This is a genomic window from Agrobacterium sp. 20P9.1.2, assembly GCF_057799395.1.
Genome location: NZ_JBYOKI010000002.1, coordinates 1 through 57,671 on the forward strand (window position 1 = coordinate 1; position 57,671 = coordinate 57,671).

Consider the following 57,671-nt stretch of genomic DNA (forward strand, 5'->3'; position numbering starts at 1 on the left):
CAAAACGCTCTTCTCGTCGCTGACCCATGCTCGATCAGAACTTCTAAACTGGCGCAGCGATTACAACAATCATCGACGACATTCTGGACTTGGCTGGTGACGCCTGCCGAGTTCGCTCAAACCAACAACCCGCGACGTAATGCGGTGCTGCGCAGCCGGAATGGCTCCGCACCGCCACCCGCCACTACCGCCCCGAAGACAGAAACCCAAAAACCGCTGGCGCGAACTCAAAGCTGGATAAAACTTGCGGGGCAACGTCAGGTCGGCTCACAACTCCATCAGCATCCACCCTTGCTCCAGAAGTGTTTATACCATACCGAGAGTTTAGGTTCGATCGCAATCAGACTACTGCCTGAGAATGCATGAACCGAAATTGTGCAGGAAAGGATTAGGATGCCACGCACTTTATTTAGACGCGCTAGGATAAGAGCCGAGTGGGCAAGATATAGAATCGAAGACCTCAAGAAAGCATTGAATTGGATTTGCAGTGAGGGAAATATTTGTTCGTTCGCCTACGATAAAGATGAGGTTTCCCACCAATTTTCCATCTTTGTAGACGTAAAAAAAATACCGGCAGACCTCAGTTTGTTAGCTGGGGACGTCATAAGCAATCTTCGTTCAGCGCTAGATCACGTTACAACTCAGATAATATCAGAGAATTCACAAACCCCACAAAACACCGCATTTCCGTTCGCAAATACTGAAGTCGATCTTAAGCAAGCGATGGAAAAGTCACCTATAGCCCGCATATTTCCAGAATCCCTTGAAATATTCGTGGAAAAAATCCGTCCTTCGAAAGACGTTAATCCATTACTATGGTCAATATTCAAGCTTGATAGCATCGACAGATACAATGGCATTGAAATCGAACTTAAGATAAAAAAGGTCTATATCGAAAACGCTTTATACAAAACAGGAGAAGTCATTAACCAACGGCTGGCGCGCAGCTTGATATCTTCGGCAATACAGATCAGGGCGAACAGGTTGCGCTTGTCGGCACGAGCTTTTCCGATCTCGCTCCAGCCAATTTTGCAGGCTTCCTTTCCCAGGAACTGGGAACATCCGTCAACAATTATGCTGTCTCAGGCGGAAACCAGTTCGGCTCCATCACCGCTTACATAACCTCCGCCAATTTTGCAGAGAAGCGGCCCCGCTTTCTGATCTGGGAAAACCCGATCTACAACAATCTCGGCAAATTTGGAGATGCGCCCTTGCGCGAGCTTGCCGCCGCCGCAGTCAAAGTTTGCGATAGCGAGGCATCACCGACATTCTCCACCTCAACCGCAAACGTACTCGATGTGGCGCTAAAGCCCGAAAGCCTTGAAGGCCCGTCTGTCATCCTGGCCTATGCGGGTAATGAGAACAGCCGTTCAGCCATGCTGCGTGTTGGGCTTGAAGACGGTGACGTCATCGAAACGCAGATTTCACGACCCGCCCGGGCGGCATCGAGTGGACGCTACTACTTCCCCTTCGATGCCAGATCCAAATCGGTCAAGAACGTCCAAATCACATTCGACACCCTGTCTCCCGAAAGCGCCGGTGTGAGCATTTGCCACTCGGCCAGCACAAAGGACAACTGATATGAACCATAAAACGACGTTTTCGATAGCCGTACTGGTCGCAGGTTTCACAGTTACCGCCGGGTATGCACAGGATGCCGGACTATACGGCAAGGCGGCCGATCCCAAGGCCTCGTTCGTGCGGGTTGTCAGCTTTGATCAGCAATCCGCCACGATTGGTGGAAAGCCGGTGCCACCGACGCAAGGCGTCTCGCCTTATGTGAATGTGGATGCCGGCTCCGTCGAGGTGTCCTCTGGCGGACAAAGCAGGGTCATGACGGTCGAACCGGGCAAATATTACACGATGACGATGGGGGGAACCGGTGAGCGGGTCTTTAGTGACGCGGTCAAGAACGATCCCGCCAAGGCACAGCTTTACCTCTACAATCTCAGTGACCTAGCCAGCGTCGACCTGTTTGTTCCAGCAGCAAAGGCCGTAGCGCTCAAAGGCGTGGCAGCCGGTGAAAGCAAGGATGTGGCGTTAAAAGCGCCGCTGTCACTGGCCTTCGAGATACAGAAAGACGGTGCTGCCATTGCAACGACGGAGACGATCGATATCAAGCGAAAGGCCGCCTACTCCATTGTCATCAGCGGTGCAAACGGTCGCTACAGCGCCGTCGCACTCGAAAACAACCTTTTGCAGCGATAGGAGGCCATGATGTCCTTTTCTCCCAGAAACCGTGGCGCTATCGGCGTCCTGCTTTCCTCTGTCATGTTAGCCTTTTCGAGCGCGAGTGCGTGGGCGGCGGCGTCAGAGCCGCTCAAAATCGAGTTCCTGCCCCCGGCAGTGGAGCCCGCAAATATCTGCATCCAACGCGCGACCGACGACGATATCTCAAAGCGCTGGACCGCCTGGGATCGCAAGACGCTGCCGGACACGAAAGGCTGGATCATCCTGCGCGAAGCGCAGCGTCTGCGCGACATGGATGCGACACGGAATTTCCAGATTGTCGATAGCATGGTCGAGCGTCTGGGTGAGCGAAACGACCTCTCTGCCAATGACGTCATGGCGGAACGCATCTCGCTCTATTTGCGAGCCAGTGAAATCGCAGAGCTTGAGCAGTCAGGCCTGCTGAAAAAGCTTTTCGAGCTTGGCAATGGCATGTCTGCGCGTGAAATGAAGATGGCGGCAGACCTCATCGCGAGTGGCATCGTCAAGGATCAAGGCGGGCAAGAGGCAGTCGAAAAATTGCTAGTGCGGGCAGCATCGAACGGCCATGCTGATGCCTTGTTGACGCTGGCGAAGGCGCAACTGGATGGGAAGCCCACACCCGGCTGGGATATGGAGCCGTCTTTGGCCATCACCATGGCGCTGGGTTCCATGGTCGGCAAGCTGGACGACAGAATTTGCGAGCGTATTGGGCGTATCGCGCGAGAATTCGAAAAGGGTGAAGTCGTCGCGGCAGATCGACGCATTGCTGAGGCATGGCTGAGGGTTGCCGCGGATTTGGGTGATGGGACGGCTGCCTGGAAAGTGGCCCGCTACCATATGGAAAGCACGGCCATCGAAAAGGATAACGACATTCTGCTGCGTTATCTCAAAATGGCTGCCGACCACGGCATGATACCGGCGATGGTGGAACTAGCCAAGATTTACAATGCGGGCGCCATTGTCACAAAGGACGAAGCGCTGGCCCGAGAGTATTTCATCAAGGCTGCGGATGAGGGCAATCGCGCCAGCCTGACGCATCTTGCCGCCCTTTACAGAGCCGATACTGACGATCTCCGCTCCATCCAGGCATATGAGGAAACATTGCGAAAGCTTTCGGAACTTCCTCAGCCTCCCGCCTGGGCATTTTCCCGGCTTGGAAATCTGACCCTGGAAAAGAATGGACAATGGGCTGGTGGGCCGAAGGCTCTGTCGGTGAACAAAGCCGCCTTCTATCAATGGCTTCATCCATTATGGACTGCAACTTCGAAAATGCCTTTGCTTTGGCGAAAGCCTACGGCCCGATCGACCGTGCAAAGGCTGACAGCTGGACGAGTGTTGCCGAGGAACTGACCGAACGCCGAGGTTGGCGGTTCAGACTTCTTGGCGACGTTGCATCGGACGGTCAGGGCAAGGAGATTTCCGACAAGGCTCTCGCTCTTTATGAAGATGCCGTGCGCTTTGGTGATATGAAAGCAGAAATGGTTCTTTTGAGCCATTACTCCGATCCCGCCAAGAAGAGTTACTCGAAGGACAAGGCCGCCAGCGTCGTTCTGTCATCGATCAAGAATGCGACGCCTGACCAGCTTTATGAACGAGTTGCACGCATCAAGAAAATGAACACACCGGTGAAATCTCTCATCCTTTCGAAAATCGATCTGCACAGTATTTATAAAGCTGCTGCAGATAGCGGAGATCCGGGTGGTATGAGAGAATATGCAAAGTTTATCGTGACGGAACCAAGGCCCGGAGAAGACTTCAAACAGGCGCAAACGTTGCTCGCGACGGCAGCAAACTTCAATGATGTGCCTGCAATGTTGATCCTTGCCCGAAATCACGCCTACGGCATTGGCGGGCCGGTTTCTCTGGATGAGGCTCGGGTCTGGCTGCGCAAAGCATCTGACCTTGGCAGCGACGAAGCCGCAGAAATGTTGGTGGGCATGAACGCGAAGATCAATTGAGGAATAGAAATATGACAGGATTTTTCCTCAAATATGCGGCACTCGCCCTGGGTCTAAGCATCTGCTTTTTCCAAACCCATGTCTTCGCCGCAGACGATTGCCCCGCAGCAACGAAGCCGATCGTAAATATCGATTTGCCTTCCCGATACAAGGATGATGATAAATCCCGTTCGGAAATCGATGAAAAGCTAAACGCTGAGGTCGAAAAATCGCTTGCACCCATCGATGGCTTCATTCGCAATTTGGCGGACCTGGCCAACAAAACACTCGATGAAAAGAAAGCAAGCGCGGCTGCGAAATGCATTTTTCGCAACTTGTCAGGCTGGGCGCAAGCTGGGGCTTTGACGCAGGCTGAAACCATGAATGCTCATCTTGCACTATCGTCCCGAATTGCCGGTATCTCAGCAGCCTACGCCCGGGCCCTGACCGTCGAAAAGCCATCTGCCACAGAGACCAGCTCTATTCAGCAATGGTTAGTCGCTCTCACGCAAAAACAGATTGTCTACTTTGACACGCAAGCTCCACCCATGGCTTCGCGGAACAATCATCGGGCATGGGCTGGTCTTGCAGCAGCACAGGTGGGCGCTATTACCGGACAGCAGAAGCTTTTGGATTGGGGCGCGAAGACAAATGAGATGCTGATATGCTCCGCAAGTCCCGACGGCAGCTTACCGGAGGAAATGAAGCGAAAGGACAAAGCACTCCACTATCAGTTACACGCCGTCGCCCCCATCGTGATGACGGCTCGTATTCTCCACTCTTCAAAGCCGGACAGCTTGGATGTATGTGGCGGCAAGCTCGATAAAATCGTAGACTTCACAATTGCCGCACTGGCAAATCCTGAAGTCGTCGCGGATATCGCCGGGACCAAACAGAGCTTCCAGACACGAAAAGAAAAGCTCAAGCCGTTCCAGATCGCCTGGCTCGAAGCGTATCTTTCTTTGCAGGAGGATACCGTCGCATTGGCTCTCGCAAAGTCCTACCGACCCTCGCTAACTCATTCCTCGGAGGGAACCTGACACGATACTATGAGCTTTCCAATTAGCGTTGGTCTATTTTGGCGTTCAACAGCTTTTATGTCAGGGACCTTGATCACACCGGCGGCACCAAGCAAGACCAAAATCGCGCCCTCATCGTACTGGCCATCAAATGCGAGAACTAAGATTGTCGCCGGTTCACAGCATCAGCGAGTTTGAGCGCACGCTCCAAACACGCGGATTGCTGATCGGCAAAGCGCTCTGCTCCAATTTCCATGATAAGCGTCGTATCGGGCATGAAGGTCAGTTCAGAGAAAATGTCTTCCCAAGGGATATCGCCCCAACCAATTGGCAGATGGAGATCGCCGATACCCAGTGCTGTCGCCTCGGCGGGGTGATAGAATTGCTTCATGGAATATGGCAGGCCAAAGCTGTCATGAACGTGTAAGTGGCCAGTTACGGGGGCCATGGCGCGCAACTCATCACGAAAGTCGAGCCCCTTGAAGGTGGCCTCAATGTAAGCGTGGCTGAAATCGATCAATGCCGCGAGATTATCGTGACCAACGGCTCTGACGGTTTCTGCGACTTCACGCGGCGTCTGGCGGTACTGTCTAGGCTCGGTGGTGAAGATGTTTTCCAGTACGATCCGCACGCCGTAACTTTTTGCGATTTCGGCCATTTCGAAAAGCGCTTCACGTTCCATCAGGTCCAAATCTGCACCCGTCACGCCATCTGTGAGTTGGGCGTGGCCACAGTGGTGAACAAGGACACCTGCACCAAGCCGATCGCACAGTTCAAGCATCGCCCGCACAACCTTCTTTTGCAAATGCAGGTTTTCGCGGTCCATGAAGTTAGAGACGATCAGGCCATGGAGAGACAATTTTTTGAAGCCGTATTGCTTGACGATATCGGTCACGCGCCGCGTGCGATCTTCAATAATACGGCCACCGGATATGATTTCCTCGCCGTAAATGCCGATTTCACAGGCGTTTGCGCCTTTGTCAGCAATAATTCTCAAGGACGAATCCAATGTGGAAATATCACCAGGGCCAGTGGCGTTGCAAAAGCCTACGGCAGAGATGATGGAGGTCATGACAGAGTTTCCTGAGAAAGTGGATTGATCGTGAAGGACGAGACAGGCGCAGCGAGCAAAACCATCGCCGTACTAGCTAGGTCCCGTGACATGTTGCCGACATTTTCTTGAATATTGGATGACGTCTTTGATCACCACTACCAGAGCGCTCGGCGCGTCTGTTGACCGTGGCTATGAGCGCCTATGTATGGGCGATCCCGAATGTAATGAGGAATTTCTTTCACTTGCGCTGTGTTAAGGCAAGGTCCGGTTGAGCTTGGCGACGGCGCTCTACAGATCGCCATCGCACATCGGTTTCTGGCGGACGCAACGAGCAAACGTCGAAGTGTTGCAGGGCCGCTATATATGCGGCCCTCACCTGATCAGAACTGGCGGCGGAAGCCGACTGTAACGGCGTGACTGCTGAAATCGGTGCTTGATGTCGTGCCATCATTCGCTGTGAAATCGAAATCATTTGCAGCTGTGTAACGATAGCCGATGTCGAATGTCGTGTTGGTGAAGAGGTTCGTATCACGCAAAAACGAAATCGTGCTGAGGTCTATGCCAACGCCCGCATCCAGATGATAGGCAAACTTCGTATCGTCGTCGTTCATCTGAACGCCGGTGCCGGATGTGCCCTGGCGACGGAGCTTGAGGTTCATGGCGCCAACACCGCCACCCAGATAAGGTGTGACCGCCGTGCCGGTTGGCACGTCGAGATAGCCGTTGACGTAGCCCTGGATGGTGCTGGCTGAGCCGAATGATCCACCTCCAGCGCCGATGCCATCGACCGTATGCTCATCGACATCCGCACGGCCATAGCCAATTTCAAGTTCAAGACGAGGCGAAATGAACCCGTATGAACCAAAGCTGTAACCGGCTCTCAAAGCGCTGTACGTGCCGAGATCATAATCCGAGTTGAAGTCCGAACCTACCGCACTAAAGTCCGTGTCGTCCAGAAATGTCAGGCTGCTCAATGTACCGAGGTAGAAACCGCCGGGATTGGCGACAACGACAGGCTCGTTCTGAACAGCAAGGTCTGCGGCAGAAGCAGACGATGCCAGCAGTGCTAACACGCCCGTAAACTTGAGAAGACTTTTCATCTGAAAACCTTTTTGAATCAGCCCCCGCCGATAGGTTGAGGGTGGTTGATTGCGCCTTAGCTGTCTATGACGTCTTTTGTTTTCCGGTATTTTCGAAATTAGAAATGAAGCAAGCGTTGCACCACGGCAACGAATGAGCATGACGCCTAATGCGAAGGTTTGGTGGGATTTCTGCGCGTTACAACAATGCGTGACGGGTGGTCCGGGAACAAAGTGGCCCAGCGGTTGTTGTTAGTCACGACCTAAAACCGCTCATTTACGGTGTAAAATGGACCCCTACCCTTCCAACGCTACCCTGTCTGTGCTGTCATCTGACGATCTTGAAGAGATAGACCGGTTTCACACTGCGTGGTGCGAAGAAAACAATATCGGGAAAACGGATGAGAGGGCCGCCGAAGTGGCGTCAGCCCTAATCGACTGGTATTCGACAAGCCCATCCTATCGCCAGCGCACGAAGCTGGACCATCCACCTGAGCTGCCAATCTCCCAGACCATCGAAACGCTTCTTGAGCGTCTTGGGCGGGTTAGACAATAATCATTGTAGGCAATGCAGATGCCGGTGCGGGTTGTCTGAAGACAGGTCGCTAGCTCGGTTCAGAGGGCGCGGTCTGCGCTTCACATTAGACCCGCCCGCCTATCCATCGCTCAATCCCCCTTCAACCCTACTTCCATCTCGGTCAAAGACATGGAGCTTATCGTCAGGCAGACCAACGCTGATCGATATGCCTGGTTGTAGCAACGCGCGGTCGGATGAGAATAGTTTGAAGGGCAGGTCGTGCACCTTTAAGTGCAGGATGATCCCAAGACCTGTAGGCTCTACCAGTTCGACCTGCGCCTCAACACCCCCCGCTTGAGGAGCTACGATAACGTGCTCCGGTCGAATACCGAGCGTCATCGCTTCGCCGTGTTCGATCGGAAGTTTTCTGCCAAGACCAAGTTCGCTGCCGTCGGGTAGAGCCATATAGCTGCCCTCTGCCTTCTGCACACAATGCCCTTCAAGGAAGTTCATTCCCGGCGACCCGATGAAACCCGCGACGAACAGGTTTGCAGGTCGGTCGTAGAGATCGAGCGGCGCTCCGATCTGTTGAACGTAGCCCTCATTCATCGCCACGATCCGTGAGGCCAGGGTCATTGCTTCGATCTGGTCATGTGTGACGTAGACCGAAGTCGCCCCGAGGTCTGCGTGCATGCGTTTAATCTCGGCCCGCATCTGCTCCCGTAGACGAGCATCAAGGTTCGACAGCGGTTCATCGAACAGGAATGCCTTTGGCTGTCGCACGATGGCGCGTCCCATGGCGACACGCTGACGCTGTCCACCGGACAGCGCCTTCGGGCGACGTGCGAGATAGGGGTCGAGCCCAAGTTTGCTCGATGCGGACGAGACGGCGGCGGCAATCACTTCTTTGGGGCTGCGCCGCAGACGAAGGCTGTAGCTCATATTATCCGCGACGCTCATATGGGGGTAGAGAGCATAGGACTGGAAAACCATGGCGATATCCCGGTCCTTCGGTTTCAGGTCGTTGACCATCTGCCCGTCGATGGAAAGCGTGCCTGACGTGATCTCCTCCAACCCAGCGATCATGCGCAGCAAGGTGGACTTACCGCAGCCGGATGGGCCGACGAGAACGACGAACTCGCCATCCGCAATGGAAAGGTCAACGCCGTGCAAGACAGGATGATCGCCATAGGACTTGACGACGCGGTTAAGCTCGATGGAGGCCATGGATTTATCCTTTCACCGCGCCAGCCGTCAGGCCTTGCACGAGATATCGTTGAATAAGCAGGAAGAAGAGGCACGCCGGAATGAGCGCGAGAACGCCCGCCGCCATCATTTGCCCGAAATCGACCGAGAACTTTGAGACGAACGTCAGCAGACCGACCGGGAATGTCGCACTCTCGTTTCCTGAGATGAGCATGAGCGCAAAGAGCAACTCGCTCCACGCCGCAGTAAAGACGAAGCCCAGCGTCGCGGCTATTCCCGGCAGCGTCAAAGGCAGGATGATCTGCCGGAACGCCGTGAAGCGACTGGCACCATCGATCATCGCGGCCTCCTCCAAATCCTTCGGAATGCCGTCGAAAAAGGACTGCATCAGGAATGTAGCGAAGGGCACGTTGAACGCGGTGTAGACGATGACAAGCCCGGTGAGGCTATTGGTCAACCCAAGCGGTGAAAGCATCTTGAAGATGGGCGCCACCAACATGACCAGCGGAAACATCTGCGTAATCAGCATCAGCGCAATGATCCAGTATTTGCCACGAAAGCGGAACCGCGAGAGGGCGTAACCCGATAGAGACGACAAAATCGTCACGGCAAAAGCAGTTGATCCCGCCACTATGACACTGTTCTTGAAGAAGGTCGGGAAGGCACTGTTTTCGATCACGAACCTGTAGTGATCGAAGGTCGCGCGCGACGGCCAGATGCGGACACCCTCGCTGTACAGCAGGTCGTTCGGCGTCACCGAAACCTTGAGCAGCCAGAACAGTGGAAAGAGCGCAAAGGCGATGTAGGCGAGGATTGCCAGACGATGCGAAACGGTAACGAGAATTTTGCCGGTCATGGGTCAATCCTTCTCGATGAGGCGCTGGCGCATGATGACGATCAGCATGGAGTAGGCAAGCAGAAGCACCAAAAGCACCAGGGCGATTGCCGAGGCATAACCGAAATCCAGCCGCTTGAAGGCTTGCGTGAAAATGTAGCTTGCAACGATCTGCGTTCGATCCGCCGGGCCGCCATTTGTCATCACGATGATGAGATCGGCAAAATTGGCGATCCACACTGTGCGCAGTAGCACGGTTATAGCAATCGTCGGCGCGAGAAAGGGAAGCGTTATCGATGTGAAGCGCTGAAGCGGACTGGCCCCGTCTATGGATGCAGCCTCATAGAGATCGCGGGGTATGGCCTGTAGAGCGGCCAGCAGAGTGATGGCAAAAAAGGGAATGCCCCACCAGACATTTGCGATGATAGGGCCCCACATTGCCAAACTCGGGTCGGCAAGGATGTTGTTGGGAGCCGATAGCACTCCAAGCCACGTCAACCAGTGCGGCAGCGGGCCAATGACAGGATTGAACAGCCATGCCCAATTCAGGCCTGCCAAAAAGGTCGGAACGGCCCAGGGCAGGAAAACCAGTGCCTGCGCCAGTCCTCTCCCTGCGAAAGGTTTGTCGAGAAGCAGCGCAAGAATAAGGCCGAAGAAGAACTGCAAGAAAACCGATGCGCCGGTCCACCAAAGAGTGTTCTTGAGAGCGCGATAAAATGCAGTGTCCTGCGACAACGCTTTCAGATGATCAAGCCCCACAAAGCCGCCGGAAAACGGATTGAGCAGCTGAACATCGCGAAACGCATAGGAAAGACCCAGCAACAGCGGCACCATCATCACGGTTATGATGAGGACCAGTACGGGTGCGCTGTAGAGCCAGGGCTCGGCTGCGATAGCAAGCCGCCGGCGTAATGCGGGTCTACGCTGCGCCATAGGCCCGGCGTTTTGAGTGTAGGACATGTCTTGCTCCTCAGCGACATAAGGTCATGGCGGCATAAGACGCCATGCGCTGATCCCAGGTGTTCCGGTCTTGCGGCGCGGTCACGCAGCGCGCCCTTTTGAGCGCGCTGCGTGTCTCGTTCACTTGGTAGACAGGAACTTCTCTTGAGCCTTCGTCATGTAATCGGCCCACTGCTTGGCAAGGTCTTCCGGTGTGATGTCACCCAGAAGAGCTTCCTGCGAGGTTTTGATGACGAGCGAATCCTTGAAATAGGCGAACTCCTGGAGATAGGTCGGCATGGTGGTTGGCACCGCGTTCTTGTCTGCCAACTCCTCGAACCAGCCCTTGAACTGTTCGCTAGCGTAGAAGGGATCCTTCTCCGCAGAAGTGTGGACGGGAAGAGCGCCGGTCTTCTTGTTCCACTCGATATTGCCCTCTGGCCCTTCGAGTGTTTCAATAAGCTTCCAGGACAGGTCCTTGTCCTTCGACGTTGCCATCATCGACCAGCCGGCAAAACCGATGGTCGGGAACGCTTTACCATCAGGACCCTTAGGCATTGTCATCACGCCGAAATCTTCCGCTTTCATGCGCTGCGCAATCGCAATCAGAGCATCCGGATCCTGATCCAGGAACGCGCAGGTGCCGGAATAGAAACCCGCAACGATTTCGTTAAAGCCCCAGTTTACGCTGTCCTTCGGCGCATAACCGTTCTTGTAGAGGTCTATGACATAGGTCAGGCCCTTGATCCAGCCGGGGCTATCGAAGGTAGATTTGCCTTCCTTGGTGAAGAACTCGTTCGAACCCGCCATCGCCGCGCCGAACATAACCCAACCGTTCAGACCACCAGCACCGCCGCGCAGGCAGTAACCGTATTTGCCGGGAATGGCCGCAATCTTCTTCGAAGCGTCGGCAAACTCATCGAGCGTCTTCGGCAGTTCTTTCACACCGGCCTGATCGAGAAGCTTTTTGTTGTAGAACATGGCGCGCAGGTAAAAGCCGTAGGGCAGCATGTAAGCCGTCTTCTTGACATCGCGGCCCAGTTCCAGGGCACGTTCGCTCAGACCAGCGGTATGCTCCCACTTTGCCAGATACGGCTCCAGACTCTCGAGCATGTTGTTATTGGCATAGAGCGACAACCAGGTGTCGGGCATTTCAACGACGTCTGGAACGTCGCCCGCTGAAACCATGGTGGCGAATTTTTGAAAGGCTTCGTTCCAGGGAAGCGAAATGATCTCGACCTTCGTGCCGGGATTGGCAGCCTCGAATTTCGCGACGAGAGTTTTCAATACTTCCGTGCGCTCAGGGCTTGTAATGACTTCCACGAGCTTCAGGCTTGTATCGGCAAGCGCCGTACCGGCCATCATGGCGGTGAAGAATGCTGCTACTACCAGTTTTTTCATTTCGTTCTCCCTTTTGTTTTGGTCGGTTCTTTAGAAACGTCAGGCCGCGGCGGAAGCCTCCCTGATCGCGGGTTCAAGGTCATTCCAAAGTGCGTCGGTGCCCTCCAGTCCGACATGCAGGCGCACGGAGCGCGGGCTGATGCCGAACGTATGCGCCGAATTTGGCTGCGCTTTCTGTTCGAGCACCACTTCACCGGGGACGATCAGACTTTCATGCCCGCCCCAGGAAACTCCAAGTTTGAAAAGCTTAAGCCGGTCAGCGAAGGCCCGTACATCGACACCCTCGCGGAAAATGAAGGAAAACAGGCCGGAAGTGCCGTTAAGGCCAGCAGGCAGACGGTTCGCCAAGCCGGGATGGCAGACAGTTTCCACCACATCGAGCGCCTTTAGCCGTGACGCGATTTCAAGCGCCGATTCCTGATGTGCCTTCATGCGGATTGGCAGCGTACGCAGACCGCGTATTAGCAACCATGCATCGAAGGGTGACATCTTGCCACCAAGATAGGGATAGGCTTCCGTACGGATGCGGTCGATCATGCCTTTGGAACCGGCGACGACGCCCGAAACGACATCACTGTGTCCGCCGAGATACTTCGATGCCGAATGGAGAACCAGATCGACACCGAGCGACAAGGGCTTTTGAAAGATGGGGCTGGCCCAAGAATTATCTATCACCGAGATGGCGCCATGGCGTTTTGCAATTGCCGCCAGCGCGCCGACGTCATGCGCTTCCATGACCCAGCTTGTCGGGCTTTCCATGTAGAACAGCTTCGCACCGGGCATCGCCTTTTCGATAGCCGCCTCATCCCGGCCATCCACATAGGTGACCTCGATGTTCATGCGCTTCAACAACGTGCCGAATAGACGGAAGGCATCCGGGTAAACGTGGCGTACTGCAAGGATACGATCTCCGGGCGACACGAATGACAAAACGGTGGACGAAATCGCTGCCATACCGCTCGCAAAACCAAGCGCATCTTCCGCTCCCTCAAGCTTGGCCAGCATTTCCTCGAACATGCGCACCGTGGGGTTCAAGCCGCGGGTGTAAACCGGGCGGCTCTTTTCCCCGCGATAGGTGGCGACCATTTCGTCATAACTGGAGAAGGTGAACAGAGACGTCTGCACGATTGGCGGCACGACCGCGTCGAAAGCATGCACGCCATCATGGGCTACGATTAGAGATGCGGGATCGAAAAGATCGGAGCCATCGCTCATTTGGACATGTCCTTGATATCTTCCTCGACAATTGCGAGGATTTTCAATGTTTCCGCCCGCGCAGCACCGGCGTCTTGGGCGACAATCGCGTTGAAAAGCGTGCGGTGAAATGGAAATGAGCGAGAGGCGAAATCCGGCCTGTCGAACGGCTTGGACCAGAAACGTTCGAAGCCTTCGCGCATCTGCTCCAGCAGTTGCTTGAACAGCGAATTATGGGTTGCGTCGTAAATGGACAGATGGAAAGCGAGGTCGGCCTTGCCGGACGTACCCTCGGCAAGATGGACCCGCTCCATTTCCTCAAGCCGCAGCCGCATCCGCTCAACGTCGTCATCGGTCCTGCGGCGTGCAGCCGCCATGGACGCCTCGACCTCTATGCCGCGCCGCACTTCCAGCGTCATAAGCAACGCATCACGAAGGCTTTCGGCCTCAATCGAGATTGGCATGTGCACAGTCGCGCCGGAAATAGGCTTGATCAGATAATTGCCGCTGCCTTTGCGACTATCGATAACGCCCAGCGCCTGAAACTTGCGGATGACTTCGCGAATGGTGGAGCGGCCAACGCCAAGAGCCAGCATCAGTTCCCGTTCCGCCGGCAATCGGCTGCCCGCCTTCAATCCCGCACGCTCGACAAACTCCGAAAGCGCGACCTCAACCTGTCGCACCCGGTCGACAGCGGGCAAAGGCGTCATCAATGCACTTCCGGCACCCTGCTTCATACAAGTCCCAACGCGATTAATTGGTCTGACATCTTACCGATTAACAGAGTTTGGACTTTTATCAAGAGGAGAATTTGATAGCTCACATGCCACTATGGGGCTGCTCGCCAACGGTCATTTGTGTAATTACTGCCGACCTTTAACAGCCACTTGCTAAGCAACTTTCGCGTGCTTAAAAGACCTTCAACTTAATATGTGTTGGAGAGGACCAATTCGTGGAACAGGCAAATTCCCAGAACGGCAAGCGTAAGTCCAAGGCGCTTTGGATTTCCGCAGCGCTTATCGCTGTTGTCGTAGCCGGTGGCATGGGGGCAAAGATTTTCTACGAAGGGAAAGTCAAGGATTTGATCGCTCGCAGCGGTGCAACAGCAGGTTCCGTCGATGTTGATTTTCTGGGAAAGGTTCACGTTCGCGAACTGACCCTGCCGCTTGAAGATGGCAAGAATATTCGTATCGCGGCAATCGATGGTCGACCGAAATTATCATTTCTGGATGGGATTCTAGAGATGAAAGACGTTACCATCGACGCGCCCACCGGACAGATATCGATGGCTGAGGCTCGCGTCGAAAATGTTGCTTTCCAGAGAAAGCAGGGCGTGTCGGACCAAGAGCGCGCGAACGCTCTTTCAAGACGGATCGAGCTCTTTACGGCAAAGAGCATCTCCACGCCTGAGATGGTCTTCACCCAGTCCACTCCGACCCTGCAGCAGAAGATCACCTACAAGAACGCGGCTCTCACAGACGTTACCGACGGCCGCATCGCGCGTTACTCAATTGAGACGGCCAGCTACGACATCCAGATGGATTTGCCCGATGCCAGCGGCGAGTTGAAAAAGAAGCACGTTGTCGGATCGAACGGGGTGTTGACCGGCCAGGATATCGACCTCGCTTACCTCGCCAGAATTTATTCGGAAAAGGCAGGCCCCAACGATAAGGAAGCAAAACCGCTTTACGGTCCGCTCTCAGTCAAGAACATATCGTTTTCCGAGGGCGACGCACGTTTTGGCTATGATGAAATCCGCAGCGACGGCTTTAGCGTCCGCATGCCAGCCGAACCACTTGCGGACACCATAGCTGCACTGACAGCGAACAAAAATCCCAATGAGCTTCCACCAGCCGAGCAAAAAGCGGCTTTGACCAAAGCGCTCTCAATTTTCGACATATTCGGCAAGAGCAGCATGCAGTTGCTCGGGTTCAAGGCAGATGTGCCGGATAAAGAAGAAGGGTCGACAGGGAAAAGGGTCAAAGGCGAAATCGACCGTATGGACATGCAGATGGACGGTCGCAAGGTCGACTTCGCCATGAATGGAATGCGGATTGGAAGCGACAACGACAAAATTGGAGTTGATGAGTTCAGCCTGAAGGGCTTCGACTGGACTGCAACCGCAAAAGGTCTCTCCGAAATCGTCGGGCTGGATGAAGCCGGACTGGCAACCTTTCAGTTTCAGCGTCTCATGCCGGAGTTTGGCCGAATTCGTCTCGGCGGGATCAACATTGATGCGACTGCACCCGAACAGCCGGACGGCGAAACAACCGGAACGCCCGAGCGCATCAAGTTCTCGCTTCGCAATTTCGAAATGGCCCTAACAAAGCCCTTCAACGGCATCCCCACCGATATTGAAATCAGGCAGGATGACCTCTCGCTACCCGTCCCGGCAGGCTCGTCGGAGGAAATCTTCATCGAGGCGCGCAAGCTGGGGTTGGACGCGCTGACCTTCTCCTATGGCTTCTCTGCGGGCTGGGATGAACGAAGCGACAGTCTCAATATCCGCGACGTTTCTATCAGCAGCAAGGATTTCGGGAGCGTCAATCTTTCCGGCCTCATCAGCGGCTTCACGAAGGAATTCTTCTCCCTCGACATCAACCGTGCCCAGGCTGCGCTTTTCGGACTCGCGGGTCGGGAAATGAAGCTTACGGTCAAAGACGAAGGTATGATGGCGAAAGCGATCAAGCTCTACGCCCTGCAAAACGACATGACCGAGGATCAGGTTCGCGGGACCCTCAGCCTAGGCGTCAATGTCATACTGATGCAGATTGCGGGCGAACAACCCAAACTCCAGAATGCAATGGAAGCCCTCGCCCGCTTCGCCAGCGACCCAGGCACCTTGACGGTCACCGCCAAAGCGACAGGCCCCAACGGCCTCGGCATCTTCGATCTGATCGCCGCATCGGAAGACCCGATGCTTCTGTTGGATAAGGTCGATATCCAGGCGACTGCTGAGTAAGGGATATGGCCGCTTGAGACGTCCATCGGCTCTGATTTTCTGGGCCGATGGCCGAGGGGGCGAAAGGTCCTTGCTCCACTGTAGTTCGGTAATAGGATGTCAAAACTGCGTGTTGCAGCTAGTTTACCTGAATGCAGACACACCAGGCGCCAAGGCGTGGCTGACGTGGACGGGGCGCAACATGAACGGCAGCGAACCGGACGAACCGCCGGTCGCCGTGGTCGAGAAGACGATAGCAGATGTCGCCTTGCTCAAGGCTGCGCGTGCAAATTCGCTTTCGGGCGTGAATTCAGCACTTCTGGCAGGTGCAAAGCCGGATTGCGTGCCCGCCAGTCAAAGGATGATGGAGGAAATGGTGTGGGGCGAAGAGTTCTACACCGCGATATCTTACGCAATACGCAACAACAATACGGCGATGATCGAACGCCTTTTTCAGGTTGGCGCAACGCTCAACACGCGGCTATTGCCACTGAATGTTGCGGTTAAAGAAAGTTCGCTTGCAACCGTTCGCTGGCTTATCGAGCATGGCGCTCGCATCAATGGGTGGAAGAATCAGCGCTACTGGCCCCTGCACGATCTCGTCGTATCCCGCGGTGTGGTCGCCTCCATGACGCTGGAGGAATACCATGACACGCTGAAAGAGAGCTACGACGTCGGTGGTTCGTCGCTCAGATCAGAGATTGAGAAGCAGCTTAAATGGCACATCAGCCACGCAGATTACATCAAGATGTTGGAAGCTCTGCTTGAGGGGGGCGCATATCCCGACGCTCGTTGGGACAACGGACTGACTATGCTTGCCTGGGGCGATGATGCTGCCGCAAAAGTGTTGCTCGCACATGGAGCCGATCCGAACATAAGAGACACACGTGGCTCGACGCCGCTTCATTCCGCCCGCACCGGCGCAAAGGTGCGCCTGCTGGTCGGTGCAGGTGCCGATATCAACGCGCTTGAGGTGGCCCCGGACGAAGAGAATGTTGTGGGATATACACCTCTTCAATCCGCATTACTGACCGGGAAGTTGACGGGAGACAGCCCCATAACGGCGCTGCTGGAACTCGGCGCGGACCCGAAACGCCACAGCGCCGACGGTCGCACAACGCTCGCCTATTGTTTCGATGAAATGAGTTTCAAATTGATTGCCGCCAGAGGCGTCGATCCAATGACGCTTCAACCGGGGCGACAAACGCTTCTTCACAATCTGACGAGCCATCATTGGCTCCCTCGCCAAACCTTTCCGAGCGAAGTGGCGTTTCTGGATTTTCTGATTGGCTTGGGCATAGACATAAATGCGCGTGACGACAGAGGGCGCACAATGCTCCACTATGCTGCGGAAAATGAAGCCTATGAAGATTCCGCGCCCAATTTCGAAGCCGTCATTGTCCGCGGAGCGGACAAAAACATCAAGGACAACGACGGAAAGCGTCCGTTCGATCTGGTGGCAGAGTCTCTTGCTGATGTCAGAGCCATGCTCCGGTAAGGCCCGTTTGCGTTGTCAGCGCAAGCCAGACATCAAGACGTCAGCAGATGTCACTTTCCCATACGAGAGAACACTACTCCGAGCAGCTTCGGAGTTTCGGCTAGAGGCGGGCAAGCGTTTCATCATCGAGTTTACCATCATAGAAGCGATGGATCGCGGATTGGAAAAGCGCGCTGTTCCCCTCCACAACGGAAAACAGCGTCATACAGGAATGAAATTTCATATCGTCCGGAGAACCGAGAATGTCATGCGCGCTGCGATCCGAATGGCTGAGCATGGCCTCGGTGCATTCCACCAACCTTGCTCCAAGCAGAGGATGGTCAAGGTAGGCTCGCGCTTCCACAAGACCGGAAATGGCATAGAGGCGGGCCGTTTCAGAGCGGCCGAGGCCTGATATCTGCGGAAAGATGAACCACATCCAGTGCGAACGCTTCTTGCCTGCGCGCAGCTCGCCGAGCGCAACCTCGTAGGTAATTTTCTGCGGGGCGATAAAGCGCTCGAGCTTGAACTGCATGCCTTCCATCCTCTTCGAAGTGGTGGCTCTTGAACCGTGAGCATTGTCAAAACACGACCCGTCCAGGATTCAATTCAGCGATCATGACATGAGCGTTGTGAGCTGCCTACGGATGAATACCGATCGCAAGGAACTTTGAGAGTTAAACTCGGTTTGGGAAGGAACCGGGAGCAACGCCATGCCTGACATCAAATCTCCAGCCGTACAATCACTCGAAGATGACGAACAGACAAAGCGCGACGAGCCTGACGCTCTAGACGTGGGGCTTGAGCGCACGTTCCCAGGCTTAAATCCTGTTTCAGCCACGACCACGGCAGTCACTGGTGCCGTGGCAACAGGCTCCGGCTATCTTGACGTCGGTCAGGCTACTGCGGCGCCTCTTGTGGATGAAGCTCTCGAAGCCGTAGCGATCCAGCACGATGACACCTACTCTGATGCCCGAGAAGGCGTCGCGGCGCTAAAAGGCGAACTAGAGACCGTGGCCTATCGCGGCGCAACAATGGCTGACAATGTCAGGGATCGCGTACGCGAGAGACCTATGCAGGCAGTCGGGATCGCCGCCTTGGTCGGCTTCATCTGGGGCATGACCTCCTCACGACGCTAGACCTGCCCTTGCTCTTTGCTAATCGTCTTTTGGCCACAGCTGTTCAAGTATCGCTTTAAGTTTTGCCTCTGCTTTGGTGTACAAAAACGGTCTGAATAGACCAGAGTCCTGCCTCAGAGCAGGCGCCACGTACCTTTGAAAGTTTGCTCAGCTTGATTGCTTTATATCCTTCACTGAATGACTGGGCCACTGGCGGCGTAACAGTGTTGATATGATCGGTATTGCGCAGCCCGAAACAACAGCGGCGACGATGAACGCCGTGTGATAGCCGAAGCGCTCCGCTATCGCACCCGAACCGATGCCGCCACCCATGCTGACGATTCCATCCATGCACTGGAATAGAGTAAAATCGACCCCAGCCTGCCGAGGGTCGGACCAGCCCATGAAACAGGCGTAAAGCGCAACAAAACCGATCGACATGACGCCAGAAGAGCTGGTCACAGCCACCATCATGACGATCCAATGCGCGGTTTCACGGTGAAGGCTAAACCACGCGAAGGCGCAGAGCAGAAAGATTTGGGCAGCAATCGACAGCGTCAGCACACGCGAGGGCCCATATAGGCGCACGAGAAGCCCCCCAAGCAGTGCACCGCCGAAACCGACAATCATGCTACCGGCTCCGTTGAATGTTCCTAATGTCGCCAGATCGAAGCCGTAATCCACAAGGAATGGTCCGAGCATCGCCAGCCCCCATTTTTGAGCTGCGACATAAACCGCTGCAATCACGAGGCCCCCGCGAATTTGAGGCCGCTTGAGTGCCAAGAAAATGGAGGGTGTGCTATCGCGGATCTCTACCCTTGCTTTCGAGGTAGGTCCGAAAACAAATGGCAACGCCAACAGTAACAAAAGGCCCGCCATGACCAATGTCGCGGCCTGCCACCCATAATAATCGACAAGTACAAGGAACAGGCCCGCGCCGATGGCGGAGCCAAGATAAGAACCTCCGACCTGAGCTGCGTTGCCCCAGCCGTGATGTTCGGCGGCGAGAGTTTCGACTGCGTAACCGTCACAGGCGATGTCGACCGTTGCTGTGACGACTGCGACCACGAACAGAATGGCGATTGCCATCATCACCGGTGATGGACCCGTGAACGCAAGAACCACAAGCCCACACGCGCAAAGGACGACACCCGCACCCACGATGATGCGGGATCGGTTTTTGCCCACCTTTGGCAATCGGTAACGCTCTATATGGGGCGACCAGAGAAATTTGAGCGCCCATGGCAGAACGACCAGATAAAGAAGACCGATCTGGTCGAGCGGAAGGCCAGCCATTCTTAAAACGGTTGGAAGACCGAGAAACGTCAATCCGCCGATGATGCTTTGCCCGATATAGAGACCTCCCACCGCCATGAAGACGGCAATGGGCGATGGCCTTTCAGGTCCAAAATTCTGCTGCATGATCAGAAGCGATACTTGACGCTGGCAACGACTTTTCTGCCTTCGTCATAGTAGCAAAAACCTGTCGTGCAGACCTGTTTGACATCATTGAGCAGATTGGTAGCGTTAACCTGCAGCTTGACGCCTTCGAGCGACGATATCGCTTTTCCGAGATCGTAGCGCAGCGATGCATCGACGAATGTTCGGGCTTCATTGTTGAGAACAGGCGTGTGCTGATTGTCCCCGAAGCTGGAGCCGACATACCGCACACCGGCACCAATGCCGAGCCCTTCAAGGGTGCCACTCTGGAACTCATAATCCGCCCACAGGGAGAAGGTATGGTAGGGCGTCGAATTCAGTTGCTTGCCCAGTGTTTCAGGAGTGAGCCGGGTGATTTCCACATCATTGTAGGAATAGGCGGCGATGGTGCTCCAGCCGTTGTCCAGCGAAGCGGTGGCTTCCAGTTCTATACCGCGTGACCGCAGATCGAGCTGGCGCAGCAGGTTCAGGCCCGAGGATGTTTCATAGACGGTGGCATTGTCCTGATCGATGTTGAAGAAAGCGGCACTGAACAAAGCGTTGTATTCAGGGAGGGCAAACTTGACGCCCAGTTCATATTGCTTGCCTTCCGTGGGCACGGCCTGTCCGGTGACGGAGCCGGTGGTGATGATGACACCAGGATTGGCAACGAAGGACGTACCGTAGCTGACATAGGACATCACGCCGTTGTCGAACACGTAACCCAGACTTGCCCGGCCTGTGGTTTTGGCGTCATCGCCTTCGTAGCTGGGTGCTGTGGCTCCGCCCACTGTCTGCGCGCGATATTCCGTATCCAGCCAGTCGTGGCGAATGCCTGCCGTCAGCCGCCATGCATCGATCTCGATCTGGTCCTGCGCGTAGATGCCGATAGTGTTCATGCGCTGTGTCAGCAAAAGGGATACGTCCGGCACATAGGTGAAACTGTCCGTGAAGGGCAGCGATCCACTACCCTGCTTGGACGTATAGGACATGTGGCTGAAATCCACGCCGGTCACCAATGTGTGTTTCGCCGGGCCGGTGTCGAACTCTGTCTTTATGAAGTTGTCGGCGGATATGCCGTCATTATCCTCCATGGTGATCCCGGGATAGCGGTCGAAAACCCATTGTTGGTCGGATGAGAGCCCTGAATATCGCGCCTTGCTGTAAAAGGTGACATTGTCGTTCAGTTCGTGTTGGAACTCGTAACCGATGCGCCACTGCTTCTGATCAAAGTCATTGAAGCGCTTGTCTCCACCATATACCGGCGTAGCGCCAATCGAGGTTCCGCTGGAACCGTAATTGTTGATATATCCCCACGTCCCGCCGGTGGTGCTGTCCATATATTCGCCGAGGATGGTCAGCTTGGTTCCATCGTCCGGTTGCCATGTGATCGCTGACGCAATGAACAGCCTGTCATCCTTGATAGCGCTGACCTCATTGCGGGCGTCGCGTGCTACACCTGTCAGCCGATAGAGAACGCTTTTGTCCTCGGTAACGGCGCCTGAAAGATCAAACGCAGCCTGAACTCTGCCGAAAGAGCCATATTGAACCTCGACTTCACGAAGGGTCTCCTCCGTTGGTCGCTTGGAGATGATATCGACAATGCCGCCGGAACTGCTGGCTCCATATATCGACGCGGCAGGGCCACGCAGAATGGATATGGCTTCGACACCATAAGGCTCAAGACGGGCACTGCCATTGGGGCTCGAGACCTGCCGCAGACCGTCGCGGAAGATGCCTGTCGTGGTCAAATCGATGCCCCGAACCTTGAAAGCGTCGAAGCGCGGCTCGGCACCGTACTGGCCTGCACGGACACCGGGTGTGTAACTGACGGCTTCCGTCAGGTTTTGCGGCTTGAGATCATCCAGTTGCTTGCGGCTGACCATCGACACGGACTGTGCCGTTTCTGCAATCGGTGTATCCGTCTTGGTGGCGGTGCGTCCCGATTTGGCAACATAGCCGTCCGTCTGCGCGATGCCCTCAACGCCATCTTCTCCAGCGCCCTGAACGACAATCGTTTCCAGAACCGTGGAGCCATTGGCACTTGCTGTGGTTTGATTTCCAGCCATTGAAGGATCGAAAATTCGAACGGTATTGGCGCCTGTGATCGAAAAGCTCAAACCGGAGCCGGCAAGAAGTTGGGTCACTGCGGCAGAAACGCTGAGGGGTCCCCGGACGCCGGATGTCATTTTGCCCTTGGTGATTGCGGAGGGGTAAAGCATACGCAAGTTGGCCTGCCGCCCAAGCGTGAGAATGGCGCTTTCCAACGGCCCGGCAGGAACCGACAGGGTGTTTGCTGCGGCTGCGGGAGCGGCGTTTTGAGCCTTGGCATATGTCGCTCCAGACACATCCGCGATCGACAGTCCAATCATCGCAGTCGTTGTTAGCCAGAGCGGCTTACGCACCCTCTTCGCAAAAGTCATTTCATGTCCCTTCCACACCTGATCAGCAGTTCACTGCGCAACGGCGCAATGCGTTCTGCTGACCTAGAGTGAAAAGCGGCCCGACATCCTGACGTGGTTTTCCAAAAAAAACTATTGGGAGCGGACGACAACCATCATGCCGGAGAGCCTCGTTACCGTGACAGGGAGATCGGCCTCCAGAATACGAAGCGCCTGATCGGTGTCCTTGAGATCGAAGATGCCGGAAACGTTCAGTCGCGCAGCCCGCTCATCGAGTACCACGATCCGGCCATGGCGATACTGCTCGAGGACTTTCAAAACCTCACGCAACGGCTGGCCGGAAAAAACGAGCTTGCCTTCGCGCCAAGCCGTGTTGTTGGCAACGTCCTGTTTGGAGCGAAGCAGCTTTCCATCGATGTCGCGCGTGACGACATCGCCTGCGCCCAACAGCGCGGCACCGGCTTGCGTCGCCACCTCGACCTGACCTTCCTCCACCTGAACTTCCTGCGGCAACGAGCCGTTTTCGGCCCGCACGGAGTAATGGGTTCCAAGCGCTTTTGCCGTCAATCCATCGCTATCGACGATGAAGGGACGTTGCGGATTTTTCGTCACATCGAAGAAAGCCTCGCCACGCAGAAGAACGATGCGGCGCTCCCGCGCCGTATAACGAATCTGGATAGCCGCATCGGTGTTGAGCGCCACCTGCGTCCCGTCTTCTAAAGTAACGACACGGGTTTCACCGACAGCCGTGTAATAATCCGCCTGCAAACGATCGACAACGCCGATTTGCTGGAACAGCAGAGCTGCCAAACTCAAAAGACAGATGACACCGAGGGTAATCGCCACGGCGCGGCTAGACGAAAGGCCCTTTCGATCGACAGGAAGGGGAACATGCACATCGCGCATATCACCCCACAGGCTTTTCATCTCGTCATAGGCGGGAGGATGCGAGGGATGCGATGCGAGCCATTGTTGAAACGCACTGTGATCCGTCTCTGTCGCATCGGATGACTGCATGCGCGCCACCCACAAGGCTGCCTCCTCGGCAAGACCATCATCCGGCAGGTCGCTGTGTTTTTTGCGCATGGAAAGATCGCCGTTCTCGTATCGGATCAAGTGTGCATCTTTATATAAAGAGTGAGAAAGACACGAGCGCCTGACGTTCTATCATAGATTTATTTTTGCGCGGGCTGCACGGCAGTGGAGTAGGGCTTTTATGATGTGCTTTTCCACCATATTTCGGGATATGCCGAGTCTGGCTGCGATTTCGCCATTGGAAAATCCATGAATGCGGCTCAGCACGAAAACCTGCTGGCAGCGTTTTGGCAAACTCTCAATCTCGCGCGCCATGATAATAAGATGTTGGCGTCCCGCGACAATTTGCTCTTGATCCGGCCTCTCACAGGGTATGGCAAGCCCGTCTTCCAAGGGGGTCGACAGCGTACGGTCCCGCGACTGCCGAATGATGGTTAATCGTGCAACAGATTTTGCGATCTGAAAAAGATACGCCCTCGGGTTTTCAATTAGGGTCGCTTGCGAGACCAGCAATGCGCGTAAAGCGGTCTCCTGCATTGCATCAGCTGCCTCTTCTCGGTCTCGAAGGCGTTGACGGAAAAAGCGGTTCAACCGGCCCTCTTCCTCCGTCGTCAAAAGGTGCAGCAATGATCTACTCATAAACGGACTTCACTCGACGGCTGCGGTCGCCTAACGCGACCAACTGCATCGATCTAAGCGCCATAATACATGATTATTATAATCATCTTTATAACGGCTTCAGCAATGAAGCTAGCCCAAAAAAGGCCACATCGAGTCGCGACGTCGATCTGAGGGCCATCCCGTCAAACCGCCAGAAAGCCCCCGTCAACGCTCAGAACAGCACCGTTGACCATGGCCGTATCTGGCGAAAGCAGCGCGGCAATCGTGCGCGCGACGTCGTCAACCTCGGCGAAGCGGCCGACTGGGTGGCGTACCATCATCGGCTGCGACTTGACCGGATCGCTCCAGGCGGCCATTGCGAGTTCGGTGAGCGTAATCGTCGGCGCGACGGCGTTGACGCGGATGCCGTGGGGGCCGAATTCCTTGGCGAAGACGCGCGTGGCACCTTCCAGCCCCGCTTTTGAGGCAGCGTAGCAGAGGTGCTCGGAAAAGCCGCGGTGCCCGGCGATGGAGGTGATGTTGACGATAGCCCCGCCGCCGCCAGCTGCAACACGCGCGCGGCCAAACTCCTGGCAGGTGATGAGGGCTGCCCGCAAGTTAATGCCCATGACGGCCTCGTAGCCCTCTTCCGTCATGTCGAAACTCGACTCCAGCACATTGATGCCAGCACTGTTGATGAGAAAATCCGCTGTTCCCGCTTGCGCCATGGCCCGGCGCGTCGCTGCCGGATCGGCGAGGTCAACGACAACCGAGCGACCGCCGATTTCAGCGCGCAGACTGTCGAGATCGGAGGCGGTGCGACTGAGGGCGACCACTTCTGCCCCTCGCTCCGACATGATTTTGGCACAGGCCCGGCCAATCCCTTTGCCGGCACCGGTGATGATGACGGATTTGCCTGAAAACTGCATGATGTCTCCTCCAGATATGCGCGTGATGCGGCGGGTTATTGCGAGCCTGCTCTCAACAATGGCTCGATGTCATCGCGCACCTCGCGCGCAAGGTTTTGAATTTTAAGGAAGGCCTTGTAGCGCGCCTCGTGCAGAGCATGCACAGGGCCAGAGGCAGGCTCACTGCGACCGGCAAGGCTCGACATGGCGGGCATGGCGGCCTGTAAATCGGGGTAAGTTCTCGCCGCGACGGCGGCCAGCATGGCAGAGCCCAACAGAACCGGCTCAGGGCATGCCGTTACCTCGACGGCAACGCCAGTCGCATCCGCCAGAATCTGGCGGGTCAGCTTGTGGGTTCCGGCACCGCCCGAAACTGAAATCGAGGAGATAGAGATGCCATGTTCTGCCTGCGTGTCGATGATCTGGCGCAGGCCGTAGCCGAGACCGCAAAGGCCTGCGATATACAGCGCCACCAGATTTTCAGAGCCGGCTTCCATTCCCAACCCCATCACGACCGCACGGGCTGAAGGATCGGCGAAGGGTGCGCGATTACCGAGAAACTCGGGAACGACGTTCAACTGACCCGCAAGAAACACCGATTGCGACGGATCATCGACCGACGCCAGTGCACGCCCGGCCAGCCATTGCGGCAGGCCAAGGCCTTCCCCTGCAGCCTCCAGCTTTGCTTTTTCCGCGTAGGGATGAAGGCTCAGCAACTGGTCAATTGCAGCGCCAGCAGCAGACTGGCCACCTTCGTTGAGCCACATGCCGGGCACCATGGCGGAGTAATACGGCCCCCAGACTCCCGGCACGGAAATTGGTTCTGACGTCGTGGTCATGGTGCAGGACGACGTGCCAAAGACATAACCGAGGCATGCGGCGGGGTTTTCTGCTCCGCCTCGCGCTGCCACGGTACCGATGCCGCCCGCATGCGCATCGATCAGCCCTGCCGCCACGGCAATGCCGGGTCGCAAACCCATCGCTTGTGCCGCCTCAAGGGTCAGGCCCGCGCCAAGTGGAGTACCGGGAGGAACGATGCGATCACCAATGCGGCTGAAGCCGTTAGAGGCGAGATCGTCCAGCCCAATGGCTTGGAAGTAGCTTTCGTCCCAGCGATCCTCATGAGCGAGATAAGTCCATTTGCAGGTGACCGTGCAGGATGAGCGCTCCAAAGCATCAGTCGCTTTCCAGGTCAGGAAATCGGTCAGATCAAAGAAATTCCGGGCACTTGAATAAATGTCAGGTCGGTTTTCTCTCAGCCAGAGCAGTTTCGGTGTTTGCATCTCCGGCGAGATGACCCCACCGACATAGGAAAGGACGGTATGTCCCATCGCGTTGATTCGTCGGGCCTGTCCTATCGCGCGATGGTCCATCCAGACGATGATGTCGCGTTCCGGGTGCTGCGGATCGCCGACACCGCCAGCGGCACCCTCGACCACCAGCGAGCAGGTTGCATCAAAACCCAACCCGGAAACAGAGGCGGGATCAATTCTGGCAGATGCGACGGCATCGCGAACCGCAACGCAGACGGAGTCCCATATCTGCGCGCTCGACTGCTCCACATGGCCATTGTCGTCGCGAAATATCAGGATGTCACGCTTGGCAGAGGCCAGCAAAGTGCCGACAGCATCAAAGACACCGGCCCGCGCGGACGCGGTGCCTACATCAACGCCAATAAAAAATCCGTCCATAACATCCTCCACTTATTAAGCTCGTCGCGCCATGTCGGCAGACCAAGCGCGACGACACCTTTATCATACTCAGACGCGGTCAAAATTGGTCGGCAACACCAGCATATCGCGGATGGTGACATTCCGATTGCGTGTCAGAATATACTCCACAGCATCTGCGACTTCCGAAGGTTCGATGATGCTACCCGACTCCTTTGCCTTGCGAAGGTTTTCTTCCGGCCAATCTGCCAGCAGTGCCGACAGCACGGGGCCCGGAGAAACCTGCGAGACGCGCACCCCATGCGGAATCATCTGGCGGCGCATGGTCTGAACGAAGCAGGTGACGGCCCATTTGGAGCCAGCATAGACCGGCTCCCAATGGGTCGGGTAATGCCCGGCAATCGAACTGGTGACAATGATGTCGCCGGTCTTGCGCTCGCTCATGTGCGGCACGACGGCATGAACGTTCTTCATGACCGCATTGATGTTGAGATTGAGCATGCGGTCAATCTCTTCGGCTGTGGTTTCGGTGAGATCGCCACCGATATAAGTGCCAGCGTTGCAATAGAGGATGTCGATGTGATCGACCTTCGCGAGAATCTCCGGCACCATTGCCGCGCAGCTTTCCGCGTCGAGCAGGTTGGTGACCTGCGGAATGGCGTTTTTGCCGAGTTTGGCGACAAGCTCATTCAGCGCCTTCTCGTTCCAGTCGACCATGACGACGGTGCAGCCATTTTCCAGCAGCTTTTCGGTGGTCGCTAGTCCTATGCCTGAGGCAGCGCCGGTTATGACGGCAATCTTGCCTTCCAGTGATTGAGCCATTTGGTTTCTCCTGTGATGTATGGTTGGAAGGTTTGCTTTCAGCGCCATTCGCGCGCGATGTAGATGGCGAGAAGGATGATAAAGCCGCGGATGATGTCCTGCAGATAGGGGTTGATGCCCATGAGGTTCAGGCCATTGTTGAGAATGCCAAGCAGCACCGCTCCGATCAGCGTCCCGAGGATCAAGCCGCGCCCGCCTGCAATCGCCGTACCGCCAAGAACGACGGCAGCGATGGCATCGAGTTCGAAACCAACACCCGCATTTGGCTGGCCGGACATCAGGCGGCCAGTCAGGATGATAGCGGCGAGGCCAGCGGTAAGGCCTGAGAGGGCGTAGACAGCAAGCTTGATACGCCCGGTTTTGACGCCGGAGAGTTTCGCGGCCGTCTCATTGCCGCCGATGGCATAGACGTGGCGCCCGAAGGCGGTGCGTTCCAATAGAACCCAAGCCAGTGCATAGACAATGACCATGGCGATCACCGGCACTGGAATGACACCGATGCGGCCAACGCCGAACCAGGAAATCCACGAGGGCAAGCCAGAGACCGGGTAACCGCCCGAATAGATCAGGCCTGCACCGCGGGCGATGCCCATCGTGGCAAGGGTGACGATGATGGCTGGCATGCGGCCCCATGCGACAAGAATGCCGTTGAACAGCCCGAGCCCGATCGCTAGAGCGACACCGGCGAGCAAACCGGCCCAGCCCGGCATGCCGAAATGCACCATAAGCCCAGCTGCAATCGTACCCGCCAGCGCCATGACCGCACCGACAGAAAGGTCGATGCCGCCCGTCAGGATGACGAAGGTCATGCCGACGGCGAGGATAGCGACGATGGAGACCTGTCTCAAAACATTGAGAATGTTCGACACGGAAAAGAAGTTGTCCGAGGCAAACCCCATCAGCAACGAGACGACGATCAAACCGGCCAGTGGCAGCGCCAGCGGGGAATGGATGATCGATTTCCAGATTGGCGTCGCGGCCTCTGCCTGAGCGCCGGTAATAGCGTCCGCATCATGCGACATGTCGTGTTCTCCCGGTTGTTGCGTGGGTCATTACCTCTTCGGAGGTGATTGCGTCGCCTTCCACGGTCGCGACGATGCCTCCCGAGCGGAAAACGCAGACCCGATCGGACATGCCGATCACTTCCGGCAGTTCCGACGAAATCATGATGATGGAATAGCCGCGCGCGGTGAAATCGCGCATGAGCTGGTAAATCTCGGTTTTGGCCCCGACATCGATGCCGCGCGTCGGCTCGTCAAAGATCAGCACCTTCATATTGTGGTTGATCCAACGCGCGATCACGACCTTCTGCTGATTACCGCCCGAGAGAGTATCCACCCGCACATGCGGGTTTGGCGCCTTGACCCGCACACTTTGCATCGCCGCGCGGGTATCGTTTAGCTCGCGGCTGCGGTTGATGAAGAAATGCCCGAGAAGATATTTGCCGTAATTGTTGAGCGAGACGTTATGCAGAATGGGGAAGCTGGTGATCAGCCCCTGTTCCTTCCGGCTTTCTGGCAGAAGGCCGATACCGGCAGCCAGCGCTTCGGAAGTGTCGGCAAAGCGTATCTCCACGCCATTCATCTGCAGCCTGCAGCGCGCGGCAGGATAGGCACCCAGCGTGGCCAGCGCCGTTTCCGTTCGCCCCGAGCCGACCAGACCGGCAAAACCTAAAATTTCCCCTGCCCTCAATTGGAAACTGGAAACAGGGCCGCCCTTGGCGAGCTGGACTTCCTCGACATCGAGTACAACGTTGGCGTCGGCAGAGATGACTGGCTTTGGCGGAAAACTGTTCTCGATCCGGCGCCCAACCATCATCTCGACAAGCCGCGACTGATCCACCTCGGCAACGTCGCAGGAGGCGACATATTCGCCATCACGAAGCACGGTGATGCGGTCGCATATCTCGAAGATTTCCTCCAGGTGATGCGAGATGAAGATGATGGCAACGCCCTGCGCGCGAAGGCTTCTCATCACCCGGAAAAGGTGCTCGACTTCGGCAGGCGTCAGCGTCGCGGTCGGCTCGTCCAGTACAAGGATACGGGCATCGAGCGCCAGCGCCTTGGCAATTTCGACGAATTGCTGTTCCGCCACCGAAAGGCTGCGAATGGGTACACCGAGCGGAATGGTGATGCCAAGCTGCTTCATGATATCGCCAGCACGTTTGCGCATAGCGGCCCGCTTCATGAAACCAAGGCCGTTGCTGAGTTCGCGCGCCAGAAACATGTTTTCGACCGCGTTCAGATAGGGAACCAGCGAAAACTCCTGAAAAACGACCCCGATGCCTGCATCGATGGCCTCGTTGTAGTCAGCGAACTGACGTGCCTCGCCATCGATCCGGATTTCGCCTTCGCTGGGCTTGAGAATACCGCACAGGATTTTCATCAGCGTGGATTTGCCGGCACCGTTCTCGCCCAGGAGAGCATGAACCTCGCCCGCCTGCACGGTGAGATCGACACCGTGCAGAACCTCGATTTTGCCGAAGCTTTTCTTGATGCCTTTTAACTCGAGCATCGTTTCCTCCCGCAATTGAATGGATAGGGATCACCCCCGCCCTGTGGCGAGGGTGACGCTCGGGAGGCGCTTACCAGCTGAAATCGGCAGCGTTTTCCTTGGTGACGGGGCGCACATCGATCGGTACTTCCTTCGGCACCACACGCGCGCCCCACTTCTGGGCAAGCGCCATGGCAAGGCCGACGCGCACCTGGTCGCGTGGGAACTGTGCCGTCGTCTGAACGAACTGCGTGCCATCGGCGATAGCCTTGACGGCCTCCGGTGCGCCATCGACCGATGTCAACTTGACGTCACGGCCAGAACCCTGAATGGCGGCAAGAGCGCCCATAGCGCCGCCGTCATTGACGGAGAAGATGCCCTTCAGGTTAGGACGCGATTGCAGCATGTTTTCGACCACGCCGAGAGCGACCGAGCGATCCTGGCGACCGTTTTGTGTATCGACCAGCTTGATGCCCTTGAATTCGGCAAGGGCTTCCTTGCAGCCTTCGACACGCTGCAGGATCGGCACGACAGGGATTCCGTCGAGGATCGCAACTTCACCTTCTCCGTTAATCGCCTTGCCGAGTGCCTGGCATGACTGGTAACCGGCATCCTTGTTTTTCGATCCGACGAACGTATCGACCGGACCGTTGGCATTGGCATCCACCGCAACGACGATAACGTTCTGCGCCTTCGCCGCCTGCACCGCAGCTTCAACGCCAGCGGAGTCTGTTGGGTTGAGAAGCAGAATGTCGATCTTCTGCTGCAGCATATCCTCAACGTCGGAAATCTGCTTGGCAACGTCATGTGCGGCATCGGTAACGATCACCTCTGCGCCGATGGATTTTGCCGCCTCATCCAGCGCTTCCTTCATCGATACGAAATACGGATTGTTCATTTCCTGAAAGGTCATGCCGATCTTGAGCTTGGCATCCTGCGCAAGAGCCGAACTTGCGGCCAGTGTGGCGACGGCAATCGACAACGCGGTCAGTGTCTTTTTCATCCCGGTTTCCTCCCTTTGGACGACGACAGGCAAAGCCTGTCCGTTTCCGGAAAGCACCACGCTTCCCGAATTGCTGTTCCCCGCGAAGGGGTATGGACGTGTTTCGTTTATCCCGCGGCTTTAAAGGCTCCGTTGGCGTTGAAAGTGGCGCGGAATTGCGAGGGCGGCATTCCTTTCAGTTTCTGGAAATGCCGGTTGAAATTGGACAGGTTCGAAAAGCCGATCTCGTAGCAGATTTCGGCAATTTTCGTTTCAGGCCGAGTCAACAGCGCCAGGCAGGCGAGATCGACCCGCAGTTGATTGCGGTAGCGCACCAATGTCGTGCCGGTGTGCCGTTTGAAGGCCCGAGAAAACGAACTTGGACTGTGGCCAACCATCTCGGCCAGATCGCGCTCATCAATGTCGTCTGTCAAATGCTCGCGCAGATAAGCGATCGCGCGGTTGACACCGCACTCATGGATGTTTGACAGATCGAGTTCATAACTTAAGCTGGCCAGAACTTCCGGCTCCGGCGCGGTCGCCAGCACATCAAGGATTTCCCAGAACAGGGCCAATCGCTTGAGGCCGCGCGTCTCAATCAGCGTCTCGATCAGCGGTCGCACCGCATCGCTGGTGTCCTTGTCAAAGAGCAAGCCGCGGCGACTACGCTCCAAAAGCGGAGAAATCGCCTCCATCTCCACCATACCAGCAATGCTATCCTCGACGAATTTCTGAGGGAACTGGATGACAAGCGAACGCGCAGGCACGATCTCATCCGGCTCGATCTCGGAAATCCAGTTTTGTGGCAGGTTGGGGCCGGTAACGATCAACTGCCCCGGCTCGAAGCGGCCGATGTGATCGCCGATATAGAAGCGGCCAGAGGTCGCGACGACCAGATGTATTTCGTATTCAGGATGATAGTGCCAGCGAACGGTGCGAAATGGATAGCCGTGCGTCCATGCAGCGAAGGATTCGCCTTTGCGGATATGGACGAGTTCCAGATCGGGTTGCACAGCGTCTCCTCCTACCGAGCGCGAAAAACGAATGACCAAAAATGCAAACCTCCGATTTTGCATATTCAGTCAACGGGAGGATATTAAGCACTGATTTTCCTGCGCATCTACATCACCGCGGAGTTTAAGCTGATACTTTTTTGACGCTGCACTGCGCAATAACGTGATGGTGATGGGCACGCTATCAGGTCTCCAAATTGCAGCCGCCGTGTTACCGTTCCTATGACCTATCTAAGACTTGACCGCAATCTCGTCACTTGTCGCGGTTTCAGTACGTGCCGGAACATCAGTATTTGCGTTCATAAGCAGATATCTAAAGGAACTGTATTCAAAGACGCACGTTTATCGGTTCGCATGCAGCATTCACGCTGATTGCGCCTCACGCACTCAAGACCTTCTCGCCAAAGCTATCGCACATCTGCGGGTGCCCTTTGTCGCCCTGGTCCACGTTGAGAACGAGGGTTAATGGCGGGGAAGAAAATGGAATTTCCGAAGACGATAGTCCCGGTACGATCAGCAGCGGTTGATTACAAGCCTGACACTGTTCCAAGCACCACACTGTCCGGTAAAACCATCCTTATCCTGATTGGCGTGGCGTTTCTGCTGCGGGTTGGACAGGAGATTTTTGTCCCTCTAGCCCTGTCGCTGCTTCTCTCTTTTACCCTTGCACCCATCGTGTCATTCCTGCGCAAGCGGTCGATCCCTAAAATTCTGGCGGTCATTCTTGCTGTCTTGTCGGCTTTCTGCGCGATCGCTCTTTTCAGCTTCGTCGTCGCTACTCAGGTAGCAAACCTTGCCGAAAACATTCCCACATATCAGCGCAACATTGTGAGCAAGGTCCAACTGCTCGCTCAGGCGGGCTCTGGAAATGGTGTGCTCGACCATCTCAGCAAGGTGGTTGAAAAAGTGGGTGCCGAGATACAGGTACGAGCCGTTGAAAGCCAAGACGCTTCAGCGCCTGACGCGACAACGCGGGAACCTATGCCGGTTGAAATCGTCTCGCGCACCAACCCGTTGCAGACCCTCGGCAACCTTATCCTTCCGCTGATCAGTCCATTTGCCACGGCAGGTCTTGTTATTGTGCTCGTCATCTTCATGCTTCTGGAGCGCGAAGACCTGCGTGACAGGTTTATCCGTCTCGTTGGCTTGAGCGATCTGCATCGAACGACAGCAGCGCTTCAAGACGCTGGAAAACGCGTGGGCAAATACCTGCTCATGCAACTGGTCGTGAATGCGCTTTACGCCTTGCCCATCACACTTGGCTTGTGGATTCTCGGAATTCCCAACGCTATTCTTTGGGGACTGCTGACGCTCGTCCTGAGGTTTGTGCCTTACATCGGCCCGGTCATCGGCATGGTTCTTCCACTGTTTCTAGCTTTGGCAATAGCACCCGGCTGGTCGCTGGTTGCCTGGGTTGCAGCGTTGTTCTTGACGACAGAGCTTGTGAGCAACAACGTGATCGAGCCTTGGCTTTATGGTTCGCATACGGGATTGTCTCCCTTGGCAATCATTGTTTCAGCTATTTTCTGGTCTTGGCTGTGGGGACCGCTTGGATTGATGCTGTCGACACCACTCACCGTCTGTCTTGTCGTTCTCGGTCGCTACGTCCCCCAGTTCGGATTTCTTGATGTTCTGCTCGGAAACGAACCTGTCCTTGAGCTTCACGAGAAACTCTATCAACGGCTTCTGGCTGGCGATCCGAACGAGGCCACCGACACTGCCGAAGAATATCTAAAGCAGGAATATCTCGTCGATTATTACGACAAGGTCGGCCTTCCTGCCCTTCTTCTCGGTGAGATGGATCGGCAGCGCGGCGTTATGTCTGAACCACAGATCGCGTTGTTTTCCTCAAGTTCGATGACACTCGTCGAAAATCTTTCTGACATCGCCGACGAGGAGGAGAATGAAGACGACGAAGCTGTGAGCGCAACACCATCTACACTGCCCGATGACGCAGATTTGCCTGATGGACAAGGCCAGTCGGTACTATGTATCGGTGGTCGCGGAGCTATCGATGACGCAGCATCCACGATGTTATCGCAGGTTATTGAGGTTCAAGGTGCCAAAGTCGTAGTCGCGAGCCATGCGGTTCTGAGCGAAAGAAGGTCGCTCGAATCGAACATCGAAAATATCGATACCGTCGTGGTCTCATTCCTCAACGGCAATTCCAAATCCCATGCGCGCCAGATCGTTCGTCGCCTGAAGCGACTGAACGCCCTGATACGGGTCGGCATACTTATTCCAATGGCGAATGGTCAGAGCTATGCTCAAATCACGGCCGACGAAATCGGCGCTGACTTTGTGGCCATGTCATTGAGTGAAGCCACAAAACTGGCGCTAACGCAAACAGCACCAACAAAACTGGTGACTGTTGTACGAAAGGTAAGCCGTCCGAGACTGGGGCCGACAAAGCCGATTGTGGCGGCTTAGTCTAACCTGTTTCGCCAGACAAACCGTATCGAAGTCGAGGTAGACTTCGATAGGTCTAAACGCCTGATAGCTCCCGAGAGACTGTCATGATCTCCTGCCACGCCTCATACGCGGACATCACCGTCTGCATCTGCGCGGTATGGCCAGCGATGAAGTCTTCGCCGTAGATCGTTTCGTCTGGATATTCCGTGATCAGCGTCATCGGAACAGTGTGACGGTCATCTATCGATGACAGGCACGGAAACCCGTTGATAATGCGGAAGCCGGTTTCGCCCGCGTGGATTTCGTAAAGCGCTATCTGGCGATCATTATAATCAAGTAGTCCCGGGATGGTGCCGAGATGGCGGGTGACTTTATCCAGCAACGCCTCGGCCTGCTCGGTCCAACCGGCGTGGTGGCGCACCACAAGGAAGAAGCCCTTTGGCAAGGTCCACATCGCGAAATTACGCGGGACGTAACCCGAAAGAGGACGGGTCCATTCGTGCGAGGGGTAGCCGTGCAGATTTACATGCAGGGTAGCACCGCTCAAATCCTGTGCTTTGAAGCGGATTTCCTTTTCATTGAGATGGGTACCTGAATTTTCGAGTGTTCGATACTCGAGGTCATCACCCAATGCCGTGTAACGCGCAGCGTGATGCATATGGCGTGGATTATCGACGCGAAGGCGTTGGTGGATCGCGTAGCCATCCGGGTTCTCAAGCGGCGAAATCGTGAAATGGGCACCGGCTTTTGTTTTCAGTTCCCGCGCCGCACGCAGAGCGCCGACGATGCCTGTCGTTTCGTTCGGATGCTGCCCGCCGCTGATCATGACGGCAGCGTCGCTTCCGCTGACATAGCGTGCCGTTACCTGTCGGCCTGATCTGGCGCGAGCAGTGAACTCTTCGCCGCCTATCTCTTTCAGGAGATTTGATATCTGATCTGTCGATAAAGGGGCAGCGGCTGTTTCGATCGTTTGATCCGCGCTATCCAGAAATCCCGTGCCCAAGAGCCAGGTTTCGATACGCACGGAAATTTCCGCATCGCTTTTGATGACCTCAGGTACGATCTGGCCAGGTTTCAGGCCGCGATCTCCGAGTGGGCGACCGGATTTCTTTTGGAAGAATTCGAGAAGCGAGAAGTAGAAATCCTCATGCAGGGCTTCCCGCAGGCTGACCACTTCGTCGCCGATGGCAAGAGGTAGATCTTCCGATGGGTAATGGACGCGGATGTTGAGTTCTTCGAAATAGGGCTCATCACTTCCCCAATCGTGGTCTGCGACCGCGTTAATAGCGCTCTCGAACAGACGCTCATAGTCCGTTTCCAACCGATCACCGACCTCATCTCCGCCTTTGCGCAGCCAGCCGGTTGGCGAGACATTGGTTTCCCCGACGACATCGACATGAACGCGATTGGGTGCCAACACCTTCAGCGTTTCCGTGCCCGTTTCGCGCGTCAGCACCGCGTCATAGACAAATTCGCCGTCTTCGCGCGGCACGAAGTCGATTTTGACGTCCCCAACAAGAGCAGCCAGTGGATAGGCCTCGAGCCGGAAACGGTTTGCCGGTGCTGCTGGGTGGACGGGATATGCGATCTGGATACTCTCGACTCCTGCCAGATCGATCTCTTCCAGAAAACTGTGAAGCAAAGGCTTGTAGGCGCTACGAATACGAGCCGTGATGCCCTTTTCGGCAAGACGCCGCTCGGCATCGCGCCTGCTTTTCACATCATCGAAGGTCCAGGCTTCCAGTGACTGACCGGGGACCGCCTGCTTGACCAAAATATCAAGTGTGCGCTCAAACGTCTGGCTGAAAATCTCTGTCATCTTACTTTACCTTGAGGTTCTGCCGGTCGGGTCGAGGCTATCGCGAAGCCAATCGCCTAGAAGATTGAGGCCAAGCACGGTGAGCAGAATCGCCAGACCGGGGAAGACGCTAACCCACCATGCAATCTGCAGATAAGTGCGGCCATCCGCCAGCATGCCGCCCCAGCTTGGAATAGTCGGATCGACGCCCATGCCAAGAAATGTCAGGCTGCTTTCCAGAAGGATGTTGTTGGCGACGTTCAAGGTCATCAAAACGATGACCGGGCCAACGAGGTTTGGCAGCAGATGTTGAAAGATGATGCGCCAGTCTTTAACGCCTATAGCGCGTGCAGACAGGATGAATTCCCGCTCACGCAACGTCAGAACCGAGCCACGCACAAGGCGGGCATATTGCACCCACTGCGAAACGATCAGCAAAATGATGGTATTGGTCAGGCTGCCGCCGACAATGGCGATGAAGGTGATGGCCAAAAGAATGAAGGGCATGGCGAGCTGGATGTCAGCAAAGCGCATGACGACCATGTCCCAAAAGCCGCGATAGTAGCCAGCAATCAAGCCCATCAGCACGCCGAAAACGACGGCGCCGATGACGGACGTAAAGCCCACGAGCAGCGAAATCTTGCCCCCTGCCACGACACGCGCCAGAACATCGCGCCCCAAGGGGTCCGTGCCGAATGGGTGTGCCGCTGTGGTAAACGGTTTTGCCAGCCGCGCCATCAGATCGATCTTGTCTGCACCACCGGGAAAAAGCACGTCGGACAGAAGCACGGCAGCGCAGATGACGACGGTCAAGGTCGCGCCCAACACGAATTCAAGGCTGTAGAACCGCGAAAGGCGGGAGGTTTTGGTGGCCATGTCGGTTACTCCGTGCGGATACGGGGATCGACCAGCCCATAGGCGATATCGACCAGAAGATTGATGCCGACGATCATCAGCGACAGCACGGTAATGACGGCCTGCAACACGGGATAATCGCGCGCGCCGACAGCATCGAAGGCCAGCGAACCCATGCCTGGCCAGTTGAACACCCGCTCAATAACCACAATGCCACCCAGCAACCCGCCAAACTGCAAGCCGAAATAGGTGATCAGAGGAATGGCGCAATTGCGCAGCGCGTGTTTGTACAGAACCTTGCTTTCGCTCAAGCCCTTAGCGCGCGCAACCATGATGTATTGTGATTGTAGCGTATCCAGCATCGCCGTGCGGACAAGACGCACATTGGTGGCGGTTAGGATGACGCCCATTGTCAATGCGGGCATAATGTAGCTGACAGCGCCACCCATACCACTGGGCGGCAGCCAACCAAGCGTGATCGAAAACAGCAGGACCAGCATCAGCGCAAGCCAGAAATTCGGGAACGACAGGCCGAGCAGCGAGAAAATACGGATCGCCTGATCGACGCCTTTGCCTTTCGACGTCGCAGCCTTGATGCCGAGCGGGATGGACAAGGCAATCGAGACAACCATGGAGATGAAAGCCAGCATCAATGTTGCCGGCAGCGCATCAGCGATCAGTCGCGAAACGGGCGTGCTGCCGACGAAGCTTTTGCCCAGATCGAATGTAACGAGGCCTTTGAGGAAGTTCAGATACTGCACGAAGAACGGCTGATCCGTGCCAAGCGCCACACGAATGCGCGCAAGGTCCTCCTCCGTCATACTGCCGCCGCCCTGAAACATGGTCACGGCTGGGTCGCCGGTCAGGCGGATGGCGAATGAGACGAGCAGCGTGATGGCGATGACGACGAAAAACGCCTGCAACAATCGCTTGATGAGGAAACCGGCCACGTTCTTTTCCTTGCAAAGGGGATGGTGACGCCGCCCCGTGAGAGCGGCGTCAAACATTCATTATTACTCGACGGTGACGTCGGTCAGTTTCAGGCGGTTGTCCGGTGGGGCGACGAAGCCCTTGACCTTTTTGCTGACGCCGTAAATCGCGTTGGTATTGTAAAGCGGCAGCTCGAGAGCCTTCTCGGCAGTCGCTTTGCCGATTTCCTTCAGGATGCGCTCACGCTCTGCGCGGTCCGTCAGCGGGCGCTGGGATTCCAGCAACTTGTCCAGCGCAGCGTCCTTTTCGTAAGGGTTCCACTTTTCACCGGAGTGGTACATGGAATAGGCGGTGTTGTCGTAATCGAAGGTCCAGCCGCCCCACTTCTGCTGGAACATGGCTCCGGTCTTGCCCTGCGGAATGATGTCATTCAGCAGAACGTTGGTTTCGTAAGGCTTGATGGTCGCGGTGATACCGACCATCTGGAGATAACTGGCGATGACCTGAGTGACCTCGTTCATCGTCGCGTCATTGCCACGAATATCGATCTGCACCGTTGCACCCGGCTTGACGCCAGCCTCTGCCAAAAGCTTCTTCGCACCTTCAGGATCGTAAGGCAGCGGCTTTAGTTCGGGATCGTAACCGAAGGACAGCGCGCCCTGGAAGCTTGCGATCTCGGAGCCCTGTCCAGCCAGGATCGACTTGACGATGGTGGCACGATCGACAGCCATGATGATCGCCTTGCGAACCTTCGGATCGGCCGTGATGCCATCACGTGTGTTGAAGCGCAGCGCATCGACCGTTGGGCCGGGAACGCTGACGATCTCAAGATTGGAATCGGCCTGAATAACCGGCAACATGCCGATTGGGATGGTCGGTGGAATGACGAGATCGACGCGACCAGCCTGCAGCTCGGCCACGGCTGTCGCTGGCTCGGAAATGAAGCGGTAGTCGAGCTCAGACAGCTTCGGCGCGCCGCCCCAGTAATCTGCGTTGGCCTCGAGCTTGATGTTCACCTTCGGCGCATAGGACACGAATTTAAACGCACCCGTACCGACCGGATTGGTGTTGAAGTTGTCCTCACCCTTTTCCTGAATGTATTTCGGCGGCACGATCATCGCGCCGTATCCGGCAAGCTTCGTCAGCAGAACCGGATCGGGGGCTTTCAGCTTCATGTCCACAGTGTTTTCGTCGATGATCTCGACGCTTTCGATGGCGGTATAGTTGGAACGCTGCGGCCCCTTCGCACCCTGTTCGCCCAGCAGACGATCAAAGGTGAACCTCACGGCTTCGGCGTTGAATGGCTCGCCATTGTGGAACTTGACGTTCTGGCGAAGCTTGAAGCGAATACGCTTGCCTTCGTCCAGCTCTTCCCAGGACTCAGCCAGACCTGGCACGAGCTTCAGATCCGGGCCACGATAGGTCAGGCCATCAAAGATGTTCGTTGCAACGGCAGCCCACTGAACCAGAAACGTATCGATAGGGTCCCAGCTGCCCGGATCCTGCGGCGTGGAAATCGTCATTTTTCCGGCAGCGAATGCCGGTGCGGCAGTGAACGCCACGCTTGACAGGGCAAGCGCCACAAAGGCCGTCAGTCCCCTATTTGTTCTGGTCATTGATCTGTTCCTCTCAGATAGATGCGATTTTTCGCGGTTTTTCAGGCGCTTCTTGCAACGAAGTGGCCTGGATTGATTTCCTCGTGAGCGAGAATGGCAGGCTCATCGCCAACGCGACGAACGGGATTTGGAATTTCACCCTCGATCATTGCCGTATGCCTGACGGCGGCGGGATCAGCGACCGGGACCGCGGACAGCAGGCGGCGCGTATAATCATGCATCGGCGTCTCAAAGACCTGCCGACGGCTACCCAGTTCCATGATCTGGCCGAGATAGAGCACCGCAACGCGATGGCTAATCTTCTCAACGACAGCCATATCGTGGCTGATAAAGAGGTAGGCCAGACCGCGCTCGGCCTGTAAATCCATAAACAGATTGATGATCTGGGCCTGAATGGAGACATCGAGCGCCGACAGCGCTTCATCGGCAATGATCAGCTTTGGATCGGAGGCCAATGCGCGCGCAATGCAGACACGCTGACGCTGTCCGCCCGAGAACTCGTGCGGATAACGCTCGGCTACATCAGAGCTGAGGCCAACGCGTTCCAGCAACTCATCCACCCGGCGGCGAACCGCCTTGCTGCCGGAGATCAGGCCATGGGTATTGATCGGCTCGGCAATCGAAAAGCCGACGGTCTTGCGCGGGTCGAGCGAGGCAAACGGGTCCTGGAAGATGTACTGAACTTCCTGCCGCATGCGAAAACGTTCTGCCGCAGACATGGACGCATAGCTGCGTCCTCCAAATTCGATCTCACCGCCCATGGATGACTGAAGCTGCTGAATCGTGCGGCCGATGGTCGATTTGCCGGAACCGGATTCACCGACCAACGCCAAAGTCTCACCCGGATGAATGTCAAAACTAACATTCTGGACGGCACTAAGACGGTGGGTCGCCTTGCCAAACAGGTTCTTCTTCACATCGAACCGAACCAGCAAATCCTTGACCGACAAAAGCGGCTTTTCGTCGTATTTTGCGGTGTCCTGAACCCGCTCATCTCCGATGATTTTCGGCTTGCCATCTTCCAGTACGGTCAGAGGCTTGCGCTTGGGGAAATCTTCACCGGTCATGCTGCCAAGACGTGGCACGGCTGAGAGAAGCATGCGGGTATAGGGATGTTGCGGGTTGGCGAATATCTGGCCCACAGGGCCCTCCTCCACCTTCTTGCCCTTCCACATCACGACCACGTCGTCGGCCATTTCGGCAACAACGCCCATGTCGTGCGTAATGAAGACCATGCCCATGCCAAGGTCTTTTTGCAGGTCGCGCATGATGTTGAGGATTTGCGCCTGAATGGTAACATCGAGCGCGGTCGTCGGCTCATCTGCGATGAGAAGCTTCGGACGGCAGGCGAGCGCCATGGCGATCATTACGCGCTGGCGCATACCACCGGACAATTGGTGGGGATAGCGTCCCAGAAGCGCTGTCGCATCCGGCAAGCGCACCATGTCAAGAAGCCTGCGCGCCTCCGCAGATGCCGCTGCCTTCCCCATTTTCTCGTGAAGCATCAGGACTTCGCAAATCTGATCACCGACGGTGAAAACCGGATTGAGCGAGGTCATCGGCTCCTGAAAGATCATGGCGATGTCTTTGCCCCTGATGGAGCGCATGTCTTTCTGCGAAACCTGAAGCAGGTTCTTCTCACCGAACATGATCCGTCCGGTCGGAAATTTCGCACCCATCATGTCCGCCAGACGCATGGTCGAAAGCGAAGTGATCGACTTTCCTGAACCAGACTCCCCGACGATAGCCACGGTCTTGCCAGCAGCAACCGAAAAGGAAAGATCATCGACAACGCGGCTGGCGCCAAACTCGACACTCAACCCTTCAACCGAAAGGAGCGGCGTGAGTTTGTCCATTGCGTTCGTCATGTCTGCGTCTCCGGCGGCGCTTGCGCGGTCTGATTCAATTCCGTGCCCGTCGCCGGGATGAAAACACGAGACTAAAACCAAGCCCGCATTTACCACCCGAACCACGAAAACAGGAACTGACTTGCTAATTAAGACGCTACCAAAGTAGGACAATCATGTCTATACTGTTGAACAATATTCTATCATTGCCTAACAAGTAAGCATTTGAACAGCTGGCGGGCACGGTGCCGTTTTCCACACCGAGCGAATTGCAATGAGATTTTGTGGTTATTAAGGAGCCGCGTAGAGAAACTGCGCGCCCGTTAACACGTCATGATTGAAGCGCGAAGTGATGGAAAAGGCAATTGGCGTTCTATGAAGATAGAAGCGCCATGCGGCCAATACGCAATAATTTGACCGTGTCGGCTGAGCGGTAATGCGAGTGGACGTTATAAACATCCATAGCAGGCTAACCACTCCGCGATGTCGGATAGATCAGCGGCGTCAATGCTGTTAGTCGGCGCTGGACGTTAGCGGCAGCTAGCGCGACCCAGAAACCGGAGCATTCAACGCCGATGAACCAGTGATCAAGCGTCGTGAAAGATCAATACCGATCTAAACGTCAAGCCGCTGCTGCGTCGTCAAGTCAAAGAAATGGACGTTCGTCGTTTTGAACGACAAGTTCACGGACTGGCCCGGTTCAAGGGTTACCCTGTCTCGAACAATCCAGGTCAATTCTTGTCCATCGACTTCTACCAGGACATGCGTTTCAGACCCTGTTGGTTCAATGAGTTTGACGACGGCCTTAAGCCCTCCCTGCTCCGCGCCCATCGAAATGTCTTCGGGTCGAATGCCAAGCATGATCGATGACCCAACCTTCTCTCGAGGTGTTTTGGACAATTCGACCTGCGAGCCGCCCTTGAGCGCCATGACGTCGCCGTCTTTCAACGTGCCTTCGAGGAAGTTCATAGCGGGCGATCCGAGAAAGCCAGCAACGAAAATGTTCTTTGGACGGTCGTAAAGTTCAAGCGGCGTTCCGATCTGCTCGACCCGCCCGCCTTGCAGCACGACGATCTTGTCGGCCATGGTCATCGCTTCGATCTGATCGTGGGTGACATAAACGATCGTGGTCTTCAGGCGTTGATGAAGCGCCTTGATTTCCGCACGCATTTTCACGCGCAATTTTGCATCCAGGTTGGACAGAGGTTCGTCAAAAAGGAAGACTTTCGGATCGCGCACGATTGCACGTCCCATCGCCACACGCTGGCGCTGGCCACCCGACAACTGGCCGGGTTTGCGTTGTAAAAGCGGCTCAAGCCCAAGGATTGCCGCTGCCTCGCTGACTTTTTTCTCGATGTCCGGCTTTTTGACACCAGCCAGTTCGAGTGCGAAACCCATATTCTGGGCTACGGTCATTTGTGGATAGAGCGCATAGTTTTGAAAGACCATTGCGATATCGCGGTCCTTCGGCTGAAGGTTGTTGACCACTTTGCCGTCAATGCTGATCTGCCCGCCGGAGATATCCTCCAGCCCAGCGATCATGCGCAGCAAGGTAGACTTACCGCATCCGGATGGGCCGACCAGGATAACGAATTCACCATCGGCTATTTCGACATCCACTCCGTGGATGATGTTGACGGCACCGAAGGATTTCTTGACGTTGCTTATGTTCAAGCTAGACATATCTGCCCTCCCGTTCTCTATCGCGTCTTGCGAATGCGCAGTGCCTGATAAGGCTTGCGCGGGATTTCGACGCCGAAAGCGGCATCTGGCTTACCGCCACGCACAACGGCGCCATGCCGAACCGGATGGGTGATGGGGGCCCCAACCTTTTTCGCAGGCGTGACCGTCATCTCCCAGGTATCGATCAGATCAACCTCATAATCATCGCTGTCCATCGGCAAGCCGGATGACCAGATCACGGGCTGATGCTCACCGAAATAGATGAGCCGGAAATCTCCATCGCCATCACGGGCACCTGAAACGCGCGACCACGGCCACTGGGTGACCGGACCAAGCGGGTTAAGTCCGTTCTTCACGTCTGCTTCTAGCAGATCTCTCAAGAAACCAATGCGCTTCCAGGCCTCACCATGTAACTGACCACCTTTGGCCCACCAGATGAGGTCATCAGGGTGGGAATAGGTCTCTCCGTGACCTGCATAACCACCACGGGCCATGGTGATCCAGTATCTGTGCACGAGTTCCTGCGCGGTGAGATTGCCCCAGGATTCGAGGATATCACCCTCATATTCCGGCTCATCATTGACAACCGGCTTACCATAGGTATCGCGCCATTCCTGGGTTAGTTTGACATCTGGGTTCTGGATGCAGGTGTGCGTGACCCAAGGCTTACGGTGATCGTAATTCGCGGTGACATTGCCATTGTGGATCGAGCGAAGATGTTGGTAGGGGTCGTTCTCTTCCAGAATGTGGAAGTAACGATCCCATTGCGCCATCGGCTTGGTGTCGAGAAGGAAATCATATTCGTTGGCAAGCGACCACCAGACGTTTCGATAGGCGGCAAGGCGTGCGGCTAAATAAGCGACGTAACGGTAATCCTGCTTAGCGGGCATATCGGCATATCCCCACCGGTCGTATGGATGGAATATGATGATGTCGGCCTCTATGCCACGTTCACATAGCGCTGCGACTTGCTTTTCGAAATGCTGGAAAAGCGCGACATTCGGCTTGTCGAAGTCGTAGGTGCCGTCGGCTTTTTTGTCGAAGCAATCATGCAAAGGTTCATTGACGTTGTATGGATAGTCTTTTGGAAAAACGCCCATGCGGATCTTGTTGAAGCGTGTCTTTTCAAGCGTGTCCAAGGTCTGCTGCTGCATGTCGAGCGGCTGGTGCGTCCAGGCATAGCAGGTCGTGCCGAACGAAAAGAACGGAGTGCCATCGGCATAAGCGAAGTGGAACTTGTTCCGCACGCGGACAGGACCATGATTGTTTACCGACGCGGCAGTGACTGTGAAGCCGCCGCTTTTTCCGGAGAGTACCGGCGTTTGCGAGTTGGTTGCGAAGGTCCACTCACCTTCGGTGTCAGGCATGAAGCGCACCCGATATGTGCCGTTTCCATCGTAGAAGCCCGGAACGCGGACCTGCCTGTTCTTGTGCGTGAAGACGGCATCAAATGCGACGTCGACAAAGGGATTTCCATTCGACGGCCCTTCAAAGGATGCCTCGAATACACCCCACTTTTCGACATTTGCGTCAGACATCTTGTGTTCTCCTGAAAGAATGATTTGCATGGGCCTCAGCCCTTCACGGCACCGGATGTCAAACCCGATACGAAGTAGCGCTGGAAAATAAGATAGACGAGCGTGGCGGGCAGCACCGTCATGACGATTGCTGCATTGAGCTGACCGTAGTTGCTGGAAAACTGGCCTTGAAAGGACATAAGGCCGAGCGGCAACGTCCACATATTCTGGTCCTGAAGGAGCACCAGCGCCATGGCGAACTCGTTCCAGGTGGAGACAAAGTCCAGAATGAACAGAGCGGCGAGTACTGGCAGGCACACAGGCAGGAAGATGCGCCGGAAGATCGTAAAATGCGTGGCACCGTCTATCAGGGCAGCCTCGGACAGCTCCTTCGGAATGCCTTTGAAAAAGCCGTGCAGGATGAAGACCTGATAGGGAACGCCAAAGGCGATGTAGGGCAATATCACACCGGGATAGGTGTCAATGAGGCCAAAGGAATTCACCAGCGTGAACAATGGTGCAAGCATCACCTGAAACGGTATCATCGTGCCAAACACGACAAGCAGAAGCAGAGCCTTGCCGATTTTCAGCCTGATCTTGGCAAGCGCGTAGGCTGCCATGGCGGACAATGCCAGTCCCAGCGGAACCTTCACAATGGTGATGATCACGCTGTTGAAGAAGGAATTGGCGAAGTTTCCTCGGCTCCAAGCACCCGAATAATTGTCCCATGCCAGTTGCGTCGGCGGCATGAATGCGCCTGTACTGGTGACTGCCGCAGGCGTCTTCAAAGATGTGAAAACGATGAAGACAAAAGGTGCCACCCAGATCAGTGCAACGAGGAGGAGTGCGATCCACAGTCCGATCAGGATCGGGTCTCGTTGAGATGCGGACGGCGCAACATCGTCTTTGGAGGACAGGGTATCAGTCTGGATAACGGTCACGATTCCGGCTCCTCGTTCTTCTGCGACCAGCGCAGATAGGGAATGACGATCGTCATGGTGATCAAAAGCAGCACGACCGAAATCGCAGCGCCGCGACCGAAGTCGAAAATCTGCATCGCCTGCGTGAAGGCCCAGAGCGCCAGCATTTGCGTGCTTTGCGCAGGTCCGCCTCCTGTCAAACCGTAGACAATGTCGAAAGCCTTCAGCGACGAAATGATTGAAAGTACCAGGACAATGGTCAATGTCGGGCGCAACGCCGGAAGGGTCACATGTTTGAAGACGGCCCAGCGACCTGCCCCGTCGATGCGCGCGGCTTCAACAAGGGTCTGGGAGACGTTCTGCAAGCCAGCGAGGAACAGGACCATCGAAAAGCCGACGGTCTGCCAGAGATAGGCGACGAAAACCGAGTAAAGCGCGATGTCCCTGTTCCCAAGCCAGTCTTTGATCCAGCTCTGCAAACCCCAGTCTGTCAATAACTGATTGAAAAGGCCAAAGAACGGATCGTACATCCACTTCCACATCGTTGCGACCGCGATTGGGGCGATGATGACAGGCAGGTAGAAAATGGCGCGAAGGCTGTTCCGCCCGAAAATTTTCTGGTTGAGACTGAGTGCAAGCAGCAATCCCACGATTGGCGGAAAAATCAGGCTCATCAGCGTCCAGATGACGGTATTTCGGAACGCACCCCAGAAAACCGGATCTCGGGTAAAGATCGCAGAATAATTGGCAAGCCCTACGAACTGACGCTCTGGATCCAACCCGTTCCACTTCTGAAAGCTCAAAATGACGACGTCGAGCATCGGATAGAGAGCAAAGATGGCGTAGATCGCCAGCGCTGGCACGAGCATAACGAAAGCTTGCGCACGCGGGTCGTGCGAAGACTGTTTAAAAGACATAATCTCCTCCAGGCAGCGCTACCGCTGCTGGTCTCCTAATTGATCGCGCGAGCCGACAGGTCGATCGTCGGCTCGCGCTCGGGGAGGATCAGGTTCTTCCAGCGATGAAAGTCTGGAGTTGCTTGGCAGCGTCTGCGGGCTGGACGTTGCCCGAAGCGACTTCATTGATGACGCGGAAATATTCGGTCGTCACGTCCAGAGGGAATGCCTGGTCACCGTTCATATACACCTTGTCGTAGGTCTTGAAGATTTCGAGCCATTCGGCTTCGAGCGGCTTCTGATTGGTGTATGTCACATTCTTGTTGACCGAGATCGCGCTGATCTGGCCGACCAAATCCTGCTGCACTTTCGTGGACAGGAAGTAATCCAGGAACTTGGCCGCCGTGTCCGGGCTTTTGCTCTTGGTGCTGATGTAGTTGTATTCCGCAAAGCCGTAGAGACGATTGGTGTTGGTCGGGAATGGGAAAATTCCGTAGTCCTCAAGGTTGACGCCCGTTCCCTGCAACTGGCCTACAAGCCAGTCACCTTCCAGCATCATGGCCGCGCGTCCAGCCGTAAACAGGCTGTAGGACTGCTTGTTGTCTATGCCCATGAAAGGCTGGAGTGTGTAGTCCTTTGTCCATTTGGAGAATTCGGTAAAGGCATCCGTTGCGCATGCTTCCTTGGACCAATCGAGCTTCATCGACTTCAGAGCATCGTGCTTTTCTGCACCACACTTGGTTTCAAGAATGACGTCCATAAGACGCATGACATGCCAGTTGACCGTTCCGCCAAAAGTGAACGCTGGGATGCCCGCATCCTTCAATTTCTGCGCCGCAGCCAGAAGTTCGTCGTACGTTTTTGGCTCGTCTTTTATACCAGCCTGTTCGAAAAGCTTCTTGCTGTAATAAACCGCTTCGCCCTTAAAGGTGAAAGGCACGCCGTGTTTTCCGCCCGGGTAAAGATCAGCAAAGGCCGCCGCAGCCGGAAGAAGCTCGTCATTCCATTTGTATTCTGTGTAATATTTGTCGAGTGGCAGAGATAGGCCCGCTTTGACATACTCGCCACCCAGACCCAAGCCAGCCCAGCTGAAATAGATGTCAGGACCACGGTTGGAACCGGCTGCTACGCGCAGTGCCGTTTTATGTTCATCGACGCCACGCTGGACGATCTGCACCTTGGTACCTGGATTTGCGGCTTCGAAGTCTGTCGCGACTTTTTTCAACGCAAGATTGGCCGCGTTGTTGTCGAAATTCAGCGTCCAAAGGGTCAGGTCTTCTGCTTTGGCCGACGTGATGGCCATGGTGGCAGCGGCAAGGGCTGCAAAACTGACTGTCTTTAGTTTATTCGAAAATTTCAGCATTTTTTCCTCCTCATAATAAACATCTATCGATGCACGTTTCTGCTTAGGTATTGGGCTTCGGCATCAGTCCGCCGAAACCCCAACGCTTGGCTTTGCCATCAACTGTGCCAGCAGGCCCTCCCAGTTTCGCCTGCTGTGCCGACGCCAGTCGGCTGCATCTACCCGCGGATGAAACGCCGTTCGCAACGCATCCGAAGCCGACGATTTGTCATGAAGACTGCGTAGCGCCAGGGTTGCGACGCCAATTGCGCCGACCTCGGCCTGATCGCCACGCGTCACTGGCCGATCAAGAATATCCGCCTGCAGTTGCATCAGAAAATCGTTGGATGAGGCACCGCCATCTGCGAGCAGTCCCTCCAGCCGCGAACCGATATCTTTTTCCATCGCGGCAAAAACATCAGCAATTTGCAACACAATGGCCTCGAGTGTCGCCCGGGCGATGTGGGCGCGGGTCGTTGCCAGCGTCATGCCGGAAATGGTGCCCGAAACATTGTCGTTCCAGTGCGGTGCACCAAGACCCGCCAAGGCCGGAACGAAGGTAACTCCACCGCTGTCCGCAACTGTTTGTGCAAGATCAGAGAGCGCAGATGCACTGGGCAGACCCAGCATATCGGCAGCGAAAGTGGCAGCCTGCGCCGACACCGTGATATTGCCTTCGAGCGCGTAAACAACGCCGTCCTTGTCGCTCCATGCAATGGTCGCCGAGAGGCCGTTATTGGACAGCACGCGTTGCGACGTCAACGTCATTAAGGACGAGCCCGTGCCATATGTCGCCTTGACCAATCCCGGCTGCCGAACACCATGACCATAAAGCGCGGCATGGCTGTCGCCCATCATCGCAAGGATCGGGACACCGGCTTTGAGAGCGGTTGCCCCGTCAGCGACTTCGCCAAACCGGCTGTCAGAACTGCGAACATGCGGCAGCACCGATGACGGCACGCCGAACAAATCACACATATCTTCGTCCCACTGCAACGTGGCAGTGTTGAACAGTTGGGTGCGAGACGCATTGGAATGGTCCGTAGAAAACTCCTGCCCGCCCGTTAGCTTGTAGAGCAGCCAGCTATCTACGGTACCAGCGCGAAGGCGACCTTCTTCTGCAAGACCCTTCGCTTCTGCCACGTTCTCCATAACCCAAGCCAGCTTCGAGGCCGGAAAGAGCGCGTTGATGGAAAGGCCGGTTGCATCCACGACCGCAGGGTCCGCGCCGCTGGCGATCAGTCGTTCGCATGCACTTGCCGTGCGACGGCACTGCCAAAGAATGGCTGGCGCGACAGGCTTGCCGGTTGCCGCGTCCCACACCACCAGTGTTTCACGTTGGTTGGCGATTGCCAGTCCCGCGATGTCGAAGCTGCCGCTTCCGACAATCTCGGCAATGACCGCCTGAACACTGGACCATATGTCGGCGGCGGATTGCTCAGCCCAGCCGGGTTTCGGATAGCTGGACTTCAAAGGCGCCGACGCTTTGGCCACCACCCTGCCCGCAGCATCCACCAAGATAGCTTTTGTGCTGCTTGTGCCCTGATCGATGGCTATGACATGCCCGCCGCTCATGCGCGTTTGCGTCCAATCGCCTTGCGTGCCGTTTTTGCAATCCCGGCAGGCGTCAGGCCGAAATGATCAAACAACCATTCCACTGAGCCTGTTGGAACGAAGCCCGGAAAGCCCATCCGCTCGACAGGAACAGGCGTCGTTGCAGAGGTATGTTCGGCCACCGCACCACCGAGACCGCCATGAATATTGGCTTCCTCGATTGTCACGATCGCGCCAGTTTCGTTTGCGGCGAGTGAAATCGCAGCCTCATCAAGCGGTGAAATCGTTGCCATGTTCAGAACGCGAGCCGAAATGCCCTCACTCTCCAGTTCCGCCGCCGCCTGGACGGCAAGATGGACCATGGTGCCGCAGGCGATGAGTGTAACGTCCGTGCCCTGACGCAACAGTTCAGCCTGACCGGGCTGAAATGTGCGGTCAGCTACGGCAAGGTCGGGCACCGGCATGCGGCTCAGTCTAATATAGACAGGTCCCTCATGGGCTGCGGCCCATTTCACTGCCTCAGCCGTTTCCCAGGAATCGGCAGGCACGATGACGGTGATGTTGTGCAGGGGCCTCAGCCAAGCGAAATCTTCTATCGAATGGTGCGTTGGCCCCAACTCGCCATAGGCCACGCCCGAGGATTGGCCGACCAGTTTGACGTTGAAATTGGCATAGGCGATATCCGCCTTTATCTGCTCCAGCGCACGACCAGTCAGAAAGCACGACGCGGCAGAGACGAAAGGAATTCGCCCGCCATTGGCAAGGCCCGCGCTGACGCCAACCATGTTCTGTTCGGCGATGCCGACATTGATCAACCGGTCGGGAAATGTCTTTTGAAAGCCACCCAGCTTCGAGGAACCGACGGAATCATTGACGACAGCGACAATCCGCGGGTCGTTGGCGGCCAGTTCTTCGATCGTGCGGGCCCAGGCATCACGACAATCGTGAAAGCCTTCCTGTTTTGCAGCGGGAGCAGCCATCAGACCAGTTCCTCCATAGCAGTATTGTATTGTTCGGCATTCGGCACTCCATGGTGCCAGGACGCCTTGTTTTCCATGAAGGACACACCCTTGCCCTTGATCGTGTTGGCGATGATGCAGAGAGGTTTCGTGCGCCCGCCAGGTTGCTCGGACAAAACGCTCACGAGAGCGTGGATGTCGTGGCCATCAACGACTTCGACATCCCAGCCAAAGGCGCGGAACTTGTCGTCGAGCGGGTCAAGACCATTGGTCTCCTCCGTCCCCATGCCCTGTTGCAAGCGGTTGCGATCCACGATCAGTGTGAACTTGCCAAGCTTGCGGTTGCCCGCCGTCATGGCGGCTTCCCAGTTCGACCCTTCCTGCAATTCGCCGTCGCCTGTCAGAACGAAAGTGCGGTAATCGCTGTTGGTCATCTGACCGGCAATTGCAATGCCGAGTGCCACCGGCACACCGTGACCCAGCGGCCCGGTATTGGTCTCGACACCGGGTAAATAGTTCCGGTTCGGGTGACCGTTCAGTTTGGACTGCGGCTGCATATAAGTCTGCAGCCATTCTTCTGGATAATACCCGGCTGCGCAGAGCGCCGTATAGAGCGCCCCGGTCGCGTGCCCCTTCGACATGACGAAGCGATCCCGCTCCGCCATATCCGGCTTTTTCGGATCGTAGCGCATGATGCCGAAATATAGGGTCGCGATAATGTCAATCGCCGAGAAGTCGCCGCCGGGATGACCGAGCTGGGCATCGAAAACCATCTTGAAGGCCCTGCGGCGCATCCACAAGGCTTTCTCCTGGATCGTATCGGCGATGTCGTTCTTCAACATTGGTGTTGGCCTTTCAGTAGCAGTTCCGCGCTCTTTGTCTCGGCGCTTACATTGCGCCGAATAGAGCCTTCTGAGCGATCTTCAGTGCACCGATGGCATCGTGGCGGCTCTGCGCTTCCCGCAACGCGTCGACGTCGAGCGCATCAAGCCCCTTCGACGCAGCCTTGAGGAAATCGATGGCATGGTTGGCGGTCGCAACGCTGTCTTCGCGGAATGGAAACTGGTCGAGTTGCCAGACGCCTTCCCACTTGTTCTTTCTCAGCACGTAGAAGAACTCGAAAAGTTCGATGGGATGCAGGCTGCCTGCCACCAGGTCATCATCCCAGGAGCGGTAATTGTCGTTGACGTCCATACCGAACAAACGACCGTAATCGATAGCGAGCTGGGCGCTGTCGGCCGCCGATTCCCCGCCCATGATGGCATGGCCGAAATCTAGCAGGATACCGACATTCGGCAGGCCGATCTTCTCAATTCCCAGCAGGGTGCGAGCGACAGAGCCAAAACTCATCCGCACACGCGGCTCGCGTGGCTTGTATTCGATGACGAATTTCAGATCAGGATTTTCACTCGCCAGCTGGCCGACACCATCGAGCGAATGCTTCCACAACGTGCCGTAATCCACCTGGAACGGGTAGTCCCAGCCATCCTGACCGGGCCAGAGCTTCACGTAATCGGCGCCAAAATAACGAACCTGATCGCAGGCCTCCGTCACCAGCTCATGAGCTCGCCGACGCACCCCAGCATCCGGGTTGGTGAATGAGCCCTTGACGAATTCGCGCGTGTAAATTTCAGGCGTGATGCCAATAACACCAAGCTTGTTTCGATCCAGCGCTTCCTTCACTTGAGCGTTGGAAAAGTCTCCGCCAAAGAAGGGATAGTTGATATCTACGACGGACAGATCCTTGACCTGCCCCGCCAGATCGATCGCGTCGATGACGCTGCGCGGAGTGCCGTAACCGTCAGTGGCATACCGGTCGAGATAGGTTGCGAAATGCCAGATACCGGCACCGTAACGTTGTTCGCTCATGTGTTTCCTCCATTTCACTCACCGACCGCAGATCACCTACGTTGGCGACCGGCCAAACAGTAAGACAAGACACTGCCATATGAGGCATTGACCAAAATTCGAGACCGTCTCCCAAAGCAAATTAAGCGCCAAGAAAGGCTCTTGATTGCTTTCGATCTCTTTCGTTTGATGAAGAATTTGCACAAAATATCGTCATGATCAAGTCATTTTATCGCGGATAAAATCGCGAATTTTGCTGCATTGCAACATTTATGGCGCAAATTCATTTCGATTGCCCGCGGAAAGTACCCGCAACAAAAATATATTGACAATAAACGAAAGTGATCAATAGTCTCAGCTCAAGCCACTGGAGGGTGGTGTATTCCTGGGAGGTAATTATGAAACTGACGAAGCGTCTATTGATGTCCGTATTCGCTCTGGGTGTTGCCGGAGCTATGGCGGGAACCGCGTTGGCGGCCGATACCATCGCCATCATCACCCCAAGCCACGACAACCCGTTTTTCAAGGCTGAAGCAGACGGGGCTGCAGCCAAAGCGAAGGACTTGGGTTATGCGACGATGGTGCTCGTCCATGACGACGACGCCAACAAGCAGAACGAGCTGTTCGACAGCGCCATTGCCGCTGGCGTTAAAGCCATCATTCTCGATAATGCAGGTGCGGATGCCTCTGTTGCAGCTGTACAGAAAGCCAAGGACAAGGGCATTCCCTCGTTCCTCATCGACCGCGAGATCACAACGACCGGCGTCGCCGTTTCACAAATCGTTTCCAATAATTATCAGGGTGCGCAGCTGGGGGCCGAAGAGTTCGTCAAGCTGATGGACGAGAAAGGCAATTACGCCGAGCTTATCGGCAAGGAATCCGACACCAATGCCGGCATTCGTTCTCAAGGCTACCATGATGTCATCGACCAGTATTCCGACATGAAGCTGGTGGCCAAGCAGACGGCGAACTGGTCCCAGACGGAAGCCTACACCGTGATGGAGTCCATCCTTCAGGCACACCCCGACATCAAGGGCGTTATTTCCGGCAACGACACCATGGCCATGGGTGCCTATGCTGCCCTTGAAGCGGCAGGGCGCAAGGACGTCATCGTTGTTGGCTTCGATGGATCCAACGATGTCCGTGACTCCATCAAGAAGGGTGGCATCAAGGCCACCGTCCTTCAACCTGCCTACCAGCAGGCGCAGCTGGCCGTCGAGCAGGCCGACAAGTTCATCAAGACAGGCAAAACTGGTCTTGAGGAAAAGCAATTGATGGATTGCATTCTCGTCAATGCTGACAACGCCTCCAAGCTCGAGACCTTCGCGCTGTCCAAATAACACCGCCATCACCGCCCGGAAAAACACATGAACCGGGCGGTGACTGATTTGAAGAAGTGCGGGATACCGATGAAGATCAGAACCCTTTTTGTGGCAAGCCTGCTTGCTGCTTCCTTGTCCGGCTGCAAGTTTGTCAAGACCGATCACAGCGCTGGCACCGCTGCAGATCCGATTGCTGAGCTTGTGGAAACGACGTTTGATACAAAGCTCGTTCCGGCACTGGAACAGAAGGCCGTCGATCTGACGACGCTGCGCAACGCGATCAAGAACGGGCTCGACAAGGCAGGCGAAAACCAGGGCGTCCGCGTTGGTGGCGCTGGTGGGGGCTGGAACTTCGCAGTTAAAGGAAGCGGCACCGTTGTCGATGAAAACCGCGCCTCGAAAGCCGCGACTGCGGATATCGATCTGAACGGAGACGGAACCGCGGATGCGACGCTACAGCTGGGGCCAGTCATCAAGGGCACTGCGTTGCGGGATACGACGGCTCTCTATGATTTTTCGACGTTCCGCGATCAGATTGAATATGCAAAACTCGGTCGCGCCTTGAACGACAAGGCCGTTTCCAAGCTACCGGCGGCTGATATTTCGCTGAAGGGCAAGAAGATCAGTTTCCTCGGCGCGGTGGTGATCCGTTCCGCGAACGAAAAGCCTCTCGTCATGCCTGTTTCGATAGAGGTAGCGCCATGAGCGATGCTCAGACCGCTGCCCCTCATCCGATCGGCTTGTCGATCCGAAATGGCTCGAAAGTCTATCCCGGGACGCAAGCCCTCAAGAATGTCGATTTCGACCTGCGCATGGGGGCGGTCAACGTTCTCGTCGGCGAAAATGGTGCCGGCAAATCAACGCTGATGAAGATCATAGCGGGCGTTGAACAGTTGAACGGCGGAACGATTGAGCTGGATGGCCAGCAGGTCACATTCGCGGATAAATCCGACGCCGCAAAGCACGGTATCGGCATCGTCTTTCAGGAACTCAACCTGTTTCCCAACCTGACGGTGGCAGAAAACATTTTCGTGGGTCACGAAAAGACGATCAGTGGAATTCACATCGACAGCCGCGCCCAGACCGCTGCGGCACAAGCGCTGATGAAGCGTCTTGAGCAGGATATCGACCCCGGCACGCCGCTTGGGAACCTGCGGATAGGTCAGCAACAAATCGTGGAGATTGCCAAGGCGCTTGCTGGTGATGCGCGCATTCTGATCCTTGATGAGCCAACATCTGCGCTCTCAGCTGCCGAAGTGGAAGTTCTGTTCCGGGTCATCAATGATTTGAAGCGCCAAGGCGTCGGCATCGTCTATATCTCGCACCGGCTCGAAGAACTCATCCGTATCGGCGATTATATTACCGTTTTGCGCGACGGCGTCATCACAGGGTCGCGCTCGATGCAGGGTGTGGACATACCCTGGATCGTTGCCAATATGATCGGTAGCGCGTCCAAGGAATTTCCGAAAACTGTCGAACATGCACTTGGCGAAGAAGTATTTCGTGTCGAGAACATTTGCCTTCCTAGCTCCGCTGGCGGTTACGCCGTGGACCATATGTCTCTGTCTCTTCGCGAAGGAGAAATCGTTGGCCTGTACGGCCTGATGGGTGCAGGCCGGTCGGAGCTTCTGGAATGCATCATGGCGCAGCATCCAAACTCATCGGGTCGCCTTTTCATATCTGGAAAGCCGTTGAAGGAAAAAAGTGTTTCCGGACGCATCCGGCGTGGTCTGGCTCTGATACCGGAAGACAGAAAGCGCGATGGCCTGGTTCAGATCATGTCCATCCGCGAAAATCTCACAATGTCATCGCTTTACGATTTCACGCGCGGGTTTCATCTGAACCTCAAGGCAGAGGCTTCGAAGGCTGTGGAATTCGTCAAGCGTATGGCGATCAAAATCGCCAGTCTCGAACATCCCGTCTCCAGCCTTTCAGGCGGTAACCAGCAAAAAGTGGTCATCGGCAAAGCTTTGATGACAAAACCAAAAATCCTTCTGATGGACGAGCCATCGCGAGGGATCGACATCGGTGCAAAGGCGGAAATCTTTCGCACGATGCGACGTCTGGCTGGAGAAGGGCTGGGCATACTTTTCGTAACTTCCGATCTGGAGGAGGTTCTCGCACTCTCAGATCGCATCCTCGTCATGGCAAATGGCAGGTTGGCGGGGCAATTCCCCGCTGGCGCCAATGCGGCGGACGTCATTTCTGCAGCAACGCCCAATCTCAACAGGGTTGAAACACAATGAGCAACATCGACGCTGCTAGCAATGTCAAGACTGTCATTAGGGGCTCAAAGTCCCGTACATCTGCGCTTTTGATGCTTCTGCACATGCGCACCTTTGTGGCACTTATCCTCGTGTTTGCTTTTTTCGCTTTCGCGGCCCCGAATTTCCTCTCAACCGGCAACATGCTGATTATCTCAAAGCATGTTGCGCTGAATGCGCTTTTGGCCATCGGCATGACCTTTGTCATCATCGCGGGAGGTATCGACCTTTCGGTTGGTTCGATTGTCGGCCTTTGCGCCATGGTTGCGGGTTATCTCGTCCTTTACGGCATAGACCTAAACTTTCTCGGTCTGGCTTACAGCATCCAGTTCAATACGATCGAGATCTGCCTCATCGTTTTGGTGGTCGGCGTCTTCATCGGGTGGATCAACGGGCTGCTGATTACAAAGCTCAATGTCGCGCCTTTCATAGCAACGCTCGGCACGCTCTATGTAGCACGCGGCGCAGCGCTGCTCTTCTCCGATGGGCGAACCTTTCCGAACCTTGCCGGTAATCCCGAATACGGATCAGACACATTCCGCGTCATTGGCTCCGGCACGCTTTTCGGCCTTCCCGTTTCCGTCTGGATCATGGTTGTCGTTGCGCTTCTGGCTGCCTATCTCGCCAGCCGCACGCCACTCGGTCGGCACATTTATGCGGTTGGTGGAAACGAACGCGGTGCAGCTCTCTCAGGCGTTAGCGTGGATCGGATAAAGCTCTTCGTTTACATGTTCTCCGGGGTTTGCGCAGCGCTGGTTGGCCTTATCATTTCGTCCCAACTACAGGCCAGTCATCCGGCAACCGGTGAAACCTTCGAACTAAACGCCATTGCGGCAGCGGTACTTGGTGGCACATCGATGTCAGGCGGTCGTGGGCGCATAGCAGGCACTATCGTTGGTGCCTTCGTCATAGGCATTCTTGCCGATGGCCTGATCATGATGGGCGTCTCGTCCTTCTGGCAGACAGTGATCAAGGGGCTTGTGATTATTGCGGCCGTCGTGGTCGATCAAATGCAGCAAAAGCTTCAGGCCCGCGTGGTTCTACAGCAGAATATCAATTGAGGATTGGAAGCTGAAGACCATTGCTGTAACGGTCTAACAAGGAGAATCGTTGTTTTGAGCGCTTTTCGAATTCTAAGTTTAGGTGGACCATAGATGGACGCGAAAGATGATCACGATGCTTCGGAATCGATGATCGGGCTGTTGTCGGAGCCAAGACGCCGCCGCATCCTCGAATGGGTTCAGGAAGAAGGTTCGGCCCGCGTCAGAGAACTGGCAGGGGCGTTCCGTGTGTCCGAAGCAACGATCCGCCAGGATCTCGAAAGACTGGAGAACGAAGGTTTCATCACCCGCGAACACGGTGGGGCCTATCTCAACACGACCGCTCCTCAAACTGGCGCGATGACGCTTCATCATCAGGAGAATATGGATAAGAAGCGCCGTATAGGCGCTCTTGCCGCAAGCCTCGTCAAGGACGGAGAGACATTGATCCTGGATGCCGGGACCACCACGACCGAAATCGCGACACGGCTCACAAGCCGACGTGACCTGACACTGATTACAAACGCGCTCAACATCGCCATCATTCTGGGTTCAGTGCCCAGCTTCGCCGTTCACATGCCGGGCGGCCAGTTCAA

General features: G+C 55.7%; 49 protein-coding genes and 2 pseudogenes (1 of these 51 running past the window's edge). 17 read left to right on the top strand and 34 right to left on the bottom strand.

What is annotated here, in order from left to right:
- The 7 genes and pseudogenes from AC27VJ_RS05890 to AC27VJ_RS05920 all read left to right on the top strand — a co-directional run.
- Window positions 1–241: pseudogene (locus AC27VJ_RS05890) on the top strand (integrase core domain-containing protein); the annotation flags it as partial.
- 712 nt (window positions 242–953) lie between these two features.
- Window positions 954–1,115: pseudogene (locus tag AC27VJ_RS05895) on the top strand (alginate O-acetyltransferase AlgX-related protein); the annotation flags it as partial.
- A 96-nt stretch (window positions 1,116–1,211) separates the two neighbouring features.
- A complete protein-coding gene (locus AC27VJ_RS05900; RefSeq protein WP_488683201.1) occupies window positions 1,212–1,580 on the top strand; it encodes a hypothetical protein in 369 nt (122 codons plus the stop codon).
- A 1-nt stretch (window position 1,581) separates the two neighbouring features.
- A complete protein-coding gene (locus AC27VJ_RS05905) occupies window positions 1,582–2,208 on the top strand; it encodes an alginate O-acetyltransferase AlgF (protein ID WP_488683202.1) in 627 nt (208 codons plus the stop codon).
- A 9-nt stretch (window positions 2,209–2,217) separates the two neighbouring features.
- Entirely contained in the window at window positions 2,218–3,561 is a 1,344-nt protein-coding gene (locus AC27VJ_RS05910) for a tetratricopeptide repeat protein (RefSeq protein WP_488683203.1), read from the top strand.
- Between the two features lie 101 nt (window positions 3,562–3,662).
- Window positions 3,663–4,169 carry a tetratricopeptide repeat protein gene (locus tag AC27VJ_RS05915; RefSeq protein WP_488683205.1) on the top strand — a complete coding sequence of 169 codons (507 nt, stop codon included), beginning with the start codon at window positions 3,663–3,665 and terminating at the stop codon, window positions 4,167–4,169.
- Between the two features lie 11 nt (window positions 4,170–4,180).
- Window positions 4,181–5,188, top strand: coding sequence for an alginate lyase family protein (locus tag AC27VJ_RS05920; protein WP_488683207.1), 1,008 nt, complete (start codon window positions 4,181–4,183; stop codon window positions 5,186–5,188).
- Window positions 5,189–5,327: 139 nt separating this feature from the next.
- Here the strand turns inward: AC27VJ_RS05920 and AC27VJ_RS05925 are convergent, their stop codons facing one another.
- A complete protein-coding gene (locus tag AC27VJ_RS05925; RefSeq protein ID WP_488683208.1) occupies window positions 5,328–6,239 on the bottom strand; it encodes a sugar phosphate isomerase/epimerase family protein in 912 nt (303 codons plus the stop codon).
- A gap of 362 nt (window positions 6,240–6,601) precedes the next feature.
- A complete protein-coding gene (locus AC27VJ_RS05930; RefSeq protein WP_488683210.1) occupies window positions 6,602–7,321 on the bottom strand; it encodes an outer membrane protein in 720 nt (239 codons plus the stop codon).
- Window positions 7,322–7,589: 268 nt separating this feature from the next.
- Between AC27VJ_RS05930 and AC27VJ_RS05935 the strand changes: the two genes are divergently transcribed.
- Window positions 7,590–7,856 (top strand): hypothetical protein, encoded by a 267-nt coding sequence (locus tag AC27VJ_RS05935; protein ID WP_488683211.1) that lies wholly within the window; start codon window positions 7,590–7,592, stop codon window positions 7,854–7,856.
- Window positions 7,857–7,955: 99 nt separating this feature from the next.
- On the opposite strand, the gene AC27VJ_RS05940 is transcribed toward AC27VJ_RS05935, so the two are convergent.
- From AC27VJ_RS05940 to AC27VJ_RS05965, 6 genes are all read right to left on the bottom strand, one after another.
- Window positions 7,956–9,044: an ABC transporter ATP-binding protein gene (locus tag AC27VJ_RS05940; RefSeq protein ID WP_488683212.1), complete on the bottom strand. Its 1,089-nt coding sequence runs from the start codon at window positions 9,042–9,044 to the stop codon at window positions 7,956–7,958.
- A 4-nt stretch (window positions 9,045–9,048) separates the two neighbouring features.
- Window positions 9,049–9,879 (bottom strand): carbohydrate ABC transporter permease, encoded by an 831-nt coding sequence (locus AC27VJ_RS05945; protein WP_113085837.1) that lies wholly within the window; start codon window positions 9,877–9,879, stop codon window positions 9,049–9,051.
- A gap of 3 nt (window positions 9,880–9,882) precedes the next feature.
- The gene (locus AC27VJ_RS05950) at window positions 9,883–10,818 is read right to left on the bottom strand and encodes a carbohydrate ABC transporter permease (RefSeq protein WP_488683213.1); all 936 of its coding nucleotides are present in this window, start codon (window positions 10,816–10,818) and stop codon (window positions 9,883–9,885) included.
- 120 nt (window positions 10,819–10,938) lie between these two features.
- On the bottom strand, window positions 10,939–12,198 hold the full coding sequence (locus AC27VJ_RS05955; protein WP_488683214.1) for an ABC transporter substrate-binding protein: 1,260 nt from the start codon (window positions 12,196–12,198) through the stop codon (window positions 10,939–10,941).
- A 39-nt stretch (window positions 12,199–12,237) separates the two neighbouring features.
- Window positions 12,238–13,413, bottom strand: coding sequence for a PLP-dependent transferase (locus AC27VJ_RS05960; RefSeq protein WP_488683215.1), 1,176 nt, complete (start codon window positions 13,411–13,413; stop codon window positions 12,238–12,240).
- On the bottom strand, window positions 13,410–14,102 hold the full coding sequence (locus AC27VJ_RS05965) for a FadR/GntR family transcriptional regulator (RefSeq protein ID WP_113085889.1): 693 nt from the start codon (window positions 14,100–14,102) through the stop codon (window positions 13,410–13,412). The genes AC27VJ_RS05960 and AC27VJ_RS05965 overlap by 4 nt, the downstream gene beginning before the upstream one ends.
- 242 nt (window positions 14,103–14,344) lie before the next feature.
- Between AC27VJ_RS05965 and AC27VJ_RS05970 the strand changes: the two genes are divergently transcribed.
- Together AC27VJ_RS05970 and AC27VJ_RS05975 are read left to right on the top strand one after the other, a co-directional pair.
- Window positions 14,345–16,354 carry a hypothetical protein gene (locus AC27VJ_RS05970; protein ID WP_488683216.1) on the top strand — a complete coding sequence of 670 codons (2,010 nt, stop codon included), beginning with the start codon at window positions 14,345–14,347 and terminating at the stop codon, window positions 16,352–16,354.
- Between the two features lie 181 nt (window positions 16,355–16,535).
- Window positions 16,536–17,831 carry an ankyrin repeat domain-containing protein gene (locus AC27VJ_RS05975; RefSeq protein ID WP_488683217.1) on the top strand — a complete coding sequence of 432 codons (1,296 nt, stop codon included), beginning with the start codon at window positions 16,536–16,538 and terminating at the stop codon, window positions 17,829–17,831.
- A gap of 100 nt (window positions 17,832–17,931) precedes the next feature.
- Here AC27VJ_RS05975 and AC27VJ_RS05980 read toward each other — a convergent pair whose 3' ends face one another.
- Window positions 17,932–18,345, bottom strand: coding sequence for a DUF1810 domain-containing protein (locus AC27VJ_RS05980; protein ID WP_488683218.1), 414 nt, complete (start codon window positions 18,343–18,345; stop codon window positions 17,932–17,934).
- A gap of 178 nt (window positions 18,346–18,523) precedes the next feature.
- Between AC27VJ_RS05980 and AC27VJ_RS05985 the strand changes: the two genes are divergently transcribed.
- On the top strand, window positions 18,524–18,949 hold the full coding sequence (locus tag AC27VJ_RS05985) for a hypothetical protein (protein WP_488683219.1): 426 nt from the start codon (window positions 18,524–18,526) through the stop codon (window positions 18,947–18,949).
- Window positions 18,950–19,096: 147 nt separating this feature from the next.
- Here AC27VJ_RS05985 and AC27VJ_RS05990 read toward each other — a convergent pair whose 3' ends face one another.
- The 11 genes from AC27VJ_RS05990 to AC27VJ_RS06040 all read right to left on the bottom strand — a co-directional run bounded on the left by AC27VJ_RS05990 (window position 19,097) and on the right by AC27VJ_RS06040 (window position 32,272).
- Entirely contained in the window at window positions 19,097–20,353 is a 1,257-nt protein-coding gene (locus AC27VJ_RS05990; protein WP_488683785.1) for an MFS transporter, read from the bottom strand.
- On the bottom strand, window positions 20,353–22,770 hold the full coding sequence (locus AC27VJ_RS05995) for a TonB-dependent siderophore receptor (protein ID WP_488683220.1): 2,418 nt from the start codon (window positions 22,768–22,770) through the stop codon (window positions 20,353–20,355). Before AC27VJ_RS05995 ends, AC27VJ_RS05990 begins: the two co-directional genes overlap by 1 nt.
- 111 nt (window positions 22,771–22,881) lie before the next feature.
- Window positions 22,882–23,835: a FecR family protein gene (locus AC27VJ_RS06000; protein WP_488683221.1), complete on the bottom strand. Its 954-nt coding sequence runs from the start codon at window positions 23,833–23,835 to the stop codon at window positions 22,882–22,884.
- 81 nt (window positions 23,836–23,916) lie between these two features.
- Window positions 23,917–24,375: an RNA polymerase sigma factor gene (locus AC27VJ_RS06005; protein WP_488683222.1), complete on the bottom strand. Its 459-nt coding sequence runs from the start codon at window positions 24,373–24,375 to the stop codon at window positions 23,917–23,919.
- Between the two features lie 212 nt (window positions 24,376–24,587).
- Complete coding sequence (locus tag AC27VJ_RS06010) at window positions 24,588–25,313, bottom strand: SDR family oxidoreductase (protein ID WP_488683223.1); 726 nt, start codon at window positions 25,311–25,313, stop codon at window positions 24,588–24,590.
- A gap of 35 nt (window positions 25,314–25,348) precedes the next feature.
- The gene (locus AC27VJ_RS06015; protein WP_488683224.1) at window positions 25,349–26,983 is read right to left on the bottom strand and encodes an FGGY-family carbohydrate kinase; all 1,635 of its coding nucleotides are present in this window, start codon (window positions 26,981–26,983) and stop codon (window positions 25,349–25,351) included.
- Between the two features lie 69 nt (window positions 26,984–27,052).
- Window positions 27,053–27,784, bottom strand: coding sequence for an SDR family oxidoreductase (locus AC27VJ_RS06020; protein ID WP_113085825.1), 732 nt, complete (start codon window positions 27,782–27,784; stop codon window positions 27,053–27,055).
- Between the two features lie 38 nt (window positions 27,785–27,822).
- Window positions 27,823–28,806 carry an ABC transporter permease gene (locus AC27VJ_RS06025; protein WP_488683225.1) on the bottom strand — a complete coding sequence of 328 codons (984 nt, stop codon included), beginning with the start codon at window positions 28,804–28,806 and terminating at the stop codon, window positions 27,823–27,825.
- Window positions 28,796–30,298 (bottom strand): sugar ABC transporter ATP-binding protein, encoded by a 1,503-nt coding sequence (locus AC27VJ_RS06030; RefSeq protein ID WP_488683226.1) that lies wholly within the window; start codon window positions 30,296–30,298, stop codon window positions 28,796–28,798. Before AC27VJ_RS06030 ends, AC27VJ_RS06025 begins: the two co-directional genes overlap by 11 nt.
- A gap of 70 nt (window positions 30,299–30,368) precedes the next feature.
- Window positions 30,369–31,280 (bottom strand): ABC transporter substrate-binding protein, encoded by a 912-nt coding sequence (locus AC27VJ_RS06035; protein WP_488683227.1) that lies wholly within the window; start codon window positions 31,278–31,280, stop codon window positions 30,369–30,371.
- Window positions 31,281–31,387: 107 nt separating this feature from the next.
- The gene (locus AC27VJ_RS06040) at window positions 31,388–32,272 is read right to left on the bottom strand and encodes an AraC family transcriptional regulator (protein WP_062448434.1); all 885 of its coding nucleotides are present in this window, start codon (window positions 32,270–32,272) and stop codon (window positions 31,388–31,390) included.
- A gap of 480 nt (window positions 32,273–32,752) precedes the next feature.
- On the opposite strand from AC27VJ_RS06040, the gene AC27VJ_RS06045 reads away from it, so the two are divergent.
- Window positions 32,753–34,702, top strand: coding sequence for an AI-2E family transporter (locus AC27VJ_RS06045; protein WP_488683228.1), 1,950 nt, complete (start codon window positions 32,753–32,755; stop codon window positions 34,700–34,702).
- 55 nt (window positions 34,703–34,757) lie between these two features.
- Here the strand turns inward: AC27VJ_RS06045 and AC27VJ_RS06050 are convergent, their stop codons facing one another.
- The 14 genes from AC27VJ_RS06050 to AC27VJ_RS06115 all read right to left on the bottom strand — a co-directional run bounded on the left by AC27VJ_RS06050 (window position 34,758) and on the right by AC27VJ_RS06115 (window position 52,470).
- Entirely contained in the window at window positions 34,758–36,503 is a 1,746-nt protein-coding gene (locus AC27VJ_RS06050; protein ID WP_488683229.1) for a M14 family metallopeptidase, read from the bottom strand.
- Window positions 36,504–36,509: 6 nt separating this feature from the next.
- On the bottom strand, window positions 36,510–37,358 hold the full coding sequence (locus AC27VJ_RS06055) for an ABC transporter permease (RefSeq protein WP_488683230.1): 849 nt from the start codon (window positions 37,356–37,358) through the stop codon (window positions 36,510–36,512).
- Between the two features lie 5 nt (window positions 37,359–37,363).
- Window positions 37,364–38,287: an ABC transporter permease gene (locus tag AC27VJ_RS06060; protein ID WP_488683231.1), complete on the bottom strand. Its 924-nt coding sequence runs from the start codon at window positions 38,285–38,287 to the stop codon at window positions 37,364–37,366.
- Window positions 38,288–38,350: 63 nt separating this feature from the next.
- Window positions 38,351–39,883, bottom strand: a complete 1,533-nt coding sequence (locus AC27VJ_RS06065; RefSeq protein WP_488683232.1) for an ABC transporter substrate-binding protein — start codon at window positions 39,881–39,883, stop codon at window positions 38,351–38,353.
- A 41-nt stretch (window positions 39,884–39,924) separates the two neighbouring features.
- A complete protein-coding gene (locus AC27VJ_RS06070) occupies window positions 39,925–41,751 on the bottom strand; it encodes an ABC transporter ATP-binding protein (RefSeq protein ID WP_488683233.1) in 1,827 nt (608 codons plus the stop codon).
- Between the two features lie 594 nt (window positions 41,752–42,345).
- Window positions 42,346–43,413 carry an ABC transporter ATP-binding protein gene (locus AC27VJ_RS06075; protein WP_488683234.1) on the bottom strand — a complete coding sequence of 356 codons (1,068 nt, stop codon included), beginning with the start codon at window positions 43,411–43,413 and terminating at the stop codon, window positions 42,346–42,348.
- 17 nt (window positions 43,414–43,430) lie between these two features.
- Window positions 43,431–44,951: a DUF5060 domain-containing protein gene (locus AC27VJ_RS06080; protein WP_488683235.1), complete on the bottom strand. Its 1,521-nt coding sequence runs from the start codon at window positions 44,949–44,951 to the stop codon at window positions 43,431–43,433.
- A gap of 35 nt (window positions 44,952–44,986) precedes the next feature.
- The gene (locus AC27VJ_RS06085; protein WP_488683236.1) at window positions 44,987–45,871 is read right to left on the bottom strand and encodes a carbohydrate ABC transporter permease; all 885 of its coding nucleotides are present in this window, start codon (window positions 45,869–45,871) and stop codon (window positions 44,987–44,989) included.
- Window positions 45,868–46,767, bottom strand: a complete 900-nt coding sequence (locus AC27VJ_RS06090) for a carbohydrate ABC transporter permease (protein WP_353577618.1) — start codon at window positions 46,765–46,767, stop codon at window positions 45,868–45,870. The genes AC27VJ_RS06085 and AC27VJ_RS06090 overlap by 4 nt, the downstream gene beginning before the upstream one ends.
- Before the next feature lie 88 nt (window positions 46,768–46,855).
- On the bottom strand, window positions 46,856–48,109 hold the full coding sequence (locus tag AC27VJ_RS06095) for an ABC transporter substrate-binding protein (RefSeq protein WP_488683237.1): 1,254 nt from the start codon (window positions 48,107–48,109) through the stop codon (window positions 46,856–46,858).
- Between the two features lie 63 nt (window positions 48,110–48,172).
- Window positions 48,173–49,663 (bottom strand): FGGY-family carbohydrate kinase, encoded by a 1,491-nt coding sequence (locus AC27VJ_RS06100; protein WP_488683238.1) that lies wholly within the window; start codon window positions 49,661–49,663, stop codon window positions 48,173–48,175.
- A complete protein-coding gene (locus AC27VJ_RS06105; RefSeq protein ID WP_488683239.1) occupies window positions 49,660–50,622 on the bottom strand; it encodes a transketolase family protein in 963 nt (320 codons plus the stop codon). The genes AC27VJ_RS06100 and AC27VJ_RS06105 overlap by 4 nt, the downstream gene beginning before the upstream one ends.
- Window positions 50,622–51,443 (bottom strand): transketolase, encoded by an 822-nt coding sequence (locus AC27VJ_RS06110; protein WP_488683240.1) that lies wholly within the window; start codon window positions 51,441–51,443, stop codon window positions 50,622–50,624. Before AC27VJ_RS06110 ends, AC27VJ_RS06105 begins: the two co-directional genes overlap by 1 nt.
- Before the next feature lie 46 nt (window positions 51,444–51,489).
- Window positions 51,490–52,470 carry a sugar phosphate isomerase/epimerase family protein gene (locus AC27VJ_RS06115; RefSeq protein ID WP_488683241.1) on the bottom strand — a complete coding sequence of 327 codons (981 nt, stop codon included), beginning with the start codon at window positions 52,468–52,470 and terminating at the stop codon, window positions 51,490–51,492.
- A gap of 377 nt (window positions 52,471–52,847) precedes the next feature.
- On the opposite strand from AC27VJ_RS06115, the gene AC27VJ_RS06120 reads away from it, so the two are divergent.
- The 5 genes from AC27VJ_RS06120 to AC27VJ_RS06140 all read left to right on the top strand — a co-directional run.
- On the top strand, window positions 52,848–53,789 hold the full coding sequence (locus tag AC27VJ_RS06120; protein ID WP_353577624.1) for a D-ribose ABC transporter substrate-binding protein: 942 nt from the start codon (window positions 52,848–52,850) through the stop codon (window positions 53,787–53,789).
- A gap of 69 nt (window positions 53,790–53,858) precedes the next feature.
- Window positions 53,859–54,476 (top strand): DUF2291 family protein, encoded by a 618-nt coding sequence (locus tag AC27VJ_RS06125; protein WP_488683242.1) that lies wholly within the window; start codon window positions 53,859–53,861, stop codon window positions 54,474–54,476.
- Window positions 54,473–56,017, top strand: coding sequence for a sugar ABC transporter ATP-binding protein (locus AC27VJ_RS06130; protein ID WP_488683243.1), 1,545 nt, complete (start codon window positions 54,473–54,475; stop codon window positions 56,015–56,017). The genes AC27VJ_RS06125 and AC27VJ_RS06130 overlap by 4 nt, the downstream gene beginning before the upstream one ends.
- A gap of 71 nt (window positions 56,018–56,088) precedes the next feature.
- On the top strand, window positions 56,089–57,096 hold the full coding sequence (locus AC27VJ_RS06135) for an ABC transporter permease (protein ID WP_454892369.1): 1,008 nt from the start codon (window positions 56,089–56,091) through the stop codon (window positions 57,094–57,096).
- A gap of 93 nt (window positions 57,097–57,189) precedes the next feature.
- A protein-coding gene (locus tag AC27VJ_RS06140) for a DeoR/GlpR family DNA-binding transcription regulator (protein WP_113085791.1) crosses the window boundary here: on the top strand, window positions 57,190–57,671 show its 5' portion. It continues 328 nt past the right edge of the window; only the first 482 of its 810 coding nucleotides appear in the window; it begins with the start codon at window positions 57,190–57,192; its stop codon lies off the right edge, out of view.

Bases quoted from the DNA above. Each gene is read 5' to 3' on its own strand.
- AC27VJ_RS05905 (WP_488683202.1), top strand. From the start codon at position 1,582: ATGAACCATAAAACGACGTTTTCGATAGCCGTACTGGTCGCAGGTTTC.
- AC27VJ_RS05910 (WP_488683203.1), top strand. From the start codon at position 2,218: ATGTCCTTTTCTCCCAGAAACCGTGGCGCTATCGGCGTCCTGCTTTCC.
- AC27VJ_RS05920 (WP_488683207.1), top strand. From the start codon at position 4,181: ATGACAGGATTTTTCCTCAAATATGCGGCACTCGCCCTGGGTCTAAGC.
- AC27VJ_RS05925 (WP_488683208.1), bottom strand. From the start codon at position 6,239: ATGACCTCCATCATCTCTGCCGTAGGCTTTTGCAACGCCACTGGCCCT.
- AC27VJ_RS05930 (WP_488683210.1), bottom strand. From the start codon at position 7,321: ATGAAAAGTCTTCTCAAGTTTACGGGCGTGTTAGCACTGCTGGCATCG.
- AC27VJ_RS05935 (WP_488683211.1), top strand. From the start codon at position 7,590: ATGGACCCCTACCCTTCCAACGCTACCCTGTCTGTGCTGTCATCTGAC.
- AC27VJ_RS05940 (WP_488683212.1), bottom strand. From the start codon at position 9,044: ATGGCCTCCATCGAGCTTAACCGCGTCGTCAAGTCCTATGGCGATCAT.
- AC27VJ_RS05945 (WP_113085837.1), bottom strand. From the start codon at position 9,879: ATGACCGGCAAAATTCTCGTTACCGTTTCGCATCGTCTGGCAATCCTC.
- AC27VJ_RS05950 (WP_488683213.1), bottom strand. From the start codon at position 10,818: ATGTCCTACACTCAAAACGCCGGGCCTATGGCGCAGCGTAGACCCGCA.
- AC27VJ_RS05955 (WP_488683214.1), bottom strand. From the start codon at position 12,198: ATGAAAAAACTGGTAGTAGCAGCATTCTTCACCGCCATGATGGCCGGT.
- AC27VJ_RS05960 (WP_488683215.1), bottom strand. From the start codon at position 13,413: ATGAGCGATGGCTCCGATCTTTTCGATCCCGCATCTCTAATCGTAGCC.
- AC27VJ_RS05965 (WP_113085889.1), bottom strand. From the start codon at position 14,102: ATGACGCCTTTGCCCGCTGTCGACCGGGTGCGACAGGTTGAGGTCGCG.
- AC27VJ_RS05975 (WP_488683217.1), top strand. From the start codon at position 16,536: ATGAACGGCAGCGAACCGGACGAACCGCCGGTCGCCGTGGTCGAGAAG.
- AC27VJ_RS05980 (WP_488683218.1), bottom strand. From the start codon at position 18,345: ATGCAGTTCAAGCTCGAGCGCTTTATCGCCCCGCAGAAAATTACCTAC.
- AC27VJ_RS05985 (WP_488683219.1), top strand. From the start codon at position 18,524: ATGCCTGACATCAAATCTCCAGCCGTACAATCACTCGAAGATGACGAA.
- AC27VJ_RS05995 (WP_488683220.1), bottom strand. From the start codon at position 22,770: ATGACTTTTGCGAAGAGGGTGCGTAAGCCGCTCTGGCTAACAACGACT.
- AC27VJ_RS06000 (WP_488683221.1), bottom strand. From the start codon at position 23,835: ATGCGCAAAAAACACAGCGACCTGCCGGATGATGGTCTTGCCGAGGAG.
- AC27VJ_RS06010 (WP_488683223.1), bottom strand. From the start codon at position 25,313: ATGCAGTTTTCAGGCAAATCCGTCATCATCACCGGTGCCGGCAAAGGG.
- AC27VJ_RS06015 (WP_488683224.1), bottom strand. From the start codon at position 26,983: ATGGACGGATTTTTTATTGGCGTTGATGTAGGCACCGCGTCCGCGCGG.
- AC27VJ_RS06020 (WP_113085825.1), bottom strand. From the start codon at position 27,784: ATGGCTCAATCACTGGAAGGCAAGATTGCCGTCATAACCGGCGCTGCC.
- AC27VJ_RS06025 (WP_488683225.1), bottom strand. From the start codon at position 28,806: ATGTCGCATGATGCGGACGCTATTACCGGCGCTCAGGCAGAGGCCGCG.
- AC27VJ_RS06030 (WP_488683226.1), bottom strand. From the start codon at position 30,298: ATGCTCGAGTTAAAAGGCATCAAGAAAAGCTTCGGCAAAATCGAGGTT.
- AC27VJ_RS06035 (WP_488683227.1), bottom strand. From the start codon at position 31,280: ATGAAAAAGACACTGACCGCGTTGTCGATTGCCGTCGCCACACTGGCC.
- AC27VJ_RS06045 (WP_488683228.1), top strand. From the start codon at position 32,753: ATGGAATTTCCGAAGACGATAGTCCCGGTACGATCAGCAGCGGTTGAT.
- AC27VJ_RS06050 (WP_488683229.1), bottom strand. From the start codon at position 36,503: ATGACAGAGATTTTCAGCCAGACGTTTGAGCGCACACTTGATATTTTG.
- AC27VJ_RS06055 (WP_488683230.1), bottom strand. From the start codon at position 37,358: ATGGCCACCAAAACCTCCCGCCTTTCGCGGTTCTACAGCCTTGAATTC.
- AC27VJ_RS06065 (WP_488683232.1), bottom strand. From the start codon at position 39,883: ATGACCAGAACAAATAGGGGACTGACGGCCTTTGTGGCGCTTGCCCTG.
- AC27VJ_RS06070 (WP_488683233.1), bottom strand. From the start codon at position 41,751: ATGACGAACGCAATGGACAAACTCACGCCGCTCCTTTCGGTTGAAGGG.
- AC27VJ_RS06075 (WP_488683234.1), bottom strand. From the start codon at position 43,413: ATGTCTAGCTTGAACATAAGCAACGTCAAGAAATCCTTCGGTGCCGTC.
- AC27VJ_RS06080 (WP_488683235.1), bottom strand. From the start codon at position 44,951: ATGTCTGACGCAAATGTCGAAAAGTGGGGTGTATTCGAGGCATCCTTT.
- AC27VJ_RS06090 (WP_353577618.1), bottom strand. From the start codon at position 46,767: ATGTCTTTTAAACAGTCTTCGCACGACCCGCGTGCGCAAGCTTTCGTT.
- AC27VJ_RS06095 (WP_488683237.1), bottom strand. From the start codon at position 48,109: ATGCTGAAATTTTCGAATAAACTAAAGACAGTCAGTTTTGCAGCCCTT.
- AC27VJ_RS06100 (WP_488683238.1), bottom strand. From the start codon at position 49,663: ATGAGCGGCGGGCATGTCATAGCCATCGATCAGGGCACAAGCAGCACA.
- AC27VJ_RS06105 (WP_488683239.1), bottom strand. From the start codon at position 50,622: ATGGCTGCTCCCGCTGCAAAACAGGAAGGCTTTCACGATTGTCGTGAT.
- AC27VJ_RS06110 (WP_488683240.1), bottom strand. From the start codon at position 51,443: ATGTTGAAGAACGACATCGCCGATACGATCCAGGAGAAAGCCTTGTGG.
- AC27VJ_RS06115 (WP_488683241.1), bottom strand. From the start codon at position 52,470: ATGAGCGAACAACGTTACGGTGCCGGTATCTGGCATTTCGCAACCTAT.
- AC27VJ_RS06120 (WP_353577624.1), top strand. From the start codon at position 52,848: ATGAAACTGACGAAGCGTCTATTGATGTCCGTATTCGCTCTGGGTGTT.
- AC27VJ_RS06125 (WP_488683242.1), top strand. From the start codon at position 53,859: ATGAAGATCAGAACCCTTTTTGTGGCAAGCCTGCTTGCTGCTTCCTTG.
- AC27VJ_RS06130 (WP_488683243.1), top strand. From the start codon at position 54,473: ATGAGCGATGCTCAGACCGCTGCCCCTCATCCGATCGGCTTGTCGATC.
- AC27VJ_RS06135 (WP_454892369.1), top strand. From the start codon at position 56,089: ATGCTTCTGCACATGCGCACCTTTGTGGCACTTATCCTCGTGTTTGCT.